The organism is Rhizobium freirei PRF 81, from assembly GCF_000359745.1.
In the GTDB taxonomy this organism is placed as follows: Bacteria; Pseudomonadota; Alphaproteobacteria; order Rhizobiales; family Rhizobiaceae; genus Rhizobium; species Rhizobium freirei.
This window is the reverse complement of record NZ_AQHN01000061.1, coordinates 226,262-283,276: the sequence shown is the minus strand read 5'-3', so window position 1 is coordinate 283,276 and position 57,015 is coordinate 226,262. Positions and strand designations below refer to the sequence as shown.

Annotated in this window: 53 protein-coding genes (2 of these 53 only partly in view); 32 read left to right on the top strand and 21 right to left on the bottom strand. The window is 60.0% G+C overall.

The window, feature by feature from the left end:
• Together tmk and RHSP_RS15970 are read left to right on the top strand one after the other, a co-directional pair.
• A protein-coding gene (tmk, locus tag RHSP_RS15975; RefSeq protein WP_004119008.1) for a dTMP kinase crosses the window boundary here: on the top strand, positions 1-266 show its 3' portion. It extends 418 nt beyond the left edge of the window; 266 of the gene's 684 nt are visible here — the last part of the coding sequence; its start codon lies off the left edge, out of view; the stop codon is at positions 264-266.
• Positions 263-1,294, top strand: coding sequence for a DNA polymerase III subunit delta' (locus RHSP_RS15970; RefSeq protein WP_004119003.1), 1,032 nt, complete (start codon positions 263-265; stop codon positions 1,292-1,294). The genes tmk and RHSP_RS15970 overlap by 4 nt, the downstream gene beginning before the upstream one ends.
• 53 nt (positions 1,295-1,347) lie before the next feature.
• Here the strand turns inward: RHSP_RS15970 and RHSP_RS15965 are convergent, their stop codons facing one another.
• Positions 1,348-2,148 carry a sulfite exporter TauE/SafE family protein gene (locus RHSP_RS15965; protein WP_004119001.1) on the bottom strand — a complete coding sequence of 267 codons (801 nt, stop codon included), beginning with the start codon at positions 2,146-2,148 and terminating at the stop codon, positions 1,348-1,350.
• A 249-nt stretch (positions 2,149-2,397) separates the two neighbouring features.
• On the opposite strand from RHSP_RS15965, the gene metG reads away from it, so the two are divergent.
• The 8 genes from metG to RHSP_RS15925 all read left to right on the top strand — a co-directional run bounded on the left by metG (position 2,398) and on the right by RHSP_RS15925 (position 10,665).
• Positions 2,398-3,951 (top strand): methionine--tRNA ligase, encoded by a 1,554-nt coding sequence (gene metG, locus RHSP_RS15960; RefSeq protein WP_037152318.1) that lies wholly within the window; start codon positions 2,398-2,400, stop codon positions 3,949-3,951.
• Positions 3,952-3,959: 8 nt separating this feature from the next.
• Positions 3,960-4,742, top strand: a complete 783-nt coding sequence (locus RHSP_RS15955; RefSeq protein ID WP_037152315.1) for a TatD family hydrolase — start codon at positions 3,960-3,962, stop codon at positions 4,740-4,742.
• A 4-nt stretch (positions 4,743-4,746) separates the two neighbouring features.
• Positions 4,747-5,574: an MBL fold metallo-hydrolase gene (locus RHSP_RS15950; protein ID WP_037152312.1), complete on the top strand. Its 828-nt coding sequence runs from the start codon at positions 4,747-4,749 to the stop codon at positions 5,572-5,574.
• Positions 5,571-6,062, top strand: coding sequence for a YbaK/EbsC family protein (locus RHSP_RS15945; RefSeq protein ID WP_004118995.1), 492 nt, complete (start codon positions 5,571-5,573; stop codon positions 6,060-6,062). Before RHSP_RS15950 ends, RHSP_RS15945 begins: the two co-directional genes overlap by 4 nt.
• A 63-nt stretch (positions 6,063-6,125) precedes the next feature.
• Positions 6,126-6,605, top strand: a complete 480-nt coding sequence (locus tag RHSP_RS15940) for an SRPBCC family protein (RefSeq protein ID WP_004118993.1) — start codon at positions 6,126-6,128, stop codon at positions 6,603-6,605.
• A gap of 159 nt (positions 6,606-6,764) precedes the next feature.
• Positions 6,765-8,138, top strand: coding sequence for an ISNCY family transposase (locus RHSP_RS15935; RefSeq protein WP_004126408.1), 1,374 nt, complete (start codon positions 6,765-6,767; stop codon positions 8,136-8,138).
• Positions 8,139-8,680: 542 nt separating this feature from the next.
• Positions 8,681-9,259, top strand: coding sequence for a TetR/AcrR family transcriptional regulator (locus RHSP_RS15930; protein WP_081615322.1), 579 nt, complete (start codon positions 8,681-8,683; stop codon positions 9,257-9,259).
• Positions 9,256-10,665, top strand: a complete 1,410-nt coding sequence (locus RHSP_RS15925) for a nitrilase-related carbon-nitrogen hydrolase (RefSeq protein WP_037152304.1) — start codon at positions 9,256-9,258, stop codon at positions 10,663-10,665. Before RHSP_RS15930 ends, RHSP_RS15925 begins: the two co-directional genes overlap by 4 nt.
• A gap of 176 nt (positions 10,666-10,841) precedes the next feature.
• On the opposite strand, the gene RHSP_RS15920 is transcribed toward RHSP_RS15925, so the two are convergent.
• Together RHSP_RS15920 and RHSP_RS15915 are read right to left on the bottom strand one after the other, a co-directional pair.
• The gene (locus tag RHSP_RS15920) at positions 10,842-11,696 is read right to left on the bottom strand and encodes a D-alanyl-D-alanine carboxypeptidase family protein (protein ID WP_037152301.1); all 855 of its coding nucleotides are present in this window, start codon (positions 11,694-11,696) and stop codon (positions 10,842-10,844) included.
• 191 nt (positions 11,697-11,887) lie between these two features.
• The gene (locus RHSP_RS15915) at positions 11,888-12,112 is read right to left on the bottom strand and encodes a DUF1127 domain-containing protein (protein ID WP_004118987.1); all 225 of its coding nucleotides are present in this window, start codon (positions 12,110-12,112) and stop codon (positions 11,888-11,890) included.
• Between the two features lie 105 nt (positions 12,113-12,217).
• Here RHSP_RS15915 and RHSP_RS15910 point away from each other — a divergent pair, with 105 nt between their 5' ends.
• A complete protein-coding gene (locus RHSP_RS15910) occupies positions 12,218-13,111 on the top strand; it encodes a LysR family transcriptional regulator (RefSeq protein ID WP_004118986.1) in 894 nt (297 codons plus the stop codon).
• 40 nt (positions 13,112-13,151) lie between these two features.
• Here RHSP_RS15910 and RHSP_RS15905 read toward each other — a convergent pair whose 3' ends face one another.
• The gene (locus RHSP_RS15905; protein ID WP_004118979.1) at positions 13,152-13,808 is read right to left on the bottom strand and encodes a dihydrofolate reductase family protein; all 657 of its coding nucleotides are present in this window, start codon (positions 13,806-13,808) and stop codon (positions 13,152-13,154) included.
• A 227-nt stretch (positions 13,809-14,035) separates the two neighbouring features.
• On the opposite strand from RHSP_RS15905, the gene RHSP_RS15900 reads away from it, so the two are divergent.
• The 6 genes from RHSP_RS15900 (at position 14,036) to RHSP_RS15875 (ending at position 20,929) form a co-directional block, all read left to right on the top strand.
• Entirely contained in the window at positions 14,036-15,925 is a 1,890-nt protein-coding gene (locus RHSP_RS15900; protein ID WP_004118977.1) for an ABC transporter ATP-binding protein, read from the top strand.
• 2 nt (positions 15,926-15,927) lie between these two features.
• Positions 15,928-17,829: an ABC transporter ATP-binding protein gene (locus RHSP_RS15895; protein ID WP_004118975.1), complete on the top strand. Its 1,902-nt coding sequence runs from the start codon at positions 15,928-15,930 to the stop codon at positions 17,827-17,829.
• Between the two features lie 35 nt (positions 17,830-17,864).
• The gene (locus RHSP_RS15890) at positions 17,865-18,455 is read left to right on the top strand and encodes an NADPH-dependent FMN reductase (RefSeq protein WP_004118973.1); all 591 of its coding nucleotides are present in this window, start codon (positions 17,865-17,867) and stop codon (positions 18,453-18,455) included.
• A gap of 205 nt (positions 18,456-18,660) precedes the next feature.
• Positions 18,661-19,167 (top strand): winged helix-turn-helix transcriptional regulator, encoded by a 507-nt coding sequence (locus tag RHSP_RS15885; RefSeq protein WP_037152294.1) that lies wholly within the window; start codon positions 18,661-18,663, stop codon positions 19,165-19,167.
• A 17-nt stretch (positions 19,168-19,184) separates the two neighbouring features.
• Positions 19,185-20,450 (top strand): beta-ketoacyl-ACP synthase II, encoded by a 1,266-nt coding sequence (fabF, locus tag RHSP_RS15880; RefSeq protein ID WP_004118969.1) that lies wholly within the window; start codon positions 19,185-19,187, stop codon positions 20,448-20,450.
• Between the two features lie 59 nt (positions 20,451-20,509).
• Entirely contained in the window at positions 20,510-20,929 is a 420-nt protein-coding gene (locus RHSP_RS15875) for a DUF4864 domain-containing protein (RefSeq protein WP_004118967.1), read from the top strand.
• Between the two features lie 68 nt (positions 20,930-20,997).
• Here the strand turns inward: RHSP_RS15875 and RHSP_RS15870 are convergent, their stop codons facing one another.
• From RHSP_RS15870 to coaD, 7 genes are all read right to left on the bottom strand, one after another.
• The gene (locus RHSP_RS15870) at positions 20,998-21,909 is read right to left on the bottom strand and encodes a cell wall hydrolase (RefSeq protein ID WP_037152290.1); all 912 of its coding nucleotides are present in this window, start codon (positions 21,907-21,909) and stop codon (positions 20,998-21,000) included.
• Between the two features lie 254 nt (positions 21,910-22,163).
• A complete protein-coding gene (locus RHSP_RS15865) occupies positions 22,164-22,589 on the bottom strand; it encodes a VOC family protein (protein WP_037152287.1) in 426 nt (141 codons plus the stop codon).
• A gap of 250 nt (positions 22,590-22,839) precedes the next feature.
• On the bottom strand, positions 22,840-23,970 hold the full coding sequence (gene tgt, locus RHSP_RS15860) for a tRNA guanosine(34) transglycosylase Tgt (RefSeq protein ID WP_004118959.1): 1,131 nt from the start codon (positions 23,968-23,970) through the stop codon (positions 22,840-22,842).
• 6 nt (positions 23,971-23,976) lie between these two features.
• Positions 23,977-25,062 carry a tRNA preQ1(34) S-adenosylmethionine ribosyltransferase-isomerase QueA gene (gene queA / locus RHSP_RS15855; RefSeq protein WP_004118956.1) on the bottom strand — a complete coding sequence of 362 codons (1,086 nt, stop codon included), beginning with the start codon at positions 25,060-25,062 and terminating at the stop codon, positions 23,977-23,979.
• 75 nt (positions 25,063-25,137) lie between these two features.
• Entirely contained in the window at positions 25,138-25,638 is a 501-nt protein-coding gene (locus RHSP_RS15850; protein ID WP_004118954.1) for a peptidylprolyl isomerase, read from the bottom strand.
• A gap of 78 nt (positions 25,639-25,716) precedes the next feature.
• Entirely contained in the window at positions 25,717-26,289 is a 573-nt protein-coding gene (locus RHSP_RS15845; protein WP_004118951.1) for a peptidylprolyl isomerase, read from the bottom strand.
• A gap of 29 nt (positions 26,290-26,318) precedes the next feature.
• The gene (coaD, locus tag RHSP_RS15840) at positions 26,319-26,831 is read right to left on the bottom strand and encodes a pantetheine-phosphate adenylyltransferase (RefSeq protein ID WP_004118947.1); all 513 of its coding nucleotides are present in this window, start codon (positions 26,829-26,831) and stop codon (positions 26,319-26,321) included.
• Between the two features lie 200 nt (positions 26,832-27,031).
• Between coaD and RHSP_RS15835 the strand changes: the two genes are divergently transcribed.
• The 4 genes from RHSP_RS15835 to RHSP_RS15830 all read left to right on the top strand — a co-directional run bounded on the left by RHSP_RS15835 (position 27,032) and on the right by RHSP_RS15830 (position 28,783).
• Positions 27,032-27,256: a hypothetical protein gene (locus RHSP_RS15835; protein ID WP_004118946.1), complete on the top strand. Its 225-nt coding sequence runs from the start codon at positions 27,032-27,034 to the stop codon at positions 27,254-27,256.
• A 91-nt stretch (positions 27,257-27,347) separates the two neighbouring features.
• Positions 27,348-27,506, top strand: coding sequence for a hypothetical protein (locus RHSP_RS35135; RefSeq protein ID WP_167332654.1), 159 nt, complete (start codon positions 27,348-27,350; stop codon positions 27,504-27,506).
• Positions 27,507-27,545: 39 nt separating this feature from the next.
• Positions 27,546-27,680, top strand: coding sequence for a hypothetical protein (locus tag RHSP_RS35845; protein ID WP_276307824.1), 135 nt, complete (start codon positions 27,546-27,548; stop codon positions 27,678-27,680).
• Positions 27,681-27,892: 212 nt separating this feature from the next.
• Positions 27,893-28,783, top strand: coding sequence for an NAD-dependent epimerase/dehydratase family protein (locus tag RHSP_RS15830; RefSeq protein WP_004118945.1), 891 nt, complete (start codon positions 27,893-27,895; stop codon positions 28,781-28,783).
• A gap of 165 nt (positions 28,784-28,948) precedes the next feature.
• Here RHSP_RS15830 and gyrA read toward each other — a convergent pair whose 3' ends face one another.
• Positions 28,949-31,735 carry a DNA gyrase subunit A gene (gene gyrA / locus RHSP_RS15825; protein WP_004118944.1) on the bottom strand — a complete coding sequence of 929 codons (2,787 nt, stop codon included), beginning with the start codon at positions 31,733-31,735 and terminating at the stop codon, positions 28,949-28,951.
• 225 nt (positions 31,736-31,960) lie between these two features.
• Between gyrA and RHSP_RS15820 the strand changes: the two genes are divergently transcribed.
• Positions 31,961-32,593, top strand: a complete 633-nt coding sequence (locus tag RHSP_RS15820; RefSeq protein WP_004118943.1) for a MarC family protein — start codon at positions 31,961-31,963, stop codon at positions 32,591-32,593.
• A 75-nt stretch (positions 32,594-32,668) separates the two neighbouring features.
• On the opposite strand, the gene RHSP_RS15815 is transcribed toward RHSP_RS15820, so the two are convergent.
• Complete coding sequence (locus RHSP_RS15815; protein ID WP_037152359.1) at positions 32,669-33,235, bottom strand: single-stranded DNA-binding protein; 567 nt, start codon at positions 33,233-33,235, stop codon at positions 32,669-32,671.
• 272 nt (positions 33,236-33,507) lie between these two features.
• Here RHSP_RS15815 and uvrA point away from each other — a divergent pair, with 272 nt between their 5' ends.
• Both uvrA and RHSP_RS15805 read left to right on the top strand, forming a co-directional pair.
• Positions 33,508-36,429, top strand: coding sequence for an excinuclease ABC subunit UvrA (gene uvrA, locus RHSP_RS15810; RefSeq protein WP_004118934.1), 2,922 nt, complete (start codon positions 33,508-33,510; stop codon positions 36,427-36,429).
• A gap of 33 nt (positions 36,430-36,462) precedes the next feature.
• Positions 36,463-37,269 (top strand): DUF72 domain-containing protein, encoded by an 807-nt coding sequence (locus RHSP_RS15805; protein ID WP_004118933.1) that lies wholly within the window; start codon positions 36,463-36,465, stop codon positions 37,267-37,269.
• Positions 37,270-37,272: 3 nt separating this feature from the next.
• Here the strand turns inward: RHSP_RS15805 and RHSP_RS15800 are convergent, their stop codons facing one another.
• Positions 37,273-38,748, bottom strand: a complete 1,476-nt coding sequence (locus RHSP_RS15800; RefSeq protein ID WP_004118930.1) for a bifunctional ADP-dependent NAD(P)H-hydrate dehydratase/NAD(P)H-hydrate epimerase — start codon at positions 38,746-38,748, stop codon at positions 37,273-37,275.
• A 348-nt stretch (positions 38,749-39,096) separates the two neighbouring features.
• On the opposite strand from RHSP_RS15800, the gene RHSP_RS15795 reads away from it, so the two are divergent.
• The 3 genes from RHSP_RS15795 to hspQ all read left to right on the top strand — a co-directional run bounded on the left by RHSP_RS15795 (position 39,097) and on the right by hspQ (position 41,449).
• A complete protein-coding gene (locus RHSP_RS15795) occupies positions 39,097-39,435 on the top strand; it encodes a P-II family nitrogen regulator (protein WP_003539626.1) in 339 nt (112 codons plus the stop codon).
• Positions 39,436-39,495: 60 nt separating this feature from the next.
• Positions 39,496-40,905, top strand: a complete 1,410-nt coding sequence (gene glnA / locus RHSP_RS15790) for a type I glutamate--ammonia ligase (RefSeq protein ID WP_004118927.1) — start codon at positions 39,496-39,498, stop codon at positions 40,903-40,905.
• A 214-nt stretch (positions 40,906-41,119) separates the two neighbouring features.
• Positions 41,120-41,449 carry a heat shock protein HspQ gene (hspQ, locus tag RHSP_RS15785; RefSeq protein WP_004118924.1) on the top strand — a complete coding sequence of 110 codons (330 nt, stop codon included), beginning with the start codon at positions 41,120-41,122 and terminating at the stop codon, positions 41,447-41,449.
• A 156-nt stretch (positions 41,450-41,605) separates the two neighbouring features.
• On the opposite strand, the gene RHSP_RS15780 is transcribed toward hspQ, so the two are convergent.
• Positions 41,606-42,268: an invasion associated locus B family protein gene (locus RHSP_RS15780; RefSeq protein WP_004118920.1), complete on the bottom strand. Its 663-nt coding sequence runs from the start codon at positions 42,266-42,268 to the stop codon at positions 41,606-41,608.
• Between the two features lie 264 nt (positions 42,269-42,532).
• On the opposite strand from RHSP_RS15780, the gene RHSP_RS15775 reads away from it, so the two are divergent.
• The 3 genes from RHSP_RS15775 (at position 42,533) to ubiA (ending at position 46,160) form a co-directional block, all read left to right on the top strand.
• Positions 42,533-44,341 (top strand): extracellular solute-binding protein, encoded by a 1,809-nt coding sequence (locus RHSP_RS15775; protein ID WP_004118919.1) that lies wholly within the window; start codon positions 42,533-42,535, stop codon positions 44,339-44,341.
• A gap of 91 nt (positions 44,342-44,432) precedes the next feature.
• The gene (locus tag RHSP_RS15770; protein WP_004118917.1) at positions 44,433-45,104 is read left to right on the top strand and encodes a DsbA family oxidoreductase; all 672 of its coding nucleotides are present in this window, start codon (positions 44,433-44,435) and stop codon (positions 45,102-45,104) included.
• Between the two features lie 141 nt (positions 45,105-45,245).
• Entirely contained in the window at positions 45,246-46,160 is a 915-nt protein-coding gene (gene ubiA, locus RHSP_RS15765; protein ID WP_037152282.1) for a 4-hydroxybenzoate octaprenyltransferase, read from the top strand.
• A gap of 76 nt (positions 46,161-46,236) precedes the next feature.
• On the opposite strand, the gene RHSP_RS15760 is transcribed toward ubiA, so the two are convergent.
• Entirely contained in the window at positions 46,237-46,830 is a 594-nt protein-coding gene (locus RHSP_RS15760) for a TetR/AcrR family transcriptional regulator (protein ID WP_086005363.1), read from the bottom strand.
• Between the two features lie 164 nt (positions 46,831-46,994).
• Here RHSP_RS15760 and RHSP_RS15755 point away from each other — a divergent pair, with 164 nt between their 5' ends.
• A complete protein-coding gene (locus tag RHSP_RS15755; protein WP_004118911.1) occupies positions 46,995-47,411 on the top strand; it encodes a RidA family protein in 417 nt (138 codons plus the stop codon).
• Positions 47,412-47,502: 91 nt separating this feature from the next.
• Here RHSP_RS15755 and mfd read toward each other — a convergent pair whose 3' ends face one another.
• Positions 47,503-51,003 carry a transcription-repair coupling factor gene (gene mfd / locus RHSP_RS15750; RefSeq protein WP_004118909.1) on the bottom strand — a complete coding sequence of 1,167 codons (3,501 nt, stop codon included), beginning with the start codon at positions 51,001-51,003 and terminating at the stop codon, positions 47,503-47,505.
• Entirely contained in the window at positions 51,000-51,314 is a 315-nt protein-coding gene (locus RHSP_RS15745; RefSeq protein WP_004118905.1) for a succinate dehydrogenase assembly factor 2, read from the bottom strand. The genes mfd and RHSP_RS15745 overlap by 4 nt, the downstream gene beginning before the upstream one ends.
• Before the next feature lie 173 nt (positions 51,315-51,487).
• Here RHSP_RS15745 and recG point away from each other — a divergent pair, with 173 nt between their 5' ends.
• Positions 51,488-53,593: an ATP-dependent DNA helicase RecG gene (gene recG, locus RHSP_RS15740; RefSeq protein WP_037152356.1), complete on the top strand. Its 2,106-nt coding sequence runs from the start codon at positions 51,488-51,490 to the stop codon at positions 53,591-53,593.
• Between the two features lie 42 nt (positions 53,594-53,635).
• Here recG and RHSP_RS15735 read toward each other — a convergent pair whose 3' ends face one another.
• The 3 genes from RHSP_RS15735 to glmS all read right to left on the bottom strand — a co-directional run.
• Positions 53,636-55,108: an esterase-like activity of phytase family protein gene (locus RHSP_RS15735; RefSeq protein ID WP_086005366.1), complete on the bottom strand. Its 1,473-nt coding sequence runs from the start codon at positions 55,106-55,108 to the stop codon at positions 53,636-53,638.
• Between the two features lie 359 nt (positions 55,109-55,467).
• The gene (locus RHSP_RS15730) at positions 55,468-56,169 is read right to left on the bottom strand and encodes a DUF502 domain-containing protein (RefSeq protein WP_004118897.1); all 702 of its coding nucleotides are present in this window, start codon (positions 56,167-56,169) and stop codon (positions 55,468-55,470) included.
• A 176-nt stretch (positions 56,170-56,345) separates the two neighbouring features.
• Positions 56,346-57,015 carry the final stretch of a glutamine--fructose-6-phosphate transaminase (isomerizing) gene (glmS, locus tag RHSP_RS15725; protein WP_004118894.1) on the bottom strand. The gene runs 1,157 nt beyond the window's last position, so only the last 670 of its 1,827 coding nucleotides appear in the window; the start codon falls outside the window, past its right edge — the gene reads right to left on this strand; the stop codon is at positions 56,346-56,348.

Sequence of the window (57,015 nt, the reverse complement as noted above, 5' to 3'; positions counted from 1 at the left end):
TTCCCGCCGAGATCGGGCTCGAACGGGCGCGCAAACGCGCAGCTGCGGTCGCTGCACCGGATCGCTTCGAAAAGGAAGAGCTGCAGACCCACGAGAAGCGCCGGGAGGCCTTTCTCGATATCGCGGCGCGCGAGCCGGAACGCTGCCATGTCATCGACGCGCAGCGTACGGAAGACAAGATCGCCGAGGAAATTGCTGTAATCGTCGACCAGCGGCTCGGGCCTTCAGCAAATATTGGTGCCGAGACACCGGAAGCGGCGCAATGAGCGAGGAACGGCCAGGCGTTCTCGACGGCGCAATTCCGCCGCAGGACAATCCCAAGCTCTTCGGCCATGAGGAGGCGGAAGCGTTCCTCGCCCAGTCCTATCGCTCGGGCAAAGGCCATCACGCCGTTCTGATCGAAGGACCGGAAGGGATCGGCAAGGCGACGCTCGCCTTTCGCTTCGCCAATCACGTTCTTTCGCACCCGGATCCATCGTCCGCGCCGGAGATCATGGCAGATCCCAACCCGGCTTCCGTCATCAGTCGGCAGATTTCCGGCGGGGCGTCCCACAATCTGCTGCATCTGTCCCGTCCCGTCGACGACAAGACCGGCAAGGTGAAGTCTGCGATTACCGTGGATGAGGTGCGACGTGCCGGAAAGTTCTTTTCGCAGACCTCGGGGACCGGCAACTGGCGCATCGTCATCATCGACCCAGCCGACGACCTCAACCGCAACGCCGCCAATGCCATCCTGAAAATCCTCGAGGAGCCGCCGAAGCGCGCGCTGTTCCTCGTCCTCTCGCATGCGCCGGGCCGGCTGTTGCCGACGATCCGTTCGCGTTGCCTGCCGTTGAAACTCGCGCCGCTGGGAGACACGGCCCTGCGTTCCGCTCTCGAAAATCTCGGCGTGCCGCCCGGGCAGGGGAGCGAATTGCTGGCAGCGGCCAAGGGCAGCGTCAGCGAGGCGCTCAAGCTCCTGAATTATGGCGGCTGCGAGATCATCGACGCCTATCGGCAGGTGCTTTCGGCCGACGGGCCGGCTGCCCGCAGGGCGATGCACCGCCTCGCCGACGCGCTTTCCGGCAAGGACAGCGACACGATCTTCGGCTTCTTCCTCTCGCATATCGGCGACGACATCACCGAGCGCGCGAGGGCGGCAGCATTGGACGGCTCCGTTACCGCAGCCGAACGACTGGCCCGTCTCCATTCTGAGACCACCGAGCGCATCAACATATCGCAGGCGTACAATCTCGATCGGAAGCAGACCCTCATCACCATTCTCGCCGAGCTCAAGCAACAGCTATCAGCATAGGTTGATGAGGCAGATCTGAGCAGCAGCCGCGACGCCCATTTCCTGCAGTGGCGTCAGGGAAGGATCAGCTTCCAGGCGACGATGGCGAGCGTAACGGCAAGGATGAGGCGCACGGACCGCTCATGCAAGCGCGGCGCCAGCAGGCTGCCTGCGACGATGCCGGGGATGGATCCGACCAGCAGAGCAAACAGCATCGACCAATTGATTTCGCCGATAAACCAATAACCCATGCCACCGATCAGGGTCAGCGGCACAGCATGGACGATGTCAGAGCCGACAATCTCGCGGACATCGGTTTGCGGATAGAGAACCAGCAGCACCGTGACGCCGAGCGCACCGGCTCCGACCGAGGTCATGGTCACGAGAGTGCCGAGCGCAAGACCAAGAACGATCGTCATCAGTGCAATGGTGCGCGGCGCCAGCGTCCCGCGCTCGCCTCGCCATTTCCGTATGGCTTCGAGGATCTGCCCGCGGAAGATCAGCATGAGCGCCGTCAGAAGCAGAAGACAGCCGAGGGAAAGGGTGATGGCATGAGCGACCGCAGGGCTTTCGCGATTGACGCCGGCCATGATCCAGAGCATGGCCAAAGCCGCCGGTACGCTGCCGGAAGCCAGCAGCCCGACGACCCTCCAATTGACGCGCCCGTGAATGCCGTGCACGGCCGTTCCAGCCGTCTTGGTGATCGCGGCATAAAGCAGGTCGGTGCCGACGGCGGTCGCGGGATGGACGCCGAACAGCAGCACCAGCAACGGCGTCATCAGCGACCCGCCGCCAACGCCGGTAATGCCGACCAGCATGCCGACAAAGAAGCCGGAAAAGGAATAAAGCGGCTGATAGGAACTGATCAAATTCAAGGCAGCGGCCTCTTGAAGCCGCCGGACAGGCTCAAAAAAAACTCTCTCAAATTCACGGCCATCCCTGTCCTGCACTCCGATCCTTCGAAGGGGTAAAGGTGAGGCGGGAGTGAGTCAAGCAACGCCCGCTTCCGGACATTGGAATGTTGCACCCGCGAAACTTGGTGTTTCGCTCCCGGCAAACATGCGCTAAAGCGAGCGGAGCACGCATGATAAAGACGCAACCGTAAAAACGGACCCTTGCCCGATATGACCGAAAAGACCCCATTCTACATCACCACCGCAATCGCCTATCCCAACGGCAAGCCACATATCGGCCACGCCTATGAGCTGATTGCCACCGATGCCATGGCGCGATTCCAGCGCCTGGATGGGCTCGACGTCTTCTTCCTTACGGGGACGGACGAACACGGTCAGAAGATGCAGCAGACGGCACGCGCCGAGGGCCTGGAACCGCAGCGGCTCGCCAATCGCAATTCCGACGAATTCCAGGCGATGGGCAAGCTGCTGAATTCGTCCAACGACGACTTCATCCGCACGACGCAGCCGCGTCACCATGAAACCTCGCAGAACATATGGAACCTGATGGCCGATGCCGGCGACATCTACAAGGATTCCTATGCCGGCTGGTATTCGGTGCGCGACGAAGCCTACTACCAGGAAAACGAAACCGAGCTGCGCGCCGATGGCGTGCGCTACGGACCGCAGGGCACGCCCGTCGAATGGGTGCAGGAGGAAAGCTATTTCTTCAAGCTTTCCGAATACCAGGACAAGCTGCTGAAGCATTATGAGGAAAATCCGGACTTCATCGGACCGGCTGAGCGCCGCAATGAAGTCATCTCCTTCGTCAAGTCGGGCTTGAAGGATCTTTCCGTCTCGCGCACTACGTTCGACTGGGGCATCAAGGTGCCGAACGACCCGGCTCATGTGATGTATGTCTGGGTCGACGCGCTGACGAACTATCTGACCGCAACGGGCTACCTCGAAGATCGGAACAATCCGAGAGCGAAATACTGGCCGGCCGACCTGCATATCATCGGCAAGGACATCATCCGCTTCCACGCCGTCTACTGGCCGGCCTTCCTGATGTCGGCGAAGCTGCCGCTGCCGAAGCGCGTCTATGCCCACGGCTTCCTGCTCAACAAGGGCGAGAAGATGTCGAAGTCGCTCGGCAACGTCGTCGATCCGGTCAACCTCGTGAACCATTTCGGCCTTGACCAGGTGCGCTATTTCTTCCTGCGCGAAGTCTCCTTCGGCCAGGACGGCAGCTATAGCGAAGAGGCGATCGGCACGCGCATCAACTCCGACCTTGCCAATGGCATCGGCAACCTCGCCAGCCGCTCGCTGTCGATGATCGTCAAGAATTGCGATGGCCAGATCCCCGAATGCGGTCAGCTGACCGACGAGGACAAGGCGCTTCTCGCGCAGGCAGATGGATTGCTCGCCTCGACGCGCGAAGACATGGGCAAGCAGCTCATCCATCGCGCCCTTGCCTCAATCATCGCAGTGGTCTCCGAGACCGACCGCTATTTCGCGAGCCAGGAGCCCTGGGCGCTGAAGAAGACCGATCCTGCCCGCATGGCGACCGTGCTCTACGTCACGGCGGATGTCGTGCGCCAGATCGGCATTCTGCTGCAGCCCTTCATGCCGGAATCCTCGGGCAAGCTGCTGGATCTCATCGCCATCCCGGCCGACAGGCGCGATTTCGCGGCGCTCGGTGAGGCGGGCCGCCTCATTGCCGGAACGCCGCTGGAAGCGCCGAAGCCGGTCTTCCCGCGCTATGTCGCACCGACTGCCGAATAAGGTTTTCCATGCTGATGGACACGCACTGCCATCTGGATTTTGCCGATTTCGAGGAGGAGCGCGACGCGATCGTCGCGCGCGCCCACGACGTCGGCGTCAAGCAGATGGTCACTATCTCGACCAAGGTCAGGAAGCTCGATGGATTGCTTGCGCTTACCGAGCGCTATCCGTCGGTTTTCTGCTCGGTCGGTACGCATCCGAACAGCGCCGATCAGGAGCTGGACATCCAGACCGAGGATCTCGTGCGGCTGGCAAATCAGCACGAGAAAATCGTCGCAATCGGCGAGGCGGGTCTCGATTACTTCTACGATACCGTCAATCCAGCGGACCAGAAGACAGGCTTCCTGCGCCATATTGCGGCCGCGCGCGAAACGCAGCTGCCGCTGGTCATCCATAGCCGCAGCGCCGACGAGGACATGGCCGCGATTCTGACCGAAGAAACAGGGAAGGGGGCTTTCCCCTTCATCCTCCATTGCTTCTCCGCCGGCCCTGCCCTTGCCCGCACAGGCGTGGAACTGGGCGGCTATATTTCCTTTTCCGGCATCCTGACCTTCCCGAAGTCGGAGGAACTGCGCGACATCGCCAAGACGATCCCGCATGATCGGCTGCTGGTCGAAACCGACGCGCCGTATCTGGCGCCGAAGCGCTGGCGCGGCAAACGCAACGAGCCATCCTACGTCGTCAATACCGCCGAAGTGCTGGCCGATACGATCGGCGTCAGCATGGGCGAGATCGCCGAAATCACTACGGCGAACGCCTTCCGCTGCTTCTCCAAGATGACAAAGGTCTGATGGCGTGACACATCGGCGGCGCTTCACCATACTGGGCTGTTCCTCGTCGCCGGGCGTGCCGCGCATCACAGGCGATTGGGGTGCCTGCGATCCCAGGAACGCCAAGAACCGCCGCACGCGCGCGGCCTTCCTCGTGGAGCAGATCGCGCCGGATGGCGGCATCACCACCGTCGTCATCGATACCGGCCCGGATTTTCGCGAACAGATGATCCATGCCGGCGTCAGCTCCATCGACGCGGTGCTTTATACCCACGCCCATGCCGACCATATTCACGGCATCGACGATCTGCGCGGCTATTTCCACATCTCGAATGAGCGCATCCCGATCTACGCCGATCCACCGACCATGGATCGCATCCGCGAGGGCTTCCGCTATTGCCTGGAAACGCCGCCCGGAAGCAGCTATCCACCGATCGTCCGGCCGGTGCTGATAGAAAGCATGGAAGAAAGCTTTACCATCGACGGGGCAGGCGGGCCGATCCGCTTCTGGCCGCACAAGCAGGTCCATGGCGACATCCACTCGCTCGGCTTCCGTATCGGCAAACTTGCTTATTGCAGCGATATCAGCGACTTCCCGCCGGAATCGATAGAAAGAGTTGAAAATCTCGACGTCCTGATCATCGACGCCCTGCAATATCGGCCGCATCCGAGCCACCTGTCGCTGGAGCAATCGCTCGGCTGGATCGAACGGCTGAAGCCGAAGCATGCCATATTGACCCACATGCATACGCCGCTCGATTATGAGACCGTGCTGGCGGAGACGCCCGACCATGTCGAGCCGGCTTACGATCAGATGCAGATCGAGCTCGACGTGGAGGATGACGATCTATGAGCGAAGACGGCCGGAAGCTTTCGAGCCTCGAACGCGTCGAACTTGCGGCGCGCAATCTGGGTCTCGACATCTCGATCAAGCGCATGGAGCAATCGACGCGAACGGCGGAAGAGGCGGCGAAAGCGGCAGGATGCGTCGTCGGACAGATCGTCAAATCGCTGGTCTTCGTCAATGCCGATACGTACCAACTAACGCTGCTTCTCGTCTCCGGCGCGCATAATGCCGATACGGGCTACATTGCGGTGACCTATGGAATTCGGCTGAAACGCGCCGATATCGACCGCGTACGCGACGAAACCGGCTTCGCGATCGGCGGCGTCGGCCCGATCGGCCATCTCGTCGAGCTGCCGGTCTTCATCGACGAACATCTTCTGGCTTACGATCAGGTCTGGTGTGCCGCCGGACGGCCGGACAGCATTTTCGTCTGCAATCCGACGCTGCTGGCGGAAAAGATCGGGGCAAAGGTAATCCGCATCAAGGCAAGCTGAAGGCCGCAACCAGCGCCGGCTGCGTCCTTCGGATTGTCCGGGGACAATGCAAAGGAGGATGCGATGAACAAGATTTCCGGCGCGAAGCGTACCGACACGGCGTCCAGAGTTATCCGCGCAAAGCCGCGAGCAATCTCTCAAGCATTTATCAATCCCGAGGCCTTGATCTCCTGGCTTCCACCCAAGGGCATGACGGGCCGCATCATAGCGTTTGAGCCGCGCCAAGGCGGCAGCTATCGACTTGCGCTGAGCTACAATGCGCTGGATCATTCGACGCCTGGAAAGTCGTCCGAGCATACCGATATCGTTTCCGGCCGGTTTCTCGAAATCGTTCCTGACGAACGTATCGTTCAGGCGGTGGATTTTGAATCCGACGATGCGGCATTTAGCGGGACGATGATCATGACCTGGTCCTTGGCCGAAGTATCAGCCGGCACAAACGTCACGATAATTTGCGAGAACGTTCCGTACGGGATCAGCGAGGAAGACCACGACGAGGGCTTGAAATCGACGTTGGAGAATCTCGCCAACTATCTGGAATGACATCGAAAATCCTCTGCCTAAGCGCAAAGCTGATATCGGTTTTAGTTCCATAATCTATCTTATCTGATAAATGGATGTAGCCGCAAAGTTGAAGTGTCCTGTTTTTGCAAAGTTGGAATGTCACTCTCCCCGGGTTTTTGATGACCTGGGAGATTGCGGATGGGACTGATTGCGATGAGCGAGCGCGATCTGCAGCGGATCGAGATTTTGTCGAAGGTGATCGCCGGCCGCATGACGCTGGTGTCGGCGGCGCATGTGCTTGATCTGAGCACGCGCCAGGTCCGTCGTCTTCTGGATCGGATCAGCACTGGCGGTGCGGCGTCGATCCGGCACAAGGCGATCGGCCGGCCGTCGAACAATCGGATTTGTGATGGCGTTCGCGATTACGCGGTGACGCTGGTTCGTGAGCGCTATGCGGATTTCGGGCCGACGCTGGCGGCCGAGAAGCTTGCCGAGCGCGATGGCTTGCGGGTGTCACGCGAGACGCTTCGAAGCTGGATGGTGGATGCCGGCCTCTGGCTGTCGCGCAAGCAGCGGCGGACGTTTCATCAACCGCGGCTGCGGCGCGAAGCCTATGGTGAGCTGGTGCAGATCGACGGCTCCGAGCACCGTTGGTTCGAGGACCGCGGACCGCCGTGTTCGCTGCTGGTGTTCGTCGACGATGCGACCGGCAAGCTGATGCAGTTGCGCTTTGTTCGTTCGGAAAGCGCCTTCACTTACTTCGAGGCGCTGGAGCTCTATCTGAAGCGGCACGGCGCACCGATCGCCTTTTATTCGGACAAGCACTCGGTGTTCCGGGTGGCGAAGAAGGATGCCAAGGGTGGCCAGGGCATGACGCAGTTCGGGCGGGCACTCTCGGAACTAAACATTGAGATTCTTTGTGCAAATTCGAGCCAGGCCAAGGGTCGGGTCGAGCGGATGAACCGGACGCTGCAGGACCGGCTGGTCAAGGAGCTCAGGCTTTCTGGCATCGACACCATGGAGGCTGGCAATGCGTTCTTGCCGGGCTTCATGGAGGACTACAATGCGCGATTTGCAATCGTCCCTGCCCGCCCGGACAACCTGCACCGGCCACTGAATCTGGCGCCGGATCGGTTGACGGAGATCCTGTGTAAGCGCGAGCAGCGTTATGTCGGATCGCAGCTGACGTTTTCGTTCGAGCGCCAGCGGATCATGCTGGAGGAGACCGAGGTGACGCGCGGTCTGGTGGGTCGCTATGTCGAGACCTATGCTTATGCGGACGGTCGGCTGGAGGTGCGTTGGCAGGGGTATTCCCTGCCCTACACCGTGTTCGACAAGGATCAGCGGGTGACGCATGCGGCGATCACCGAGAACAAGCGGTTGGGTGATGTTCTTGCCTATATCAAGGAGCGCCAGGAGCAGCAGGACAAGCCGAAGGTGAAGAGCAACAGCGACAAGAATGGCTACGTCAAACGTGCTCGTGGGCCAGGCCGGCGGAAGGACTTCATGAGTGATCAGGCGGTGATTGCGCGGCGGGAGAAAGCGCTGTCGCGGCGACAAGCTGCGGAGTGACATATCGATCGGATAGTCTCAAAGCTAAAGCCGAAGGGGCGTAATTATCACCCGCCCCGATCTGATCTTGCAACCGGATCAGCCGATCAGATCGTGGCTGGTCGTTGTGCCGCGTGGCGGCCAAGCGGACATTTCTACTTTGCCAGACAGAAGACATTCCAACTCCTCCGCCACAATGGATGTAGCGGGGGTACATTCTATTTCCAAGTGCGACATACCTCCTCGCTGCACTCGCATGATCATTGTTATGCGCACACACACAGCTTGCCGATGCGCGCCCTACTTTGCCAAAAGGATGAGATCGCGTTCAAATTCCGACAGCAACGGCAGCAAAGGCCGAGATGCACCGCCCCAACCCAGGCTCACTAAGCAAGGCCAAAAATTGGGGCATCTAAGTCCTTCTATCGACTTGAATCATGCTCTGCGGTGCACGGGCTTTTCGACTGAAATAATGCCGCCCGCGTTTGCCTCGTCCAAAACCCGCGTTCCGGTAGGACTTCAGCCCTGTGTACATTGCACACAAATACGTGTACAAAGCACACATGACTATGAACCGGATCTTTGCGGCAGCCAAAGCCGTGCTCGAACAAGACGGAATCTCAGGAGTCACCATCCGCAAAGTGGCGCAGAGCGCGCGGATGTCGACGATGGCGATGTACCGTCACTTCGCCGACAAGGACGCTCTGATGAACGCTCTGATGGAGGACGGACTTCTGGCCTGGGAGGATCGGGCGCGCGCCATCGGCACATCCAATCCGATGGAATGGCTAGAGGAGCTCGGCGAAGCTTACTTGGACTTCGCCATCACGGAGCCCCACCGGTTCGACGCGGCATTCTTCCTGCCCGCTCCCGAGGCGCGCCGTTTTCCAGACGATTTTGCAGCCGGCCGCTCGCCCGTGTTGGCCATGATCATGAAGCGCATCGAAGAGGCGCAGGCAGAGGGACGCATCGGAGACACGCCCGCGCTCGAAATCGCCCTGGCGCTGGCGGCGCTCGGTCAAGGCTTCGTCTCGATGCATCGCGCCAACCGCTTTTCGAGCGAGACACAGTTCAAGGCGCTCTACCGGACGGCCCTTCACCAATATCTCGCTTCATTCGAATCCGCTCGGAGAACAAGATGATCGCAATCCTGGTTGCGCTGTTGAGCGGCGCGATGTTCTACCTGTCACAGGGCCTCGACGACATATGGGTGCTGGCATGGTTCGCACCGGTGCCGCTTTTGTGGCTGGCTTACGGAAAGCAGCCGATGTGGCAGGTCATGGCGGCGAGCGGCGCCGCGATCCTGGCAAGCGGCGGCTATATTCTGCAACTGCCTTACGTGCCGCCGCTCTTCATCATCGGGCCTGTCTTGCTGCTTTACGTCGGCATGTTTTGCGCCGCCATCTGGTTCGCGCGCTTTGTACACCATAGGGCGCATCCCTTCGCCACACTCTTCGCGTTTCCAGCATTTTGGACGGCATGCGAATTCCTGAGCCAGCTTCCGTCGCCGAACGGCACCTACGGCTCGCTTGCCTACAGCACGATGTCGGCGCCCGTCCTGATTCAGAGCGCTTCGCTCCTCGGAATGTACGCCGTCACATTCCTCATTTGCCTCTTCGCCAACACCCTTGCCCTGGCACTGCGCGCCCAGCGGGAGGCCATCGCCGCCGTCGCCCTGGGCGTTGCGATCTGCGCTGCGAACTTGGCGTTCGGGCTCGCGCGTCTGGCCTACCCTCAGCCTTCCACCGTGCGGGTGGCAGGCATCGTCGATGAATCCATTGTAGCCGACGCCTGGCGCGCGCATGCGTTGCCGGACGCTCTTGCGGTGACGACAGCCTACGCAGGGGAAATCCGCGAGGCGGCTCGCCAGGGCGCCCGTTTCATCGTGACGTCGGAAGGCGGCATGGCGTCGATGCCTGAGGCGCAGTCGGCCATCATTGCGCCGCTTGCGTCCGCGTCCAGGGAAACCGGAGCGCGGATCATTGCCGGTTTCAATTCTGATCACCCGCCAGCCGATTTCGCGGTTGCACTCGACCCCACGGGAACGACGCAGCGCTATGACAAGCGGCATCCCGTGCCGGGGCTTGAAGAGCGCTACTCGCCCGGCCACACCTCCGGGTCCCTGGCCGACGGATTCGCGATGGAGATCTGCAAAGACATGGATTTCCCCAGCACCATTCGCTCCGATGCAGCGAACGGCGCCCGGCTGGCAGGCGTGCCGGCGGGCGACTTCGGCGTCGACGGCTGGCATCACGGGCGAATGGCCATCATGCGCGGCGTCGAAAACGGATTCGCCATGATTCGTCCCGCGCACCGTGGCCTGGTGATCGCCAGCGATGCGCAAGGCCGTGTCGTCGCCATGAAGAAGGATGCGCCGGCGGGCCTAACCATGGTGGTCACGGACCTTCCGCTCGGCCCCGGCCCGACGCTTTACACGCGGATCGGCAATCTCTTCGCGTGGCTGTGCGTCGCCTCAACACTTTCGATCGCCATTCTCTCGATGTTGAAACGTCGGCGCGCCGGCGCGACTGTCCCTGCACAGGCCTGATACCGCGTCGAACCTCGCTTCGATTTGCTGCCGTAGCTGGCGGCCTCTCCGGTCTTCTCCCGGGTTGAAAGGAGCTGGGGCATTGCGCCTGTGGCACCGCCCTCGCCCCGGTCGACAAGCTCACATCGTGAAACCCGACACTTGAAACAGACCTGGCGCCGCAGCGAGCGGAAGGATCAGTTCGCCGATGTTTGCTTAGGAGTGCCGGTGGATACCGTGGCTGTTTTCGCCGTCGGAGCCAGATACATATCCAGGAGGCTCGCCATCTTGTCGTCGCGAATCTGCGCAGTCTTTTCGCCCATGACAACGCCCACGACGCGTCGGCCGTTCTTCGAGGCCGATGTCACGAGATTGTAGCCGGAAGCATCGGTATAGCCGGTCTTGATGCCGTCGGCGCCGGCATAGCGATACATCAGATTATTGTGGCCGCGCAGTTTCATGCCGCGGAACTTCATGCCGCGCAGCGAGAAGAGTTTGAACTCCTCCGGGAAATCCCGCATCAGCGCAACGCCGAGCGTCGCCATGTCGTGAGCGGTCGTGACCTGCTCCGGATCCGGCAGGCCGGAGGGATTCTTGAAGACAGTCTTGCTCATGCCGAGCTGATGCGCCTTTGCGGTCATCATCTTGCCGAAGCTCTCCTCGGAGCCGCCAAGCTGCTCACTGATGGCAACCGCAGCATCATTGGCCGACAGGACGACGATACCTTCGACGGCTTCGCGCACCGTCACCTTGCGGCCGGCACCGATCGCGAATTTGAAGGGTTCCTTGCTCTCGGCATTCTCGGACATAGTCAGCTTCTGATCCCATTTCAGCCGCCCTTGGTGCAAGGCTTCGAAGGCGAGATAGAGCGTCATCATCTTGGTGAGCGATGCCGGGTAGTTCAGCTCGTCCTGGTTCGAGGCCCCAAGCACCTGGCCGCTATGCACATCCACCACATAACTCGCCTGCCCTGCTGATGCCGCCGAAGCGATGCCAAGAAACGATACGGCCGAGATAGCCGAGGCAAGGAGCAGAGATGTTGTCTTGAGCATGAATTTTCGTGGTCTCTTTGATTGAAATTCTGGAGGGAGCGGCCACCGAACGATGCGAAGCAGCAGCGGATTTTCGAGGGAGATGGATTAGTCATATCTATGGCGGAAAGAAGAACGATGCCATTAAAAATGAGGCAGGCTCGAAAGAACCCCCTGCTCTTTTGACAATGGCTCGCCAAGGCACCCGACAATCAGCTCCAGAACCACGATTTGCTGACTTCTGCGTCTGCTTCCCGGCGCGTCAGTCCAATATCCAGAAGCTGGTCGTCGGTCAGCTCATGCAGATCGCGCCGCGTATTCCGTTTTTCGAAATAAGACAAAAGGATCGCGGATGCGATCCGTAGAAATCTCGGTTCCTGCCTGCCGCTGCCGGCACCAGGCGCCGCCACCATCGATCTTTCCGTGTCAATTGCCATTTGCATACTCCTAAGTTCGCCACACCGAATGTGGCTCAAGGATGCGCTGGCGCTTACTGCGAAGGAAGCTTATGATCTTAATACGTTCTATAAGGAATTCTTCTGATGCTCAGTCTGGATCAGCTGGCCGCCTTCGTCAGCGTCGTCGACCTCGGCAGCTTTACCGCGGCGGCCGACAAGATCGGCCTGACGCAGCCAGCCGTCAGCCTGCAGGTGAAGCTTCTCGAGCAGCGGCTCGGCGTGCGGCTGATCGAGCGTGTGGGGCGGCGGGCGCAGCCGTCCCCCGCGGGGGTCGAGTTGCTCCCGCATGCGCGCCGGATACTCGATGACTGCGCGATGGCAAAAGAGGCGATGACGCCCTATCGCGAGGGATCGGCCGGACGCGTTCGGATCGGCACCGGCGGCACCGCATCGATCCATCTGCTGCCTCGAGCGATCGCTGCGGCAAAGAAACGGATGCCGGACCTCGAGATCATCGTGCGCATCGGAAATGCCGACGAAATACTGCGCGATATCGAGGCGAACAGGTTGGATCTGGCGGTGGTCACCCTGCCCGCCTCCGGCCGCTCGCTTGAAATCGAACCGTTCTATGACGACGAGATTCTTGCCGTGGCACCAAAGGGCAGCTCAATACCATCAGGCGGTCCGGACGCGGAGTTCATGAGAGACAAGACGCTTATGCTTTACGAAGGCGGCAATACGCGGCGCATGACCAATGAATGGTTCATCAATGCCGGGATCCGACCAGAGCCCTCCATGGAATTCGGCAGCGTCGAAGCCATCAAGGAACTCGTCGCTGCCGGCCTTGGCTGGTCGCTGTTGCCGGGCATGGCCTTGAAGAGCGGAAACCCGGATGATTTGGCGACATCGCCTATCCGGCCGCGGCTTGCGCGCCAGCTTGGCATCGTGCTGCGCCGCGACAAGCATCTGACGAAAGGGCTCCGCGAAGTCATAAAATGCCTTCGCGAATTCCGCGTCAACCGCGAGCACGAAGCCTAGTCGCGAGCGGAGACGCCTCTCCGATTTCTCCGCGTGACGGCTATTGCAGCCGCTTGCGCCGCTCGATCTCCTCGTCGGACGGGTCAGGCAAGGCGAAGGACCCCGTCTTGACCGCGCCGTCCGGCCGATAGGTCGCCATGATGACACCGGTTGGAGAGGTTTGAACGCGCAGGAGCTTCATCGCGACAGGCACAGTCCCATCGCCGAACAGCTTCTTGCCGGTGCCCAACACGAGCGGAAAGGTCAGCAGGTTGAATTCGTCGATCAGCCCGTTGCGAAGCAGGGTCTGGATAAGGTTGCTGCTGCCCTGGATGAGAAGATCCGGCCCCTCACCCGCCTTCAGCTCCTTGATCGCGGCAACGACATCGCTGCCGAGCGAACGGCTGTTGTTCCAATCGAACTTGCGGTCTCCGCGCGTAGCAACGTACTTGGTGATGCTGTTGAACAGCTTGGCTATCGGATCGTCGTCACCGGCATAGGGCCAATGCGCGGCGAATATATCGTAAGTCTTCCGTCCCAGCAGCAGGTCGAACGGCTTTTCGAAGATCTCGAAGAGCGCTTTGCCCGTCGCGTCATCAAAATAGTGGAATGTCCACCCGCCATGCTCGAAACCGCCTGTCGGATCCTCCTGCGGACCGCCCGGCGCCTGCATGACGCCGTCGAGGCTGATGAATGTGGCTGCTATGACCTTGCGCATGATGTCCTCCTTGTTTTCGTTGGTGCCCGAAGGACGTCGAGCCGCTTTCGATGCCGACATTTCCTCGATAATTTTTCGAACACGCAATCTAACATTCGCGTGGCACTTGTGACCGATTGACCCTTGAACGTCGCCATGGAATCGGCAAAATTCATAGTATCAATACTTCTCCTGAGATACGAACCCGACACCGGGCCCGCCTCGTTTGAAATTACCTGGATAAGAGCGTGAGCAGCGATTCATCAAGAAGCGCGGCGAAGTCTTTGGCTTCGCGCGCGCATGTCAATGCGGCCGGCTGGGGACAAGGTCTCTCGACGATCGTACGGATCACCCATATGACGCTGCGCCATCCCTGGCAGACCAGCTTCGCAATTGGGGCAACTTTCGTAGCTGCAACGTTGCAGTTGATGATCCCGCGCCTGCTTGGGCGGGCGGTAGACCAGACGCAGACGGCGGTCGCCGGCGGCGCGGCGGGCCAGATCGCCGAGCGCGCTTTGTTGACGACGGCCCTGCTGCTGCTTGTCATCAGCATCCTGCGCGGCCTGTTCACGATGGTGCAGAACTACTATAGCGAGTCCGTCGGCCATCACATGGGCTACGAGCTCAGGCTCGCCTGCTACGAGAAGATCCAGCAGCTCTCCTTCAGCTTCCACGACAAGGTGCATTCCGGCGATCTCATCACCGTCGGCCTCCTCGATCTGGAAGGCGTGCGCATGTATTTCTCCACCGCGCTGGTGCGCATGTTGCTTCTGACCATGCTGATCGGCGTCGGCGCCTATATGCTGCTGTCGACGGATGTGGTGCTCGGCCTGCTCGCCCTGAGCTTCGTGCCCTTCGTGGCATGGCGGTCTTCGGTGACACAGCTGCGGCTTCGGGCAACCTGGCTCGACCTGCAGGAGCGCCTTTCGGTGCTGACGCGCGTGATGGAGGAAAATCTCGGCGGCATTCGCGTCGTCCGGGCCTTTGCTGCGCAGGCGCATGAGATCATGAAATTCGATCGCGCCTCGCAGAATGCGCTCTCGCTCGCTCATCGGCGCGTCGGTATCCGCGTTATCAATACCAGTGCCATGAATCTTTCCTTCTTCATCGCCATGGGTCTCGTGCTCTGGATAGGTGGGCTAAAAGTGATCGCGGGTGAGATCAGCGTCGGCACCCTCGCCTCCTTCCTGACTTTCATGACGATCCTGCAAATGCCGGTGCGTCAGCTCGGTCTGATGGTCAATGCTTTCGCGCGTGCCTCGACCTGCGGCTCGCGGCTGTTCGCGCTGCTCGATCTCGATATCCCGATCAAGGATGCACCCGACGCCAAGCCGCTTGTCGTGACCGAAGGCACGCTGCGCTTCGAGAATGTCGATTTCAGCTATCCAGGCCCGGAAAAGCGTCCGGTGCTGACCAATATCTCTTTTGAGGCAAGACGCGGCGAAACGATCGGCATCGTCGGGCCGCCCGGCAGCGGCAAATCCACCATCGCCCATCTCATCCCGCGCTTCTATGAGGCCACGGCCGGGCGTATCACCATCGACGGCCAGGATATCCGCAAGGCGACGCTGAAATCCCTGCGACAGAACGTTGCCGTCGTGCAGCAGGACTCCTTCCTGTTCACGACGAGCATCGAAAACAACATCGCCTATGGCGACCCCTGGGCGAAAGAAATCCGCATCGAACGCGCCGCCGAGTCGGCGCAGCTGCACAACTACATTCTCGGTCTGCCGGCCGGCTATACTACCGTCGTCGGCGAGCGCGGGGTGTCGCTCTCCGGCGGCCAGCGCCAGCGCCTGACGATTGCGCGGACGCTGATGCTGAAGCCGGCCGTCATGGTGTTCGACGATTCCACCGCCGCCATCGACGCAGCGACCGAGCAGCGCATCCGCAGCGCCATGAAGCGCTTTGCCCGCGACCGGGTGACGCTCGTCGTTGCGCACAGGCTGAGCTCGCTGATGCATGCTGACCAGATCCTGTTCATCGAGGATGGCGAGATCGTCGAGCGTGGAACCCATGAGCAGCTTTTGGCCGCTGGAGGGCGGTACAAGGCGCTTTACGATCTGCAGGTTCGCCCGGAGGACGATGTCGCCAAGACATCCGGCGGTGCGCTCGAAAGAGCGAAAAGGGAGGTCTGACGATGTCGGAAATTACGGAAACCGAGCGCAACGATGTGCGCGAGGACGGGCGTCGTCCTCCCCGCGCCGTGGTCGGCTCGCATCGCGTCGAGGAGGAAATCTTCGGCAAGGTCTTCGACAGCAAAATCATTGGCCGCATCTGGGCCTTCGTCAGCCCCTATCGCCGCCAGGTCTATATTTCCGTGGTCGCCGTGCTGCTGTTCACGGCGTCGCAGATCGTCATACCGCTCGTCATTCGCCACGCGATCGACAATGCCATGGCGCCTGGCGCCATCGATTATTCGGCACTCTGGGTTTCGTTGGCGATCTTCGCTGCGGCGATCCTCGTCAACTACGGCGCGAGCTACGTGCAGGAGACCTATGTCGGCCAGGTCGCAGAAGAGGTTCTCTTCGACATAAGGCGGGCGATGTTCGCACATCTGCAGCGCGTCTCGCTCTCCTTCATGGACAAGACCGAGGTCGGGCGGTTGATGTCGCGCCTGCAGGGTGACGTCAACTCCATGCAGGAATTCCTTGAAACCTCTGTGCTTTCCGTCGGCGACATCGCCCTGCTCTTCGGCATCGTGGTCGTCATGCTGTCGCTCGATTTCCGGCTCGGCCTGCTGACGCTTTCAGTCATGCCGATCCTCTTCATCGTCCGGCTGTTCTGGCTGCCGAAGGCACGCGTCGCTTTCATGAACGCGCATGAGACCAATTCCGTCACCAATGGTGCGCTGGCCGAAGCGATCCATGGCGTGCGCGCCGTGCAGGGCATGCATCGGCAGGACGTCAATTTCGCTCTTTTCGATGACAAGGCGCATGCCAATCTGCAATCGCATCTGACCGCGGCGCGCTATGCTCAGATCATGGTGCCGATCGTCGATACCCTGACAGGCATGGCAATGGCGATCGTCATCATCGTCGGCGGCTCGATGGTTCTGAACCATAAGCTCGATGTCGGCATCATGGTCGCCTTCCTGTTCTATATTCAGCGCTTCTTCGATCCGATCCGCTCTTTGACCATGCAATATTCGGTCATGCAGCGCGCCATGGCTTCCGGCCAGCGTTTGACGGAGGTGCTCGACGTTCCGATCGACATCAAGGATGCGCCCGACGCCAAGGAGCTTTCGCGCGATATGGATGGCTCCGTCGAGTTCCGCGATGTCGTCTTCGGCTACAATCCCAAGCATCCGGTGCTGAAGAATGTCAGCTTCAAGGTCAATCCGGGAGAAACCGTGGCGTTGATCGGCCCGACAGGTTCAGGCAAATCCAGTTCCATGGCGCTCATTCATCGCTTCTACGATGTGCAGCAGGGGCAGGTGCTGGTCGGTGGTCATGACGTGCGGTCCCTCACCCAGGATTCTCTTGGCCGGCAGATCGCCATGGTGCTGCAGGAGCCCTTCCTGTTCACCGGCTCGGTGCTGGAAAATATTCGCTACAACAAGGAAGAGGCAACGCGCGAGGAGGTCATCGAGGCGGCCAAAGCGGTCGGTGCGCATGAGTTCGTCATGAAGCTTCCCGATGGCTACGACACCGTTCTCGGCGAGCGCGGCGGCGGCCTTTCGCTCGGCCAGCGCCAGCTTGTGAGCTTCGCGCGCGCGCTCGTCGCGGATGCCAAGATCCTCGTGCTCGATGAAGCGACGGCGAATATCGACAGCTATACCGAGATGCTGATCCAGAAAGCGCTGGTAAAGCTGCTGGAGGGACGCACGGGCCTTGTCATCGCCCACCGTCTGGCCACCATCCGCGAAGCCGATCGCATCATCGTGCTGCAGAACGGCCAGCTGCTTGAAAGCGGCAACCACAATCAGCTCATGGCGAATGGCAAACTCTATTCGAAGCTCTATAATCTCAATTACGCGTCGTTCGACGATATTCCGGAGGAGGAGGTCTCCGCTTCGGTGCCGGCGGGGTCGCAGACCTAGAGCATGTCGCGCGAACTATGAGGACTTAATCAACAATGGCCGACAGTATTCTGGTTCTCTACGGTTCCTACCGGTCGGATCGTGTTGGCATCCGTCTCGCGAATTTTATCGTAACCGGCCTGCGTCAGCGCGGAAACGATGCGGAGCTAGTCGATGCGAAGGCAGTCGGCCTGCCGATGCTCGACCGAATGTACAAGGAATACCCCAAAGGCTCTGCGCCCCCGATGATGGAGAGACTTGCCGGGAAAATTCGATCTGCCGATGCCTTCGTTTTCGTTACAGGCGAATATAATTGGGGCGTGCAACCTGGCCTGAAGAACCTGACCGATCATTACCTCGAGGAGTGGTTTTGGCGTCCGGCAGCAATTGCCAGTTACTCCGGCGGCCGCCTTTCCGGCGCGCACGCGGCGGTCGCCTGGCATGGCGCCCTTTCCGAGATGGGGATGGTCGTCATCTCAAGCACGCTTGCCGTCGCCAATATATCGGCCGCATTGGACATTGACAGCAAACCAATCGGGAGCGGAGGCGATGCGCTTGCGCGAGCTTTTCCCCGTTTTGCTGACGATCTCGCCTGGTGGACCGAGGCAGCAAAACAGCAACGCGCCCGTAGGGCACCGCCGTACTGAGAATCCGCAGCCTGTGTGCAAGCATTCGCGGGGCATCTCGTTTTCCTCGCTGAAGCTTCGCAGCAGTGGTGCCTCTTCGAATTTATTCCCAGTCTCTCAAGAGGCGACCGAATCTCGGCCGGCAGATCGGGCATTTGCCTCATATAAACACAGCTTCCATATAGTAACTTGCATCATGATAGTTACTCATGCTATCTGCGTCGCCATGCAAAGAACCAGCTTCAGTTCCTTCAAATGCCCCGCCGCCCGAGCGCTCGAAAGCGTCGGCGACTGGTGGAGCATTCTGATCCTGCGCGATGCGCTTCAGGGGTTGAGCCGGTTCGATGAATTCCAGAAAAGCCTCGGCGTCGCGCCGAACATCCTGACGCGGCGGCTCAAGCACTTGACCGATGAAGGCCTGTTCGAACGGCGGCTCTATAACGAGCGGCCGCCGCGTTACGAATATGTGCTGACCGAAAAGGGCCGCGATTTCTTCCCCGTCCTGATGGCGCTGTTCACCTGGGGTAACAGACATCTGCCGCCCGAAGAGATCGCCGTGCGGCTCGCCGACGCCAATACCGGCGAAGACCGCCACCCGCTTCTCATCGACCGAGTCACCGGCCGTGCCTTTCGGCCCGAGGACACGATCCTCGTGCCGGGGCCTGCGGCCGACGATGCCGTTCATGAGCGCATCGACCAGATGAAAGCATGGTTTCTGGGCTTCGACGCCTGACCGAATAGGAGCAAAATATGGATCGTATCGTCGTCACCGGCATGGGACTGGTTTCGCCCTTGGGCGTGGGTGTCAACGCAAGCTGGAAACGGCTCATCGAGGGGCGCTCCGGCCTCAGGCTTCTACCGGAGGAGATGGTGGGCGATCTCGCCGCCAAGGTCGGCGGCGTTGTCCCCGATATCACCGAGGATGCCGAGGTCGGCTTCGATGTCGACCGCTACGTGCCGGTCAAAGACCAGAAAAAGATGGATCGCTTCATCCTCTTCGCTATGGCGGCTGCCGAGGAAGCGATCCTCCAGGCTGGCTGGCAGCCGACTGATGTTGGCGAACTGGAGCGAACCGCAACGGTGATCGCGTCGGGTGTCGGCGGCTTTCCGGCCATCGCCGATGCGGTGCGCACGGCTGAAACGCGTGGCGTCAGGCGATTGTCGCCCTTTACCGTTCCCTCCTTCCTCGTCAATCTCGCTGCCGGGCAGGTCAGCATCCGCTACGGATACAAAGGACCACTCGGTGCGCCGGTCACAGCCTGTGCTGCCAGTGTTCAGGCAATCGGCGATGCAGCACGGCTAATCCGGTCGGGCGAAGCCGATGTTGCCATCTGCGGCGGCGCGGAAGCGTGCATCGACAAAGTGAGCCTCGGAGGCTTTGCCGCCGCGCGAGCGCTGTCCACCGGCTTCAGCAATCGGCCGGAGGAAGCTTCCCGTCCGTTCGACAGCGCGCGCGACGGCTTTGTCATGGGCGAAGGCGCCGGCATGCTCGTCATCGAGACGCTGGAACACGCACTGGCGCGCGGCGCCACGCCGCTTGCCGAACTTGTGGGCTATGGCACGGCCGCCGATGCTTACCACATGACCGCTGGCCCGGAAGATGGCGATGGTGCGCGGCGCTCGATGCTGTCGGCCCTTTCTCAAGCAAGAATATCCCCCGCCGAGGTCAAGCATCTGAATGCGCATGCCACCTCGACACCGGTCGGAGACCGCGGGGAGATGGAGGCGATCAAGACCGTCTTTGGCCGTAATGGGGCGATCGCGGTCAGCGGCACGAAGGCGGCAACCGGCCACCTTCTCGGTGCGGCTGGCGGCATGGAAGCGATCTTCACCATCATGGCGCTGCGCGACCAGCTTGTCCCGCCAACGCGCAATTTGCAGGACCCGGATGCAGCGGCCGAAGGTATCGATATTGTCGGCGCAGCCGCGCGACCGATGGCGATGGATTATGCGATCTCCAACGGCTTCGGTTTCGGCGGCGTCAACGCCAGCGCCTTGTTCCGCCGCTGGCAGTAACCGCTATCTCAAAGACGGGAAGCGCGCTATTCTGACCTCCTGTCAGATGGAGATCGCCCATGCGTGCATTTCCCGTCGCCGCTTTGCTCTGCTTTGTCTTCGCCTCAATGGCCCGAGCCGAAGATCCCGTGCAGACGGCTCAAGCTCTGATCCAGGCGCAGATTGGCGCTTTCCTGCATAATGACGCGGCGGCGGCCTATTCCTTCGCCGCCCCCGGCATCAAGGCGCTATTCCCGGACAAGGACAGCTTCTTTGCGATGGTGAAGAAAACCTACCAGCCGGTCTATCATCCCGGCAATTACGCTTTCGGCAAGAGCCGCGCGATCGACAATGGCGCGGTCGTCTATCAGGAACTGATGATTACGGGCACAGACGGGAAAGATTGGACAGCGATCTACCAGATAACCCGTCAACCGGATGGCAGCTATAAGATCAATGGCGTCCAAATTCTTCGCAATACGACGAGCGAAGGGATCTAGGCATCTATCAAATGATGGAAGCAGCGCGTCCGTCGCTGAGGACGATACGCGCTTGCTCGTTGGCCACGTCAGCCGCGAATTCTAGGCGACGTCGTCGAAAAATTGGTGCCCTGGAATTCGGGGCGCGGCTGCGGAACGACGACTGTTGAGGCCGGCATCGGTGCTGGTGTTACAGCCGCTGCCGGGGCAACGAAGGCATTCGCATCCATGATCGGACCTGAAATCGACATCGAGTTCGGAGCCGGTGTCGGGATAGGAACCGCTGACGGAATTGCCACCGGCGCCGCCGATATGCTGACCGTCGGGTCCGAAACCGGCGTAAATGCCGCTACGGTCTGGACCTGCTGCTGCACTGGCTGGGTATCCGGCAAAACGAACGGAGACTGCGAGCCACCCTGGTTCGACACGTAGTTCATCGCCACTTCGTAGGAAGGCAGCGGAGCCGGCGTCTGCAATTCGCCGTCGCGGCCGCGCTTCTCGTAAAAGGCATTTCCACCCGCGATCGCAACATAATGCATGTTATCGTAGGGGAAGCGCAGACCCTGGGTGTGGAAGAACATTGCTTCCTTCACCTGCGGATGCCGCGCGCCACGCAGAAGTGCGGACGCGGCCGCATCGAGATCCTGCTTTGCCTGATCCTTGACCTCTCTGGTCATCACGCCGGGCGCGAACTGTTTTTCCTGAGAGACGACGCCACAGATCGTCGGGGGATAGGCCCCGGACGTCAACCTGTTCATCACAACCGTTCCGACAGCCATGTACCCGCCTGGGTCCGAGCGCAGCGATTCAAAATACATCGCGCGTTCGAGGCAGTCCTTGTCCTTCGCGGTATAATTATACGTCACCTTCGCGCCACGAATGGCCTTCGTAGTATTGCGAGGGGTGGGTGTTGTCTTCTGGGTCGTCGTGCAGCTCGTAGCCGCCAAACCGACAACCAGTAGCCCCGAAAGACATGCCCCGAATTTGCGTTGCGCCCTCAACGGCAAGTGCCTCCTATTTACGGTAGTACAGCCCTTATCGATTAAGAGAATGCGTTTTAGCCGGATTTTTTTCAAATTCCAAGCGGTCACGCAATCAAATCTGCCAATGACTTTTTTCAAAGGCGGACGGACCGTTTATGCCGATTCGCTATTTTTCCCAATGCTTCATTGTCACAAAGCTCATTTCGAGACATGCCTGAAGCCGGACCTTGCCTGGGGAGCAAGCCTGCTCCAAGCAGCTCGAGCAATCTCCGTTAAGAATAGCAATCAATCGATAATAAAAGATTTACCACATATGAAAGCTCCATACGCCAACCTACCTCGACGAGGATTCGCCCCGGCGCGAAGCAATAGAAAGACCAACCGCCCCGTATCGCAGCCGGCGGCTTCGGAATATCGCAGCCTGCCGATTTTACGCGTTCGAACAGAATATCGACCGCTTCCCGAGACGGCTGCATGAAACCGATATGATAGGTGTTGCGGCCGATCGACACGCTATCGGCGCCGCCAAATTTCTCGACTGCTCGACTGATGACCAGTTCAAGCCCGGCATCGTCGCGCAGAATGGCCATGCCGTTTGTGCCGTGCGTCTTGACTTCGGTCAGGCCGAAAACCGAAACAAAAAAATCCCGTGTCGCAGCGACATCGGGAACGTGAAGATCCAGGTGATTCAATCGCATCACGGCTCCAAGAGGTTTCCCCGCGGAAGCGTGACGGTCAAAAGGCCAACGCCAACGCGGGGCACTCGGCCACAATAGCCAAGTTCCGCGTCGCGGGCTCTCACGCCTGTGGCGAGGAGCAGAGCTTCCTGATGGAAGGGGTCGGGCCTACCGAGACCGACCCTGCCTTTTTCGACGAAATTCGATTAGCGCGAAATCTTGATGAGAGCAAGACTGTCACTACCACTCCCATCCGGGCTGTTGAGTGAGATCAAACCGGCTCGAGATCGCCCCTCGCCCAGTTCTCCTGCGTCTCGGCCATGAAATCGGCAAAACGGCCTTCGGCGATCGCCTGGCGAATACCCTGCATCAGTTCCTGGTAATAGGCGAGATTGTGCCAGGAAAGCAGCATGCCGCCGAGCGCTTCGTTCGCACGGACGAGGTGATGCAGATAGGCACGCGAATAGTCCCGCGAAGCCGGGCAGCTCGATTGCTCGTCCAGTGGCCGCATGTCTTCAGCGTGGCGGGCATTGCGGATATTCACCTTGCCGCGGCGGGTAAAGGCCAGTCCGTGACGGCCCGAGCGGGTCGGCATCACGCAGTCGAACATATCGATGCCGCGGGCGACGGATTTCAGGATGTCATCCGGAGTGCCGACGCCCATGAGGTAGCGCGGCTTCTCCCTCGGCAGTTCAGGCAAGGTGATCTCGAGCATGCGCAGCATGACTTCCTGCGGCTCGCCGACGGCAAGGCCGCCGACCGCATAGCCCTTCAAGTCCATGCTGCTTAGCGCCTGCGCCGAACGAACGCGAAGCTCCGGAACATCGCCGCCCTGTACGATGCCGAACATCGCCTTGCCGGGCTGATTGCCGAAAGCCACCTTGCAGCGCTCCGCCCAGCGCAGCGACATTTCCATGGCGCGCTCGATGTCCTTCGGCGTCGCCGGCAGGGCAACGCACTCGTCGAGCTGCATTTGAATATCCGAATCGAGCAACCCCTGAATCTCGATCGATCGTTCGGGCGACATGTGATGCAGGCTGCCATCGACATGCGATTTGAAGGTGACGCCCTGCTCATCCAGCTTGCGCAGACCGGACAGCGACATCACCTGAAAACCGCCGGAATCGGTGAGGATCGGATGCGGCCAGCGGATCAGCTGGTGCAGGCCGCCCAAGCGGGCGACACGCTCGGCGGTCGGGCGCAGCATCAGATGATAGGTATTGCCGAGGATGATATCTGCACCCGTCTCGCGAACCTGGTCGAGATACATGGCCTTGACGGTGCCGACCGTGCCCACAGGCATGAATGCCGGCGTGCGGATCGTCCCGCGCGGCATTGAGACTTCGCCGAGGCGCGCGCCGCCATCGGTCTTCTTCAACTGAAACTGGAAGCTCTCGCTCATTTCGTCCTAGTCTTTCCGGTAGAGCAGGCTGCCATCGCCATAGGAATAAAAGCGATAGCCCGTCTCGATAGCATGGGTATAGGCCGCGCGCATCGTGTCGAGGCCGGCAAAGGCCGATACGAGCATGAACAGGGTCGAACGCGGCAGGTGGAAATTGGTCATCAGCATGTCGACGGCTTTGAAGCGGTAGCCGGGGGTGATGAAAATGCCCGTGGCACCCTGCCAAGGCTTGATGGTGCCATCTTCGGCAGAGGCACTTTCGATCAATCTGAGCGACGTGGTGCCGACGCAGACGATGCGCCCGCCCCTCGCCTTGACGGCATTCAGCTTTGCGGCGGTGGCGGCATCGACATAGCCGATCTCGAAATGCATCTTGTGATCGTCGGTATCGTCGGCCTTGACCGGCAGGAAGGTGCCGGCGCCGACATGCAGCGTCACGAAATGCCGCTCGATACCCAAGGCATCGAGCGCGGCAAAGAGCGACGGCGTGAAATGCAGGCCGGCGGTGGGGGCTGCGACAGCGCCCTCTTCACGCGCATAGATCGTCTGGTAATCGGCGCGGTCGCGCTCGTCCTCCGGACGCTTGGCCGCGATATAGGGCGGCAGCGGGATATGACCGACGGCAGCAATCGCTTCATCGAGAGCAGGACCCGAAAGATCGAACCGCAGGGTGATCTCGCCGCCCTCGCCCTTCTCCTCGACCGTAGCGTCGAGCGTGCCGAGCGCACAGACATTCTCTCCATGGCCGAACTGGATGCGGTCGCCGATCTTGATGCGCTTGCCAGGCTTGGCAAAGGCCTTCCAGCGGTCAGGTGCGGCGCGCATGTGCAAGGTCGCCGAGACCTGCTGGCCAGGAGCACCCTCGCGATGACGAATGCCTTCAAGTTGCGCCGGTATCACCTTGGTATCGTTGAAAACCATGGCGTCGCCGGGACGCAGGAAAGACGTCAAATCGCGCACCTGATGGTCGCTTAGCGTGTTTGCGCCGCTGTTCGGATCGACGACGAGCAGGCGCGCGCTATCGCGCGGCTCGGCGGGCCTGAGCGCGATACGCTCATCCGGCAAATCGAAATCGAAAAGGTCAACACGCATTCAACTCATCCAGGCAAAGCGAAACCCGCCCCTCACGCCCGAGGCGCAAGAGGCGGGTTTCAGGAATAATCACGATCAGACGTCGGCGGCAACCCGCGCGGATACGATCGAATCCGGATCCTTCACCGGCTCGCCGCGCTTGATCTTGTCGACATTGTCCATACCGCTGATCACCTGGCCCCAAACGGAGTACTGCTTATTCAGCCAAGGTGCGTCGGCAAAGCAGATGAAGAACTGCGAGTTTGCCGAGTTCGGGTTCTGCGAACGCGCCATCGAGCAGGTGCCGCGAATGTGCGAGGTCGCGGAGAATTCAGCCTTCAGGTCCGGCTTGGACGAGCCGCCCATGCCGGCGCGAGCGGTGTTGCCGCCGACCTTGCCGTGTTCGACGTCGCCGGTCTGAGCCATGAAGCCATCGATGACGCGATGGAACACGACATTGTCATAGGCCTTTTCGCGTGCCAGTTCCTTGATGCGGGCGACGTGCTCGGGAGCGACCTGCGGCAGAAGCTGAATGACAACCTGGCCCTTGGTGGTTTCCAGGATGAGGGTGTTTTCTGGATCCTTGATCTCAGCCATGTTCGTTTCCTCTTCTCTCTTCTTGATTGCGCGTGACCCCGAACGCCGCGTGGCATTTTTGGGATCATGCCCGTGAAATTACTTCTTGGTGACAGTGACCTTGATCATCTTGTCCGGGTTGCTCACTTCGCCGTTCTGGCCCTCGCCGCGCTTGATCTTGTCGACGAGTTCCATGCCGGAGACGACCTTGCCGACGACCGTATACTGGCCGTTCAGGAAATCGCCATTGGCAAACATGATAAAGAATTGCGAGTTGGCGGAATTCGGATCCTGGGCACGCGCCATGCCGACAGTGCCGCGCGTGAAGGGTGTCTTTGAGAATTCGGCCGGAAGGTTCGGCAAATCGGAACCGCCGGTGCCGGCCTTGCCCGCATTATAACCCTTCGTCGTATTGCCGTACTGGACATCGCCGGTCTGGGCCATAAAGCCATCGATAACGCGGTGGAATACGACGTTATCATACGCCCCCTTCTTGGCCAGCGCCTCGATCTGCGCGACATGCTTCGGAGCGACTTCCGGCATCAACTGAATGACGACCGGGCCGTCCTTGAGCTGGATCGTCAGAAGATCAGCCGCCGCAGCCGAGATTGCGCTACCTGCGAAGGCGGCAAGGCTCAAGGCGCCTGCCAATGCGATATGAAAGAGTTTCATGGGTGCTCCGTTCGGAAATGGATTTCGGCTCAGCTTTTGGTGCTGGTCGCATCTTTGAGTTTGGCGGTCAGGGCTTCCAGAACCGCCGACGGCACGAAGGCGCTGACGTCACCGCCCATGGATGCGATCTGCCGCACCAATGTGGCGGTTATGGGCCGCGAAGCCGTGCCGGCCGGCAGAAACAGCGTCTGGATATCGGGCGCCATCTGCCGGTTCATGCCAGCCATCTGCATCTCGTAGTCGAGATCGGTGCCATCGCGCAGGCCGCGCACCAGCAAGGTGGCACCATGGGCGCGGGCGGCGTCGACGACCAGATTTTCGAAGGCGACGACGGAAATGTCGCCCGCCTTATGAGGCAAGGCGTCCGTAAGCGATCTGCGGATCAGTTCCGCTCTCTCTTCGAAAGTGAAAAGCGGCTTCTTGCCGGGATGAACGCCGATCGCGACGATGACTCTGGAGGCAACATTCAGCGCCTGCACGAGGACATCCAGATGTCCGTTGGTCATCGGATCGAAGGATCCGGGATAAAAGGCTGTCGTCATACCGGGCCGGCTCGTTGTTTCGACGCCTTTTGTCATGGATGCGGCAACATCGCAAGTCATTTGCAACCGGCGGACTGCCTCTGAACCCTAGATGAATGCGGCGTTCAAGCCCGTTTCAGATCGACGATGCTTTACTGACACCAACATCAGGACGGGCCGCTTCTACGGCTTGCCGACCTCGGCTTTGGGAATGTCACGCCATGTTGGTCTTCATTATCGCAGTCGCTATCATCTGTTCATTTTTCGTCGAATACCTCGTTCACCTTTTCTCCGAAAAATATGAGATCGAATGGGCCGCTTCACCGGAAACCGCAGAAAACATGGATTCTGCCCAAGAAATCGTCATTGCCATGCGCAAAACGCATCGCGAATCTGAACGCCAGATGAACAAGGCATTCAAAGTCGCTTCAGGCATGCATTGCTAGATACCTCTCAACATCGGCGGAACCATTTGCAAACCGCTGCGTTTAAACTTCGAAACTCAGACTGCACATTGCGGCAAGAAGGAAGATGAGTATGTCCCACAAGATCACCCTTATTAACGCTGTTTGGATGACCATGATTACGGGAATGCTCGCGGCCACCATTGCGCTTTACGATCAAAAGCCCGACCAGTCGAAGATCTATGGTCCCTTTGCTTCGGCTCGTAACTTCGTAACCGTAAGCCAATACTAAGGGATCTGAACGCTAGTCCCACCAAAGGAGGGAGCGATCATGTTCACGATTTTGACGATGCTTACACTGTTCATCAGCATCATGTTTGTCGTCTCCGTTGCATCCACTATTTCGGCGCTCCACCGCGAGAGCGAAGAGAGCAAGAGGCTGCATAAGCGTCACAAGACGCTCTGATCTCCTTATATCGATTAGGTCTCCCAAGCGCTTGACCGAACAAAAACCGGATGTCTCCAGCGTCCGGTTTTTTCATACCGGCGATCGCGGCCGTCGCTCCTCAGCGCCCTTGGACATATTTGCATTGCCGCAACCGCCTGATTTTGTGACATAAAGCGCGGCGGTCGTTTCAATCGCGCGGCAGCAATGTCATGTTTCGCTGAGGAGGTGGCATGCGTATCGTTCTTACGGGCAGTTCGGGACGGCTTGGGCGCGCCATCTTCCACGCCCTGGCGGCGAGCAACACGGTTCTGGGGATCGATCGCTCGCCATTTTCGACCACGCATCTTGTCGGCGACTTTACCGATATTGTCATTTTGCGCGAAGCTCTGGCGGGCGCCGATGCGATCATCCATTGCGCGGCGCTGCACGCACCTCATGTCGGCGCGCTCTCCGACGATGAATTTCGTCGCGTCAATGTCGAAGGGACACGGCTTTTGGCGGAAGCCGCATTGGCTGCCGGTATCAAGCGGTTCGTGTTCACCAGCACCACGGCGCTCTATGGCCATGCCGTGGTTCCGGGCGAGTGTTCATGGATCGATGAACAGACGGTGCCGCAGCCCAGGAGCATCTATCATCGCACGAAGCTCGAGGCGGAGCGGATCCTGCAAGCTATGGCATGTTCGGATTTGGAGGTGCGCGTCTTGCGCATGGCTCGCAGCTTCCCTGAACCGGCCAATGTGATGGCTGCCTATCGCCTGCACCGCGGAGTCGACATCCGCGACGTCGCCGATGCCCATGCCGCGGCTCTGACGAATAGCGGCGATCAGTTTCAACGGCACATTATCTCAGCCACCACGCCCTTTAGACCGGAGGACTGCGCATCCCTCGCAAGCGATGCGGCTTCCGTCATCAGATTGCGCGCTCCGGCGCTTGGCCTGGAATTCGACCGCCGCAAATGGCCGCTGCCGCAAAAGATCGATCGCATCTACGCCTCGACGTCGGCGGACCGCGCTCTCGGTTGGCGCTCTCGTTTCGGCTATGAGGAGGTATTGGCGCAATTGGACCGAGAAAGCCTCGAAGTATTGCCAGCCTTTTCCGCCGACAAAAGGCGACCCGAATAAGGAGCACCAGACACTTTTGAAATTTCAGGCGCCGGATATCCGGCGCCGGTCCAAAAAAATCGCCTAAGACTGCTTTTCACCGCAGGCTTAGGCGATTGTAACGACCTTATTCTCTCGTCAGGACGAATAGATTATCCGCCATTTCGTCATCCGACGCTGCGATCCCTATTCCTCGCTTGCGCCCTCGACGTCACCGCCGGCTTCACCGTTGACCGTTTCATCGTCGGTGGCCGCATCGTCTTCGCCCTCCGGCTCGCTGATGCGCTCGACGGATACGACCTTCTCATCCTTGGCGGTCGAGAAGATGGTGACGCCCTTGGTCGCACGGCTGGCAATGCGGATGCCGCCCACGGGCACGCGGATCAACTGGCCGCCGTCGGAGACGAGCATGATCTGATCGCCGTCTTCGACGGGGAAGGCGGCGACGAGTTCGCCGATCTCGCCCGTCTTCGATGTATCGGTGGCGCGGATACCCTTGCCGCCGCGACCGGAGATGCGGAAGTCGTAGGAGGACGAGCGCTTGCCGAAGCCCTTTTCCGAAACCGTCAGAACGAATTGCTCCAGCGCTTTCAGCTCTTCGTAGCGCTCATCGTTCAGCTGTCCCTCTTCGGTGACTTCTTCGCCGACCAGCGCGATTTCCTCGTCCTCGCCCGTTGCAGAGCGACGCTCACTGACGGAGCGCTTGAGATAGGCCGCGCGCTCCCAAGGTTCTGCATCCACATGGCGAACGATCGTCATCGAGATAATGCGGTCGCCGGCTGCCAGGTTGATGCCGCGAACGCCGATCGAATTGCGGCCGGCAAAGACACGCACGTCCGAAACAGAGAAGCGGATGCACTGGCCAAGCGCCGTGGTCATCAGCACGTCGTCTTGCTCGGTGCAGGTCTCGACGGAAAGGATTTCGTCGCCCTCTTCCTCGAGCTTCATGGCGATCTTGCCGTTGCGGTTCACCTGCACGAAATCCGACAGCTTGTTGCGGCGCACAGTGCCGCGTGTCGTCGTGAACATCACGTCGAGATTATCCCAGCTGTCCTCATCCTCTGGCAACGGCATGATCGTGGTGATGCGTTCGCCGGGCTCCAGCGGCAGCATGTTGATCAATGCCTTGCCGCGCGAGGTCGGGGTGCCGATCGGCAGGCGCCAGACCTTCTCCTTGTAGACGATACCATGCGACGAAAAGAACAGGACCGGCGTATGTGTGTTGAGAACAAATAGCCGAGTAACAAAATCCTCGTCACGGGTCGTCATGCCCGAGCGACCCTTGCCGCCGCGGCGCTGCGCACGATAGGTCGTCAGCGGCACGCGCTTGATGTAGCCAAGGTGCGAAACGGTGACGACCATGTCTTCGCGAGCGATCAGGTCCTCGTCGTCCATTTCGAGGCCGCCATCGACGATCTCGGTGCGGCGCGGCGTTCCGAACTCGTCGCGAACGGCGGAAAGCTCTTCTTTTACAATCGCTTGAATACGAGCGCGCGAGGAAAGGATATCAAGGTAATCCTTGATCTCTACGCCGATCTGATTGAGTTCCTCATCGATTTCATCGCGACCGAGCGCAGTCAGGCGGGCCAGACGCAGTTCGAGGATGGCGCGTGCCTGCTCTTCCGAGAGGTTATAGGTGCCGTCGTCATTGATGCGGTGACGCGGGTCATCAATTAGCCGGATAAGCGATTCGACGTCCGCGGCATTCCAGCGGCGCGTCATCAGCTCTTCGCGGGCCGATTGCGGATCCGGCGCCTGACGAATAACGCGGATGACTTCGTCGATATTGGCGACAGCGATCGCCAGACCGACCAAGACGTGGGCGCGATCACGCGCCTTGCGCAGCAGATATTTGGTGCGGCGGCTGATGACTTCCTCGCGGAAGGCAACGAATGCGCGCAGCATATCCATCAGGTTCATCTGCTCGGGCTTGCCGCCGTTCAGCGCCACCATGTTGCAGCCGAAGGAGGTCTGCAGCGGCGTGTAGCGATAAAGCTGGTTCAGAATGACGTCGGCATTGGCATCGCGCTTCAGCTCGACGACGACGCGATAGCCCTGACGGTCGGATTCGTCACGCAGGTCCGAGATGCCCTCGATTCGCTTTTCGCGCACGAGTTCGGCCATTTTCTCGATCATCGACGCCTTGTTCACCTGATAGGGAATCTCGGTGATGATGATCTGCTCGCGATCGCCACGCATCGGCTCGATCGTCGCAACGCCACGCATGACGACAGAGCCGCGGCCCGTCTCATAGGCGGAACGGATACCGGCACGGCCGAGGATCTTCGCGCCGGTCGGAAAATCCGGACCGGGGATGATCTGCATCATCTCAGGCAGTTCGATCGCCGGATTATCGATCAGCGCGATACAGCCGTCGACCACTTCGGACAGATTGTGCGGCGGGATATTCGTCGCCATGCCGACGGCGATGCCGCCGGAGCCATTGACGAGCAGATTGGGGAAGCGGGCCGGCAGAACCTTCGGCTCTTCGGCGGTCGCGTCGTAGTTTTCCTGAAAATCGACGGTTTCCTTGTCGATGTCCTCGAGCAGCTCGTGAGCGACCTTCGTCAGGCGCGATTCCGTATAACGCATCGCCGCCGGCGGGTCGCCGTCGATCGAGCCGAAATTGCCCTGCCCGTCAACGAGCGGCACACGCATCGACCAGTTCTGCGCCATGCGGACCAAGGCATCGTAGATCGAAGCGTCGCCGTGGGGGTGGTATTTACCCATGACGTCGGCGACGGGGCGAGCTGACTTCACATATTTGCGGTTCCAGTGATAGCCGCTTTCATGGGCGGCATAGAGGATGCGCCGATGAACTGGCTTGAGACCATCGCGGACATCGGGAAGCGCGCGGCTGACGATCACGCTCATGGCGTAATCGAGATACGACCGCTGCATTTCCTCCATGATGGAAATCGGCTCGATGCCTGGCGGGAGCTTCCCGCCGCCGGGTGGTGTTTGCTCAGTCAAAACAGATCACGATCTCTTTTAGAATCACTGCGAAATTTATAGCCGAAAGGCCCAGCGAGCGCCAATTTGGGCCGACGTTTGTGAACAGGCTTTTGCCTCTTTAAGCCATGAAATCGAACATTTCCGTGGCGCAACCCGCCTATAGCGATGCAATACGCTTTGCGAAAGCACATTCCTCGCATAACAATGGCTGACAACAACGACAGAACAGTCTCCGGGGAACATATGGCAAGTGCGGATACGCTGATCAATGCCTTCACGACTCTGCTTGTCACAGTCGATCCGCCGGGGCTAGCGCCGCTGTTCATCGGCCTTACGGCGGGCATGAATCGTTCCGAGCGCAAGCAGGTTGCCCTGCGCGGCTCGGTGATCGCCTTCTTCATTCTGGCAGCCTTTGCCCTCTTCGGCGCGAGCGTCCTCGGCATCCTCGGCATCTCCATCGGTGCCTTCCGCATCGCCGGCGGTCTGCTGCTTTTCTGGATCGCTTTCGAGATGGTGTTCGAGCGACGGCAGGATCGGAAGGAAAAGACGACCGAGGTGGCGATCACCCAGGATCATATCCGCAATATCGCGGTCTTTCCGCTCGCCCTGCCCCTGATTGCCGGCCCTGGCGCCATCTCGGCAACGATCCTGCTGGCAGGTTCGCTGCAGACCACGCTCGACCGGGCGCAACTGATCGGCGTCATCGCCGCCAATCTCTGTCTCGTCTTCGCTGCCCTTGCCATTTCCGACAGGCTCGACCGCATGCTCGGCGCCACGGGCCGCGCCATCCTGACCCGCCTGCTAGGCGTTATCCTCGCCGCGCTTGCCGCGCAGTTCGTCGTGGACGGTGCAAGGGCGGCGCTGACTCTTCCCTGAAAACTGGCCTCGTCACGCAAAAAGCCCGCCGATAAGGCGGGCTTCGAGAAAATCCTTCGTCTCGTGCCACAAGGCTCAGAACGGGATATCGTCGTCCAGATCGCGCGAGAAATTGCCGCCGCCGCCTGCCGGGCTGCCACCGCCGCGGTTACCGCCTCCGCTCCGCGAAGAGCCCTGCGAAGACGGCTGACCGTAATCGTCGCCACCATAATCGCCGCCGTAGCCGCCACCAAAATCACCGCCACCGCGACCGCCGCGACTGCCGCCTTCAATCGAACCGCCGCCTTCGCCGCGACCATCGAGCATTGTCAGGGTCGAATTGAAGCCCTGAAGCACGACTTCAGTCGAATAACGATCCTGACCGTTCTGGTCCTGCCATTTGCGGGTCTGCAGTGCGCCTTCGATATAGACCTTGGCGCCTTTCTTCAAATATTGCTCGGCGACCTTGCAGAGGCCTTCATTGAAGATGACGACGCGATGCCATTCCGTCTTTTCCTTGCGCTCGCCGGAATTGCGGTCGCGCCAGGTTTCGGAGGTGGCGACGTTGAGATTGGCGATCGGGCGGCCGTCCTGTGTGCGGCGGATTTCCGGATCCGCCCCGAGATTTCCAACCAGAATTACCTTGTTCACACTACCGGCCATGATACCACCCTGCTTGCCGCCCATCGACGGCTTTGAAATTCAATAGGGACAGCTTAACCCATAGCGGCTGTCCGACGCTATTTATGCGGTCTTTCCAGTTTCGTTCATCCACAAAGAAATCGTCGCGATAATTTTGTTCTTTATTTGTTCTAATTTATCCTTATGATCATGTCAACGGAATCGAAAAGCCGGTTCCAACTCTTCATTTCAGCCTCGACTCGCGGGCTGACATCACTAAATAAAGGCAGACTCCAAGGGACCTGCATACGACGATGAGCGAACTGAAGACTATTTCCATACGTGGTGCGCGCGAGCACAATCTCAAGGGCATCGATCTTGACCTGCCGCGCAACAAGCTGATTGTCATGACCGGGCTTTCGGGCTCCGGCAAGTCGTCGCTCGCCTTCGACACCATCTATGCCGAGGGACAGCGCCGCTATGTCGAAAGCCTTTCGGCCTATGCGCGCCAGTTTCTAGAGATGATGCAGAAGCCGGATGTCGACCAGATCGACGGCCTGTCGCCCGCCATTTCGATCGAGCAGAAGACGACATCGCGCAATCCGCGCTCGACGGTCGGCACAGTCACCGAAATCTATGACTATATGCGCCTGCTGTTTGCCCGCGTCGGCGTCCCCTATTCGCCGGTTACCGGCCTGCCGATCGAGAGCCAGACGGTCAGCCAGATGGTCGATCGCGTCCTCGCTTACGAGGAAGGCACGAGGCTTTATATTCTGGCGCCGCTCGTGCGCGGGCGTAAGGGCGAATACAAGAAGGAACTGGCCGAGCTCATGAAAAAGGGCTTCCAGCGCGTCAAGGTCGACGGGCAGTTCTATGAAATCGCCGATGTGCCGGCGCTGGACAAAAAATACAAGCACGACATCGATGTCGTCGTCGACCGCATCGTCGTCCGGCCGGATATGGCCGCCCGCCTGGCCGACAGCTTCGAAACGTCGCTGCGGCTCGCCGATGGCCTTGCCGTTGCGGAATTCGCCGACAAGCCACTGCCGCCCGAAGAAACCGCCGCCGGCGGCTCGGCCAACAAGTCGCTGAACGAGACGCATGAGCGCGTCTTGTTCTCGGAGAAATTCGCCTGCCCGGTTTCCGGCTTCACCATTCCGGAAATCGAGCCGCGCCTGTTCTCGTTCAACAACCCCTTCGGCGCCTGCCCTTCCTGCGATGGCCTCGGCTCGCAGCAGAAGATTGATCGGGATCTGATCGTGCCGGAACCGGAGCGCACCTTGCGCGACGGCGCAATCGCGCCCTGGGCCAAATCCAGCTCGCCCTATTACAACCAGACGCTGGAAGCCCTCGGCAAGCATTACGGCTTCAAGCTCGGCAGCCGCTGGAATGAGCTGTCGGAAAAGGCTCAGGACGTCATTCTGAACGGCACGGAAGACAAGATCGAGTTTCACTATGCCGATGGTGCGCGCTCCTACACGACGCACAAGAATTTCGAAGGCATCGTGCCGAATCTTGAGCGCCGCTGGAAGGAAACGGATTCCGCCTGGGCGCGCGAGGAGATCGAGCGCTTCATGTCGGCAGCTCCGTGCCCGGCCTGTAACGGCTATCGCCTGAAGCCCGAAGCTTTGGCGGTCAAGATCGACAAGCTGCACATCAGCCAGGTGGCAGAAATGTCCATCCGCATCGCCCGCGACTGGTTCGATGCGTTGCCGGGGACTTTCACCGACAAGCAGAACGAAATCGCGGTGCGCATTCTCAAGGAAATCCGCGATCGCCTGCGCTTCCTCAACGATGTCGGTCTCGAATATCTGAGCCTGTCGCGCAATTCCGGCACGCTTTCGGGCGGTGAGAGCCAGCGTATCCGGCTGGCGTCGCAGATCGGCTCGGGCCTGACGGGCGTGCTTTACGTGCTCGACGAGCCGTCGATCGGCCTGCATCAGCGCGACAATGCCCGTCTTCTGGAGACGCTGAAGCATCTGCGTGATATCGGCAACACGGTCATCGTCGTCGAGCACGACGAGGATGCGATCCTGACGGCCGACGACGTCGTCGACATCGGTCCCGCGGCCGGCGTGCATGGCGGCCAGGTGGTGGCACACGGCACACCGCATGACATCATGGCCAACCCGAAGTCGCTGACCGGCAAATATCTTTCCGGCGAGCTCGGCGTGCCGGTTCCAGATGAGCGCCGCAAGCCGAAGAAGGGCAAGGAAATCAAGGTTGTCGGCGCACGAGGCAACAACCTGAAGAACGTCACGGCCTCCATTCCGCTTGGCGTCTTCACGGCCGTCACCGGCGTGTCCGGCGGCGGCAAGTCGACGTTCCTGATCGAAACGCTGTACAAGTCGGCTGCGCGCCGTGTCATGGGCGCCCGCGAAATCCCTGCCGATCACGACCGCATCGACGGCTTCGAGCATATCGACAAGGTGATCGATATCGACCAGTCGCCGATCGGCCGCACGCCGCGCTCGAACCCGGCGACCTATACAGGCGCCTTTACGCCGATCCGCGACTGGTTTGCCGGACTGCCGGAAGCCAAAGCACGCGGCTATCAGCCGGGCCGCTTCTCGTTCAACGTCAAGGGCGGCCGCTGCGAAGCCTGCCAGGGTGATGGCGTCATCAAGATCGAGATGCACTTTCTGCCCGACGTCTACGTCACCTGCGACGTCTGCCACGGCAAGCGCTACAATCGCGAAACGCTCGACGTTACCTTCAAGACCAAGTCGATCGCCGATGTGCTCGACATGACGGTCGAGGAAGGCGTCGATTTCTTTGCAGCCGTCCCCGCCGTGCGCGACAAGCTGCAGAGCCTGAAAGATGTCGGCCTCGGTTATATCAAGGTGGGACAGCAGGCCAATACGCTTTCGGGTGGCGAGGCGCAGCGCGTCAAGCTAGCCAAGGAACTGTCGAAGCGATCGACGGGCCGCACGCTCTACATTCTCGACGAACCCACAACCGGTCTGCATTTCCATGACGTCGCCAAGCTTCTGGAAATGCTGCACGAACTGGTCAATCAGGGCAATTCCGTCGTGGTCATCGAGCACAATCTCGAAGTCATCAAGACAGCCGACTGGATCCTCGATTTCGGTCCAGAGGGTGGCGATGGCGGCGGCGAGATCGTGGCGGTGGGCACGCCAGAGACCATCGTCAAGGAGAAGCGCTCCTATACAGGCCAGTTCCTTAGAGAATTGCTGGAGCGGCGGCCGATGAAGAAAGTTGCAGCGGCGGAGTGAAGCTTCGCCCGAGAAACGTCCTTGGAGGAAAGAATGACCAAAGCGGGCGAAATCCGCACAGGCATCGGCGGCTGGACTTTTGAGCCTTGGCGCGGGACCTTCTATCCCGACACGCTAAAGCAGAAGGACGAACTCAATTACGCCAGCCGTCAGCTGAAGGTGATCGAGGTCAACGGCACCTATTACAGCACGCAGAAGCCCGAAGTCTTCGCCAAATGGGCTGCCGACGTGCCTGACGGGTTTATCTTCTCCCTGAAGGCAACCCGCTTCGTCACCAATCGCCGCGTCCTCTCCGAGGCCGGTGAATCGATGCAGAAGTTTCTGGAGTCCGGCATCAGCGAATTGGGCGATCACCTTGGCCCGCTGCTTTGGCAGTTTGCCCCGACGAAGAAATTCGACCCGGATGATTTCGAAGCGTTTCTGAAACTGCTGCCGGCCAAACAGGACGGCCTCGCACTTAAGCATGTCGTCGAAGTCCGGCACGATTCCTTCAAGGTGCCAGAATTCGTCGCGCTGCTTGAGAAATATAATGTCGCGCCGGTTTGCGCCGAGCATTTCGAATATCCGATGATCGCGGATGTCACCGCCGATTTCGTCTATGCCCGCCTTCAGAAAGGCTCGGACGACATCAAGACCTGCTATCCGGAGAAAGATCTGAAGGCCTGGGCCGATCGCCTGAAGACATGGGCGAGTGGCAAAGTGCCGGACGATCTGCCGCTGATCGATGCCGGCCGCAAGGTCAAGGTCGAACCTCGCGATGTCTTTGCCTTCATGATCCACGAAGGCAAGGTAAACGCCCCTCCGGGCGCGATTGCATTGCAGCAAGAGGTTGCGAAATAGGGATTAGAGCGGCTTGACGCTGGCGACGAGATCTTCGGCCGTCAGCCCCTTGCCGGCATGCTGGCCCGCCAGCCCATGCAGCCAGACTCCGGCGGCGGCAGCCTCAAAAGCCGGCGCCCCTTGCGCCATAAGTCCGCCGACGATGCCGGCCAGCACATCGCCGGACCCGGCGGTGGCAAGCCACGGCGGCGCATTGGCATTGATCAGCGCTCGTCCGTCCGGCGCGGCAATGACGCTATCGGCACCCTTGTAGATGATGGCGGCATGAGCTCTGGCAGCCGCCGCTCTTGCTTTGCCGACTTTACTCAAGGCCGTATCTGCGGCGATATCGGGGAAGAGCCGTGCGAACTCGCCTTCATGCGGCGTCAGCACCAATCGTGTCGGTCCCGCGGCAAAGGCGTCGAAAAGCTGCTGCGGGTCGTCGCGAAACGAGGTGATGCCATCGGCATCCAGCACCAGATGGCGGTCGGCAAGCGCGAGGCAGAATTGTCGCGCTTTTTCGCCGGCGCCAAAACCAGGTCCGAGAATGAAGGTCGAAAGGCGTTGATCGGTAAGCCATACCCGCAACGACGCTTCATCCTCGACGGCATGCAGCATGATTGCCGTGAGCAGGCCCGCATTGACGCTCATTGCCTCCAGCGGTGAGGCGATGGTGACGAGCCCTGCCCCGGCCTTCAGCCCGGCCATGGCGGACATGCGCGCAGCACCTGTCGCATTCGGCCCACCGGAAAAGACGACCAGATGACCACGCTTGTATTTGTGCGTATCGGCGCCCGCCGACGGTATCCTTGTCTGCCACTGCGCCGGCGTGTTTTCACCGATCAAGCCATCGGCGTGGGCGCGGACGATGCGGGCAGGAATGCCGATGTCGAAGACTTCCAGCTCGCCACAGAGGTCACGGCCGGGCAGCAGGAGGTGGCCCGGCTTGCGCGTCATGAAGGTCACGGTGCGCGTCGCGCGAAAGGCAGCGCCAAGGATCTGGCCGCTCGCCCCGTCAAGACCGGAAGGTAAATCGACGGCGATGACAGGAATATCCGCCTCATCTATGCGCGCAATAACGGCTACGACCTCGTCCGGAACCCGACGAGACAAGCCTGCGCCAAAGATGGCGTCGACGACGACATCGCCACGGCGCGGCGCGTAGCTTGCGATCGCCTCTCCTTCAATCGGACGGTCGGCAAAGGCGCGTGCAGCGTCGCCTTTCAACCGTTGCGGATCCCCGAGATGAAAAAGCAGCACCATGGCTCCGGCCAGCCTCAGAGCACGCGCCGCGACATAGCCGTCGCCACCATTATTGCCCGGGCCGCAAAGAACGACAAAACGCAACGCCCCAGGAAAGTAGCGAAGCGCGCTTGCGGCGACCGCCTGCCCGGCTTTTTCCATAAGCCCGTAGGAATCGATGGAAGAAGCAGCCGCTTCCTTATCGACTGCGGCCATGTCATCTGGAGAGAGGAGCAGATCGGCGAGCGGTAACATCATAGGGCAGCATTATAGATGCGAAATCTGCCTGAAAAACAACCGCAATTCCGGCGTCTATTTTGATCAAAAAATATGCATCTGCATACCGATTAAACAAATTCATTCAAGGTCTTGCGAGAGCACGAATACGACGTGCAAGGCACTTTTTTGCGAAATTTTGCTTATCCAGTCCATTTTGGTGCGAAATCGCTTCCATTTTTCTGAAAAATCCTCATCAATTCATCGTCTCGGCGCGAATTCGCCGGGATTTTTTACGGAGGTCGTTTCCCAATTGGCACGATACGTGCATACGTTGGTCGAGCGGGGAGTAGTCCTGCTGTAACAGGAGAAGCGGAGAGACATTTTCTCATGAAAAAGATCGAAGCGATCATCAAGCCCTTTAAGCTCGACGAAGTGAAGGAAGCCCTTCAGGAAGTCGGCCTCCAGGGTATCACCGTCACGGAAGCGAAGGGCTTCGGTCGTCAAAAGGGCCACACGGAGCTTTACCGTGGCGCCGAATACGTCGTCGACTTCCTGCCGAAGGTGAAGGTCGAAGTCGTACTGGCAGACGAAAATGCGGAGGCGGTGATCGACGCCATCCGCAAGGCCGCCCAAACCGGCCGTATCGGCGACGGAAAGATCTTCGTCTCCAATGTGGAGGAAGTCATCCGAATCCGCACCGGTGAAACGGGCATCGACGCCATCTAACCCGCCCGGCCCGAGCGGCCGAGGCTCGTAATCGTCATCTAAGTCAAGGGAAGCAGTTTAATGACGACCGCAAGCGAAATTCTGAAACAAATCAAGGACAATGACGTCAAGTTCGTTGACTTGCGTTTCACCGACCCCAAGGGCAAGCTTCAGCACGTCACCATGGACGTGATCTGCGTCGATGAAGACATGTTCGCCGACGGCGTCATGTTCGATGGCTCCTCGATTGGCGGCTGGAAGGCCATCAACGAGTCCGACATGGTGCTGATGCCCGATCCGGACACGGTCCACATGGATCCGTTCTTCGCACAGTCCACCATGGTCATTCTCTGCGATATTCTCGATCCGGTCTCCGGCGAAGCCTATAACCGCGATCCGCGCGGCACCGCCAAGAAGGCCGAAGCCTACCTCAAGGCCTCCGGCATCGGCGACACCGCCTTCTTCGGCCCGGAAGCCGAATTCTTCGTCTTCGATGACGTCAAGTACAAGGCCGACCCGTACAATACCGGCTTCAAGCTCGATTCCAGCGAACTGCCTTCCAACGACGATACGGATTATGAGACCGGCAACCTCGGTCACCGTCCGCGCGTCAAGGGTGGCTACTTCCCGGTTCCGCCGATCGACAGCTGCCAGGACATGCGTTCGGAGATGCTGACGGTTCTCACCGAAATGGGCGTCGTCGTCGAAAAGCATCACCACGAAGTCGCCGCCGCCCAGCACGAACTCGGTATCAAGTTCGACACGCTGGTTCGCAGCGCCGACGGCATGCAGATCTACAAATACGTCGTGCATCAGGTCGCCAACGCCTACGGCAAGACGGCAACCTTCATGCCGAAGCCGATCTTCGGCGACAACGGCTCGGGCATGCACGTCCATCAGTCGATCTGGAAGGGCGGCAAGCCGACCTTCGCCGGCGACGAATATGCGGGCCTTTCCGAAAGCTGCCTCTACTACATCGGCGGCATCATCAAGCATGCCAAGGCAATCAACGCCTTCACCAACCCGTCGACGAACTCCTACAAGCGTCTCGTCCCTGGTTACGAAGCGCCGGTTCTGCTCGCCTATTCGGCTCGCAACCGCTCCGCTTCCTGCCGCATTCCGTTCGGCTCGAACCCGAAGGCAAAGCGCGTCGAAGTCCGCTTCCCTGACCCGACCGCCAACCCCTATCTGGGCTTCGCCGCCATGCTGATGGCCGGCCTCGACGGCATCAAGAACAAGATCCATCCCGGCAAGGCCATGGACAAGGATCTCTACGACCTGCCGCCGAAGGAACTGAAGAAGATCCCGACGGTCTGCGGCTCGCTGCGCGAAGCTTTGGAAAGCCTCGACAAGGACCGTAAGTTCCTGACCGCCGGCGGCGTCTTCGACGACGACCAGATCGATTCCTTCATCGAACTGAAGATGCAGGAAGTCATGCGCTTCGAAATGACCCCGCATCCGGTCGAATACGACATGTACTATTCGGTCTGATAGAAGACATGAAAGCCCCGGCTCGCCGGGGCTTTCTCCATGATGGGCAGCGGGTGGCAGGCCTGCCATTGCATGGAGTTTTCACAATCAGCCCTTTGCTCGGCGTTCGAAGTAGAACCGAGCCGAATGTGACAGTTCGATAACAGAATGGGGGCAAAATCCTTGATATCAGTGGTAAAAGTCACCACATGATGTGTTGAAAGGAAGTCGTGCCATGAAACAACGAAACGCAAAATTCAATATTGGCGACGTGGTTCGACACCGGATGTTCCCCTTCCGCGGTGTCATCTTCGATGTCGATCCGGAATTTGCAAATACCGAGGAATGGTGGAATTCCATCCCGGCCGAAGTGCGGCCCACCAAGGACCAGCCCTTCTACCACCTTCTCGCCGAAAACGACGAGACGGAGTATGTCGCATACGTATCCGAACAGAATCTGATCAGCGACGAGAGCGGCGTTCCGCTGCGTAATCCGCAGGTCGCCCAGATTTTTGACCAGGCGCCCACAGGTCAGCTCAAACCCAAGATGAGCCTCGCCCACTAAACGTCTCCAAACCCAAGCATTTCGAAGGGAAGGTGCCCCGACGCCTTCCCTTTTCATTTGTACACCGCAGGACGACAGGATTGACGACGCGCAAAGAAAAAGCCCGGATCGCTCCGGGCTTTTTCTTTCGTAAGATGAATGAAGCTCTCGGCCAGCTTACTGCTGCTTGGCGGCCTTCTGGGCGTCTTCCAGCTTCTTGCGTGCTTCCTCGGCCTTCTTCTGCATGCTGTCCTGCAGGCTCTTCTGGCTTTCGGCAAGCTTGCTGTCGGAGATTGCAGGGCCGTCAAAGGCAGCGCCAAAGCCGGACAGCGAGATCTTGATCGGGTTCGGGGCGCGGCGGAAGTTGATCGAGGTGAAGGTGACGTCGGTGCCCTTCTTCAGCGAAGCGATCATAGCGTCGGTGACGGGAACTTCCGCGGTGCACTTGTCCGGAAGGCAGACTGCATAGTCGAGCTTCTGGCCCTTGCCGCCATCAACCTGCATGGTGATGCCGGGCGGGATCAGACGAGCCGTCGGAACCGAAATCTGCAGGATCTTGCGGTTGACCTTGCCGTCGACGGAGATGAGGCCGACCGCGGTCACCAGCTGGCCGTTATTGGCCATGATCAGGTTCTGCACGATGCAGATATCGGCATCGTCCTGCTTGGCGCAGGTCTTGTACCAGCCGAGACGCGGCTGGTTGGGATCGGCACCACCACCATCGGCGGGAGCGGCATTGGACGCATCCTGAGCGAAGGCAGCAGCCGGGAGCGCCGCACCGATCATGAGAGCCAGAGCAGAGAGACCTGCCCGCATTTTGTTGTCAGTCTTGAACATCATAGCGAAACCGCCTCCTGAAATCCGCTTCGGGGCAACGGCGTGCCGCCCCATGCAATTCGGGTCAAACCGTCGTCCACCTGTCGAATGAATAAGGCAAATGCATGACCCGGGAAACCCGGCACCCCTGTTACATCGCACCGGCGCGGATATCCAGCATTTCTTTGGCCTTTTCTGTTGAGACCCAAGAATTCCATAGTCGCGTGTTGAATTCGGCACGCTCATGATAAGGTTCGGCCGAATCGTACCCTTACCGGAAAGGATGCCATGCAAGCGCTCCGGATCGCTGTTTTCCTGTTCTTCGCAACCTTGTGCAATGCCGTAGCGGCGCAACCGCTTTATGGTATCGCCATGCACGGAGATCCGGCGCTGCCGGCGGACTTCAAGCATTTCCCCTACGTCAATCCGGATGTCAAAAAAGGCGGCCGCATCAGCTATGGCGTCGTCGGCACCTTCGACAATCTCAATCCCTTTATTCTGAAGAGCATGCGCACAACCGCGCGCGGCATGTGGGATCCTGAGTACGGCAATCTCGTCTACGAGTCGCTGATGCAGCGCTCAAGCGACGAGCCCTTCACACTCTACGGACTGCTGGCCCAGACGGTAGAATGGGACGACAATCGCAGCTTCATCCAGTTCAACCTCAATCCAAAGGCTAGATGGTCGGACGGCCAGCCGGTGACGCCGGAAGATGTGATGTTCACCTTCCAGCTCCTGCGTGACAAGGGTCGCCCCAACTTTTCGTCTCCGCTGAAAGGAGTCGGCGAGATGGAGAAGGTCGGCGAGCATAGCGTGCTGATCCATTTCAACGAGGCGGCGAATCGCGAAACGCCGCTGATCATCGCCATGCTGCCGATCTTGCCGAAACACATCATCGATGTGGATAGTTTCGAGCGAACCACGCTCGCCTTTCCCATCGGCTCCGGACCATACAAGATCAAGAGCATCGATCCAGGCCAGCGCATCATTTACCAGCGCGATCCCGGCTATTGGGGCAAGGACATTCCCACGAAAGTCGGCATCGACAATTACGACGAGATATCCGTCACGTATTTCCTGCAGGAAACCACGTTGTTCGAATCGTTCAAGAAGGGCGATATCGACGTCTATCCCGACGGCAGCCCCGGTCACTGGCAGCAGGCGTATAGTTTCCCGGCCGTAAGTTCCGGCGCCGTCGTCAAGGAGACGTTCAGGCCGAAAACGCCGAGCGGCATGCTGGGCTTCGTCTTCAACACACGCCGGCCGATCTTTGCCGATAGGAATGTGCGCAAGGGTCTGACGCTCGTCTTCGATTTCGAATGGTTCAACCGCAGCCTTGCCTCCAGCGCCTATACGCGCACCGAAAGCTATTGGCAGAATTCCGACCTTTCCTCTTTCGGCGTGCCTGCCGATGCCAAGGAGCTCGCGATGCTCGGACCAATCAAGGACCGTATCGACCCCGACGTGCTTGACGGAACCTACAAGCTCCCGGTGAGCGATGGTTCCGGCCGCGACCGCAAGATCCTGCGCAAGGCCGTCAACTTCCTGAAGCAGGGCGGCTACACGATCAAGGGCGAACGCATGGTCGACAGCGCCGGTCGGCAGCTCAGCTTCGAGATCATGACGCAGAATGCGGATCAGGAGCGCATCGCCATTGCCTATCGCCGCTCGCTGGCGCTGCTCGGCATCGCTGTCACCATCCGTACCGTCGACGATTCGCAATATCAGTTGCGGACGGGAAGCTACGACTACGACATGATCCTGAAAGCCTATCCATCCTCGCTATCTCCCGGCACGGAACAGCTGGGACGATGGGGGTCGGCCGCCGCCAAGGCGGCGGGAAGCTTCAATTACGCCGGTGTCGCCGATCCCGATGTTGACGCGCTGATGGGACATTTCCTGACGGCGCATTCGTCCGAGGATTTCCGCGACGCGGTGCGCTCCTTCGACCGCATACTGATCTCCGGCTATTACATGGTACCGCTCTATCATATCGGCCAGCAGTGGATTGCGCGGCGCAGCCATATCGCCCGTTCGGACGTATTGCCGCTCTATGGCTACTACCTGCCGGCTTGGTGGGACGCCTCGGCTCAATGATGTCAACCGGTTCCCTTTCGGTAACCGGTTGAAGCCATCGCCACAAAGGCCTAGATGGAGGGGAATTGCCTGAAACCGAAAGGACGGAACCATGGAACGCATCACGATCGATATTGTCTCGGACGTCGTCTGCCCATGGTGCTATCTCGGCAAGGCCCGGCTGGAGCTGGCGATTGCCGAGGTGCAGGATGAAGTGGGCGTCGACCTCAACTGGCGCCCCTACCGCCTGAACCCCGACTATCCGCCCGAAGGCGTCGACCAGAAGAAGGCGCTCGAGCAGAAACTCGGCGGCGCGGAGCGTGTCGCGCAAGGGCACAAGATGCTGAGCGATCTCGGCCGGGAAGTGGGAATCAAGTTCGATTTCGACGCCATCAAGATCGGCCCCAACACGCTCGACGCACACCGCCTCATCCATTGGGCCGTGACCGAGAGCCGCGAGAAGCAGGACAAGGTCGTCAACGCGCTGTTCAAGGCCAATTTCGAAGAGGGCCGCAATGTCGGCGATCACGCGGTTCTGCTCGATATCGCCGAAAGGGCCGGCCTCGACCGCTCCGTCATCGCAACGCTGCTTGCCTCCGATGCCGACCGCGACCTGATCATCGGCGAGATCGAAGCTGCCCAGAAGATCGGCGTCACCGGCGTCCCCTTCTTCATCTTCGATCAGCAATATGCGGTCAGCGGCGCGCAGACGCCGGATGTACTTGCCGGGGCGCTGAGAGACATCGCCAAGATGAAGGCCGAGGCTCGGGCCGGGATGAATTGACCAGCGGTCGGTGATAGCTTGATTGCACAAGGGAGACCGCCGACGTTACCTGCCGAATAAGTGGCGTCGCCGCTTGCGGTCGTTGCGGCATAGACAAAAATCTCGATTTTGCGTCGTCGACTCAGCCACTGGATTTCGACGATGCATACTTCCAGCCGCCCGGACCTAAGTGACATAAAACTCGGAGACTGGGTGGATCGTCATTTGCCATCGGCATGGCGACCCTATGCCCGGCTCGCACGTCTGGATCGGCCCGTGGGCACGTGGCTTACGCTTTTTCCCTGCTGGGCAGCGCTTATCCAGGCGTCCCATGGTTTTCCAGACTTCCGGCATCTGTTGATCTTCTCTCTCGGCGCCTTGCTGATGAGAAGCGCGGGTTCGACCGTCAATGATATCGCCGATCGGAAATTCGACGGCCACGTCGAACGCACCCGCTTTCGGCCCTTGGCGAGCCGCCAGATCGGCTTGCCACAGGCCATATCGTTTCTGGGGACGGAACTCGTCCTCGCCGCTTTGCTTCTTTTCTTCCTGACGCCCTTCACGCGCCTTGTCGCCATCTGCGTACTGCCACTCGTCTTCATCTATCCTCTTTGCAAACGCTTCACGCATTGGCCTCAGGCAGTGCTTGGCGCAGCGTTCAATTGGGGGATGCTGATGGCCTGGTCGGAAGTTACCGGCGAAGTGCCAACTGGTGCGATTCTGATGTGGATTGGCGCAATTGCCTGGCAGATCGGCTACGACACCGTTTATGCCTATGTCGATGTTAGAGATGATACGCGTCTCGGCCTGAAGTCGACGGCAATCCTGTTCGGTAAGCGCGGCAAGACATATATTGCTCTGTTCTACGCTGTTGCGATTGTAGCATGGTCGGCTGGCGGGTGGTTGGTCGGCATGTCTCCAGCCTACGACATCGGAATGCTGGTCATCGCCGCGCATCTTGGCTGGCAGATCTGGCGTCTCGATATCGCTCGTCCCGAAGTCAACTACCGGCTATTCCTAGCAAATATCCTGACGGGCGTCTTGCTGGCAGCATCGGCTTTCCTCGGCACTTTCTAGGTAGGCAGCCACGAAAGCAATTGTGCGCTTGCAACTCCCCATCGTCGCTCTGCAGCTTTGCGGGGCGAATAATACGTCAGCTTTGATCCACGGCCAGCAATCCCGACGCTATCGCCCGGAACGCCTCTATCGCCTTGGGAAGCACTTCCTTGGGGCTGTCGCTGGCAGCAACCCAGAGGGCGGCATTCAATGCTGCGCCGGAGAGGAGCCGGGCGGCGGCTTCCTCATCGAGCGGCTTGATGACCTTTCGCTCCAGAAGTGTTGAAACCGTCTGCCGGGTCGCCGCGAGACAGCTGTTCTGACTGGGCCATTTCGATGGATCACCCAACACCGCCGGGCCGTCGAGCAAAACAATGCGTTGAACCTCCGGATCGAGAGCCATTTCGATATAGGCTTCGCCTTCCGCCAACAGTCTTTGCCAATCACCATCCGCCAGTCTGGCGATCTCCTTAGCCCGCAAGGCCATTTCGCTGTCGATCTGATGGACGACAGCGGCAAACAGCCCCCTCTTGTCACCGAAATTGTGATAAAGTGCGCCCCTTGTCAGTCCGACATCCGCCGTCAACTCGTCCATCGACGCGGCTGCAAATCCCCTATCGGCGAAAGCTTTTCGCGCGGCGGCAACGAGCTTGTTGCGGTTCTCTTCCATCGTTTCCAGGCGTTTGGCCATTTTACCCTCAAATTTCACATACGCTTCGTATTTGAATTGACACGCAGCGCACGCGACACTATTTCACATACGGACCGTATATCAAATGAAGCGGTGCTTTTAAATGCCGCGCAAGATTGCGGCCCTTTAATTTCTTCTATCAACACAAGCGAAAGCAGGCTGTAATGACGAAGCGCAATGCGATCTTTCCCGCGGACAGACATGCTCTCTACGAAGAACATGGCTATTCCGCCGCAATCCGTTCCGGTGATCTTCTATTCGTTTCGGGTCAAGTCGGCAGCCGCGCAGATGGGAGCCCGGAGCCGGATTTCGAGCGTCAGGTCCAGCTCGCCTTCGACAATCTGCGAGCAACCTTGGAGGCGGGCGGCTGCACTTTTGACGATATTGTTGACGTCACCACGTTCCACACCGACCCGGAAAACCAGTTCGGAATGATCATGGCTGTCAAGAACAGGATCTTCAATGAAGCGCCCTACCCGAACTGGACGGCGATCGGCGTTAACTGGCTGGCGGGTTTCGATTTTGAAATCAAAGTTATAGCGCGTATTCCGGATGCAGCTAGTCACTCACAGGCGGCGTGAAGCCCATGACAGATTTCGGCCCCGCGCAGCAGATAGCTCGCCGGGGCCGAAAATGCTGTTCGGAAAAGGCCGCAAAGCGAAGCTGCGTCTCCTATTTTGCCAATTCCGCCAACTGAGTCATAACAACTGCCGCGCCCTGCAGCCGCTTTTCCGGCGTCGGCAGGTCACGGGTCAGGAAGACGCTCTGGTCGGGGCGGATCTTCGCCATCGTGCCCTGCTTCGCGATATAGCCGACGAGGTTGGCCGGGTTGGGGAATTCCTTGTTGCGGAACTGCACGACGACGCCCTTCGGGCCGGCGTCCAGCTTCTCGACATTGGCGATGCGGCAGAGCGACTTGATGTAGACGATCTTCAGCAGGTGCTGGACCTCGATCGGCATCGGCCCGAAACGGTCGATCATTTCGGCACCGAAACCGTCGATCTCCTTGATTTCGGTGATCTCGCCGAGGCGGCGATAGAGCGCCATGCGCAGATGCAGATCCGGCACGTAATCGTCTGGGATCATAACCGGCGTGCCGACGGAGATCTGCGGCGACCAGCCGGTATCCTGGATCTCGTCGACGCCCTTGACCTCGGCGACAGCCTCCTCGAGCATCTGCTGGTAAAGCTCGAAGCCGACTTCCTTGATATGACCGGACTGTTCTTCGCCGAGCAGATTGCCGGCGCCGCGGATGTCTAGATCGTGGCTGGCGAGCTGGAAGCCGGCGCCGAGCGTGTCGAGCGACTGCAGCACCTTCAACCGACGCTCGGCCGTCGTGGTCAGCACCTTGTTGACCGGCAGGGTGAAGAGCGCGAAGGCGCGCACCTTGGAGCGACCGACACGGCCGCGAAGCTGATAGAGCTGGGCAAGGCCGAACATATCGGCGCGATGGACGATCAGCGTGTTGGCTGTCGGCACGTCGAGACCGGATTCGACGATGGTGGTCGATAGCAGCACGTCATAACGACCTTCGTAGAAGGCATTCATGATGTCTTCCAGCTCGCCGGCCGGCATCTGGCCGTGGGCGACCGCCACCTTCAGCTCCGGCACATCCGACTGCAGGAAGGCGTGGATATCGGCGAGATCGGCAAGCCGCGGGCAGACATAGAAGCTCTGGCCGCCGCGATAATGCTCGCGCATCAGCGTTTCACGGATCACGAGGGAATCGAAGGGCGAAATGAAGGTGCGCACCGCCATGCGGTCGACCGGCGGCGTGGTGATGAGCGACAGTTCGCGCACACCCGTCATCGCAAGCTGCAGTGTGCGCGGGATCGGCGTCGCCGACAGCGTCAGCACATGCACGTCGCTCTTCAGTTCCTTCAGGCGCTCCTTGTGCTTGACGCCGAAATGCTGCTCCTCGTCGATGACGAGCAGGCCAAGATTGGCGAAGCTGATGCCGGAGCCAAGCAGCGCATGCGTGCCGACGACGATATCGGTCTTGCCTTCCGCCACTTCCTTCTTGGTAAGCGCCAGATCCTTGGCGCCGACCAGGCGTGACGCCTGCTGTATCCGGATCGGCAGGCCGCGGAAGCGCTCCGAGAAGGTCTTGAAGTGCTGGCGGGCAAGCAAGGTCGTCGGCACGACGACGGCGACCTGTGCGCCGTTCATTGCCGCGACGAAGGCGGCGCGCAATGCTACTTCCGTCTTGCCGAAGCCGACGTCGCCGCAGACGAGGCGGTCCATCGGCCGGCCGGCACCGAGATCCTCGCGCACCGCCTCGATGGCGTTCATCTGATCGTCGGTCTCGTCATAGGGGAAGCGCGCGGCAAACTCGTCATAGAGGCCGTCCGGCGTCGCCAATACAGGCGCGTGGCGCGTCAGGCGTTCGGCCGCAACGCGGATCAAGGCGCCCGCCATATCGAGCAGGCGTTTCTTGAGCTTGGCTTTGCGCATCTGCCAGGCGCCGCCGCCGAGCTTGTCGAGCTGCGCCTCTGTACCTTCGCCGCCATAGCGTGACAGAAGATCGATGTTTTCGACCGGCAGGAACAACTTGGCATCGTCGGCATAGAGCAATTCAAGGCAGGCATGCGGCGCGCCGGCTGCCTCGATGGTCTTGAGGCCGACGAAACGGCCGATACCATGCTCGGCGTGAACGACGATCGAGCCCTCGTCCAGGCCTGCCACTTCCGAGATGAAATCGGCCGCGCGCTTGCGGCGCTTGGAGCGGCGCACCATGCGGTCGCCAAGAATGTCCTGCTCGCCGATGATGACGAGATCGCCGGCCTCGAAACCGGCTTCCAGGCTGAGCACGGCGGCGGCCGCCTCGCCTTTGGCCAAACCACCAAGATCCTTGAAAGCCTCGATTGTCTTGACGCGTGCCAGCCCATGCTCTGATAGCACCTGCAGCAGGCGGTCGAGCGAGCCTTCGGTCCAGGCTGTGATCAGCACTTTGCTGCCAGTGGCACGCTTGTCTGCAATATGCTTGACGACAGCGTCGAAGACGTTGACCCGCTCGCTGTCGGCGCTATCGGTGGCGGAGCGTGCCCAGCGGGGCCCCTGGCGGGCGTCTAGGCTCACAACGCGGCGTGCCTCACCCTCATGCTCGTTGAACGGCGATATGCGGATGGCGCCGAAGGCATCGAGCGCATTACCGAAGGCTTTGCCATCGAGATAGAGCTGGCCCGGGGTAACGGGCTTGTATGGCGTGCCCTGCGCCATCTGGCCCTTGCCCTGCTGACCGGAGTTCAGGCGAGCATCGTAATAGTCGAAGACGAGCTTGGAGCGCTCCTCAGCGGCCTCGCGTACCGTGTGGTCGCTCACCAGCCGGAAGCCCTTGAGATAGTCGAATACCGTCTCCAGCTTCTCGTAGAACAGTGGCAGCCAGTGTTCCATGCCGGCGTAACGACGACCTTCGGAAACGGCGACATAGAGCGCATCGTCGCGCGTGGCGGCGCCGAAGGCCGAGAGGTAATTCTTGCGGAAGCGGCTGATCGTATCCGGCGTCAGCGTCACTTCGCTCATCGGATTGAGATCGAGCGAGCGCACCTGCCCCGTCGTGCGCTGGCTGGCGGGATCGAAGCTGCGGATGCTTTCCAGCGTATCCCCGAAGAAATCGAGGCGCACCGGCTCTTCCGTGCCAGGAACGAAGACGTCGAGAATGCCGCCGCGCACGGCGAATTCACCGACCTCGCGCACGGTCGCGACACGGTCGAAACCATTGCGCTCCAGGCGGCTGGCAATATCATCCATCCGCACCTGATTGCCGGGCCGGGCGGAAAACGCCAGGCTCTCGATCACCTCCTGCGGCGCCACCTTCTGCAGCATGGCATTGACCGTGACAAGCACGATTGCCGCATGCGGCTTGCGATGATGCGCGATCAGGCCGGAGAGCGCAGCCAGGCGGCGGGCCGAGGTATCGGAACTCGGCGAGACGCGGTCGTAGGGAAGGCAATCCCAGGCTGGCAGAGTGAGAACCGGTATTTCGGGCGCGATGAAGCCGAGTATCTGTTCGACATCGGCCATGTGCTGACCGTCTGACATGACATAGGCGACCGGCTGGCCGGCTCGTGCCAGATCAGCAAGCAGGAATGGCTCCATACCGGCCGGCACATGGCCGACCGTCAGCGGCTCGCTTGCGGCGAGCACCTTTTTCGCGTCGAAACCGGGGATCATTTCGTCAATCCAAACCTTTCGGCGATCTCTTCGAAATCTGGCTTGTAGGATGTCAAGCGCTCAAACATCGGCGTCTGCATATGCTGCGGCGTCGGCTCGCTGCCGAGAATCCACTTGAGGAGATCATTGTCCTCCTCGGCCATGATACGCTCGAGTTCATCGAGATCGGCCTCGGGGAGGTTTGGCAACTCGTTATCGGCAAACTGGCCGAAGACCAGATCCATCTCGCGGATGCCGCGATGCCAACAGCGGAAAAGGATGCGCCGGCGGCGAGGATCGAGATCGGCACTGCTGAGGGTCAGCCCAGTCATCAAAAACACCTTTATGTTGATGCGTCTCTATAAAACCAGCGTCGTAAGGTGGGAACCGGTTTTTCAGAAAAAAGCGCCTGCGATGCAATTTTCCGGGGAGTGTTGGGCTCGATGGAGCCGAGTTCTCCGCCGCCCCTTGCCAAATGTGCCCTGCCCGTCGCATTTTGCCGGCCATGCGTCCCGCCATCCTCGATCCGTTGTTTGCCTCAATCTCTTCGCTGCCCGGCGTCGGGCCGAAGGTATCCGAGCTGCTGGCGAAGCTGCTCGACCGCGAAACGATCGACGACTGCCGCGTCGTCGACCTCATTTTCCACGCGCCGCATTCGATCATCGACCGGCGCGAACAGCCGGGTATCGCCCGAGCGCCGCAAGGAGCCATCGTCACCATTACCGGCCGTGTCGACCGGCATCAGCCGCCGCCCAATGCACGCAGCAATGTGCCCTACCGCGTCTATCTGCATGACGAAACCGGCGAGCTTGCGCTGGTCTTCTTCCGCGGCAAGGCGCAATGGCTGGAAAAGCAGCTGCCGATCGACGAGACCGTCACGGTCAGCGGCAAGGTCGACTGGTTCAATGGCCGGCCGTCGATGGTGCATCCCGACTATATCATGCGCGAGAGCGAGGCGGAAAACCTGCCGCTGGTCGAACCGGTCTACCCGCTGACCGCGGGCCTGACACCGAAGTTCCTGCGCAAGACCATCGAGGGGGCACTCCCACGCATTCCGCAACTACCCGAATGGGATGACATCGCCCTTGCCCAGAAGCAGGGCTTTCCCTCGATCTCCGACAGTTTCCATATGCTGCATACGCCACGGGACGCCGCCGATATCGACCCGCAGGCGCCGGCACGCCGCCGGCTTGCTTATGATGAATTCCTCGCGGGGCAATTGTCGCTCTCTCTCGTGCGTCAAAGGCTGCGCAAGGTTGCCGGCCAACCCGTGCGCGCCACTGGAGAAATCAGCAACAAGATATTGGAATCCCTGCCCTTCTTCATGACGAATAGTCAGCGCGACGCGGTCGCGGATATTCTCAAGGATATGGCCGGCACAGAGCGCATGCTCCGGCTGCTGCAAGGCGACGTCGGCGCGGGAAAGACGCTGGTTGCCTTGATGGCGATTGCCGCCGTGATCGAAAGCGGCGGCCAGGCCGTGTTGATGGCGCCGACCGAAATCTTGGCACGCCAACACTACGCGACGATCTCGAAATTCGCTGCGAGTGCAAACCTTTCCGTCGAAGTTCTTACAGGTCGCACGAAGGGGCGTGAGCGGGATGTGATCCTGGAACGCATCGCCTCCGGCGAGGCGCAGATCGTCATCGGCACGCATGCCTTGTTCCAGGACAGCGTCGCCTATGCCAATCTCATGCTGGCTGTCGTCGACGAGCAGCATCGCTTCGGCGTCCATCAGCGCCTGCGCCTGACCGCGAAGGGCATCTCGCCGCATATGCTCGTCATGACCGCAACGCCGATACCGCGGACGCTGGTGCTGGCCGCCTTTGGCGATATGGACGTTTCCAAACTTACCGAGAAGCCGGCAGGCCGCAAGCCGATCCAGACGATCACTATCCCGAACGAGAGAACAGGCGACATCGTCGCCCGTCTGAAAAGTGCGCTGTCAGAAGGCAAAAAAGCCTATTGGATATGCCCACTTGTGGAGGAATCCGAAGAATCCGATTTAATGTCCGTCGAAGAGCGTCATGAGACGCTGACCAAGGCACTCGGGCCGGGCATTGGCCTCATCCATGGCCGGATGAGTGGCCCGGAAAAAGATGCCGTCATGATGGCCTTCAAGAATGGCGAAATCCGCCTGCTGGTCGCCACGACGGTGGTGGAAGTCGGTGTCGATGTGCCGGATGCGACGATCATGGTGATCGAGCATGCCGAGCGTTTCGGCCTTGCACAGCTGCATCAGCTGCGCGGGCGTGTCGGCCGTGGCGACGAAGCCTCCACCTGCATCCTGCTCTACAAGGGGCCACTTGGCGAGACCGGCCATGCGCGACTGTCGATCATGCGCGACACAGAGGACGGCTTCCGCATTGCTGAGGAGGACTTGAAGCTGCGCGGCGAAGGCGAGCTTCTCGGCACGCGTCAGTCCGGCACGCCCGGCTTCCGCATTGCCAGTCTTGAGGCGCATGCCGATCTTCTGGAAATCGCCCGCAAGGATGCCGCCTATCTGATCGAACGCGATCCGGAGCTGACGAGCGAGCGCGGTGTGGCGGTGCGCACCCTGCTCTATCTCTTCCGCCGCGACGAAGCGATCCGCTTCCTGCGGGCGGGATGAGCGGATGGACGCATTTGCTGCGTCCATCCCTGTTTCACGACGTCACTTGGTAGCAAGGCCCGGGATGGTGACCTGGAACACCTGGAACATGGTGTCGACGTCGGCGCCGCTGTCATCCTTGTAGGCGGCTCCGACCTGGAAGCCGTCCTGGGTGATAAAGTCGTTATCGTTGGCGACGAACAGGAAGTAATCATTCGGCAGCTTCGGGTCCTGGACGCTGGCAAGCGACATGGCTTCCCACTTTTCCGAGAGATTGTTGCGATCGTTCGGAGCGCCGTTGTGGAGGCCGAAGCGGGCGAGATCGGCGGTATCGTTGATGTCGATGAACTGGCTGAGGACAGCCGGCTTGACGGAGGGATCGAGAACGCCCTTCGGAGCGACGGCCGTGTCGCCATCGAACTTGCCGCCGGCAATGTCGGTGGCAGCGGACACGTCGACAGCGACGATGCTGCGATAGATCGACTTGTCACCCTTCTGGCCGTAGCCATTGTTGCTGTCGCGAGCGAGCATCAGGAAACTTGTCGGCGAAAGCGCCACGAGTTCGCTCTGGGCGGCGACGGCTGTCTTGCCCTTGTCATTGGTGAAGACGGGCAAAGGGACGACATATTCGTGTACCAGTTTCAGATGGTCGAGATCAGAGGCATCGTAGACCAGAGCGCGCGTGTTCTGCCGCGTCGAGCTGGAATCGCCGCCATCCTGGCGGGTCGCGGACTGGAGCACGGCGATCAGGAACTTGCCATCCGGGGTCAAAGACATGCCCTCCAAGCCCTGGTTGTTCTGGCGGCCGCTGGTCGGATCCTTCGGATCGGGCGCGGTTTCGCCAGGCCCCGGATTGTTCGAGGAGAAGTTTACTGCGCCATGGCGCATCGGCAGAAACGCCGCCGGCGGTGCCGTAGCCGAAATCATCCGCCCATCCGCCGAGAAGCGGTAGATATTGGGGCCGTATTCATCGCTGATGAACATCGAGCCATCGGGCAGCCGGGCAATGGCTTCATTGTCGAGCGAGATCTTGCCGTTCGGTGCTTGCGGCAGAAGCGGCATGGCGCCTTCCGCCTGCCGGACGCCATTCGCCGGATCGAGGCCGGTGGTGTCGTTGCCCTTGTTGTCTTTCAACAGCAGCGTATCGGCGAGCTTGGCTTCGACACCGAACTGCTCCTTGCCGGCTGGCGGCGTCTCGCCGGGAGCAACTGGCGTCAGCTTGATATCGATGGTGTTGAGACGCGCGCGGTAGTCGGTGGTGCCGGCGACATTGTAGCCGCGATCCGGCAGCAGCCAGAGAGAGCCCTTGTAGGTGCCGTCGGCGTTGCGGGTCCAGCTCTTGGTGTCGATCGACATGCCCGAGCCTGAACCGAAGGTCTCGCCGAACTTGTCACGCTGATTGGCTGGAATGCGGCCGACGGCGACGCGCCCCTTGTTGACGAGCGTCATGCCCTGAACGGTCACGGATGTATCGGCAAACGCCACGACCGGAGCGGTAAAAACGAATGTAGCGAGGGTAGCCGACAGCAACGACAGGCTCTTCGAACGCTTATATTTCAAGACAGTATCCTCCTGATGAAAACCCTTGTGGAGACAACGGCATCCATCTCCGGCCTGGTCGAAAGCCCCGTGTCAAAGAACAACTGCCCGACGCCGAAGCTCCGCGCATTCGATGATGAAATGCAACTAACTGCCTGTCCCCAAGGATGGTCTAAGGCGTCAACATGATAGACACATGACAGTTCGCGCCTCGCGCGAAGGCATCCAGCCAGCTATAGGAATGGGAGCATTCCTAGAGCATTTCCAGGAAAAGTGCGCAGCGGTTTTCCGTCCGAAATGCGTCAGAAAACAAGAAGATAGAGCGTTTCCGCGATTCAAAGAAAAGCGGAAGCGCTCTAGGTCAGTGAATCCATCGGAATGGGCTTGGGCAGGCCCTTCGCCGCGATAAGCTCCTGCCTGTATTCCGGCGAAACCAGGCCGCCGGAAATCAGAAGCTTGGCGCCATCCTCGGGGCTCATATCGAGAATGGTGATCTTCTCGCGCGGCACGAAAACCAGAAAACCCGCAGTGGGCACCGGTGTCGGCGGCAGGAAAACCGCGACCATGTCCTGCCCCATGGCATTGAATTTGGAGGCAATTTCGCCCTTGGCATCGGTCGAGATGAACACCATGGACCACAGGCCGGGGCTCGGATATTCGATAAGCCCGACCTTCTTGAACGACGTGCCCTGCTCCTTCAGCACCGTTTCGAAGATCTGCTTGACGCTCTTGTAGATCGTCCGCACGAGAGGTACCCGATTGACGAGCGACTCGCCCAACCGGACGATGCTCTGGCCGATCAGGTTTTTGGCCAGGAAGCCGATAAGCGTGATGAAGATCATCGCGATGACCAGCCCGGTGCCCGGAACGGCGAAATTCAGATAATTCTCGGGATCGTAACGCGCCGGAATATAGGGGCGGACCCAGCTGTCTGCCCAATGAACAATAGACCAGGTCAACCAGAGCGTAATGGCGATCGGAGCGCAAATAATCAGACCAGCCAGGAAGTTGTTTCTAATCCGTGTCGGCACGGATACTTTGATGAGCTTTTCAGTCATTTGCCGTTCGAAAACTCCGTTCCGTCGCCTACCGCTAATCGGCAAATCCTCCCCACCTCTCCTTTAAGGAAGGTGCCAGAAATCCGCGTGGCACACAACCCGGCAGTCACGCTGCCGGGCCTGACAGAGACTCTACTCACGACGACGTGATGTCAGGTGAGAATAGGAGAAGAATCCTACTCCACAGTCACGGATTTGGCGAGGTTTCGCGGCTGATCGACGTCGGTGCCCATAAAGACAGCGGTGTGGTAGGCAAGCAGCTGGATCGGCAGCGAGAAGATGATCGGGGCGATGATCTCGTCCACAACAGGCAGAATGATGGTCGCCATCGTCGGCAGCGTCGATGCGGCGGCACCTGCTGCGTCGGTGATGAAGATGATCCGGCCGCCGCGTGCCGCCACTTCCTGCATGTTGGAAACCGTCTTGTCGAAGAAGCGGTCGTGGGGAGCGATGACGATAACCGGCATGTTCTCGTCGATCAGCGCAATCGGACCGTGCTTCAGCTCGCCGGCCGCATAGCCTTCGGCATGAATATACGAGATTTCCTTGAGTTTGAGCGCGCCTTCCATGGCAAGCGGGAAGCTGGTGCCTCGGCCGAGATAGAGCACGTCCTTGTATTTCGAGATCTCGCGGGAGAGGCTTTCCATCTGCGGCTGGATGATGTTCAGCACCTGCGCCATGATGCGCGGCATCTCGACGAGGTGATGCACCAGTTCCTTCTCATCCTTGGCGCTGATCGTACCGCGGGCAACGCCGGCGCCGATCGCCAGCGATGCCAGAACGGCCAGCTGACAGGTGAAGGCCTTGGTCGAGGCAACGCCGATCTCAGGACCGGCCATGATCGGA

Coding starts and splice junctions, on each gene's coding strand:
- RHSP_RS15760 (WP_086005363.1), bottom strand. CDS start 46,830: ATGGCCAAACGCCTGGAAACGATGGAAGAGAACCGCAACAAGCTCGTT.
- RHSP_RS15845 (WP_004118951.1), bottom strand. CDS start 26,289: ATGAAACTCTTTCATATCGCATTGGCAGGCGCCTTGAGCCTTGCCGCC.
- metG (WP_037152318.1), top strand. CDS start 2,398: ATGACCGAAAAGACCCCATTCTACATCACCACCGCAATCGCCTATCCC.
- RHSP_RS15970 (WP_004119003.1), top strand. CDS start 263: ATGAGCGAGGAACGGCCAGGCGTTCTCGACGGCGCAATTCCGCCGCAG.
- RHSP_RS15835 (WP_004118946.1), top strand. CDS start 27,032: ATGTTGGTCTTCATTATCGCAGTCGCTATCATCTGTTCATTTTTCGTC.
- RHSP_RS15775 (WP_004118919.1), top strand. CDS start 42,533: ATGCAAGCGCTCCGGATCGCTGTTTTCCTGTTCTTCGCAACCTTGTGC.
- RHSP_RS15945 (WP_004118995.1), top strand. CDS start 5,571: ATGAGCGAAGACGGCCGGAAGCTTTCGAGCCTCGAACGCGTCGAACTT.
- RHSP_RS15925 (WP_037152304.1), top strand. CDS start 9,256: ATGATCGCAATCCTGGTTGCGCTGTTGAGCGGCGCGATGTTCTACCTG.
- RHSP_RS15815 (WP_037152359.1), bottom strand. CDS start 33,235: ATGGCCGGTAGTGTGAACAAGGTAATTCTGGTTGGAAATCTCGGGGCG.
- glnA (WP_004118927.1), top strand. CDS start 39,496: ATGACGACCGCAAGCGAAATTCTGAAACAAATCAAGGACAATGACGTC.
- RHSP_RS15955 (WP_037152315.1), top strand. CDS start 3,960: ATGCTGATGGACACGCACTGCCATCTGGATTTTGCCGATTTCGAGGAG.
- RHSP_RS15935 (WP_004126408.1), top strand. CDS start 6,765: ATGGGACTGATTGCGATGAGCGAGCGCGATCTGCAGCGGATCGAGATT.
- RHSP_RS15890 (WP_004118973.1), top strand. CDS start 17,865: ATGGCCGACAGTATTCTGGTTCTCTACGGTTCCTACCGGTCGGATCGT.
- ubiA (WP_037152282.1), top strand. CDS start 45,246: ATGCATACTTCCAGCCGCCCGGACCTAAGTGACATAAAACTCGGAGAC.
- RHSP_RS15730 (WP_004118897.1), bottom strand. CDS start 56,169: ATGACTGAAAAGCTCATCAAAGTATCCGTGCCGACACGGATTAGAAAC.
- RHSP_RS15770 (WP_004118917.1), top strand. CDS start 44,433: ATGGAACGCATCACGATCGATATTGTCTCGGACGTCGTCTGCCCATGG.
- fabF (WP_004118969.1), top strand. CDS start 19,185: ATGGATCGTATCGTCGTCACCGGCATGGGACTGGTTTCGCCCTTGGGC.
- RHSP_RS15940 (WP_004118993.1), top strand. CDS start 6,126: ATGAACAAGATTTCCGGCGCGAAGCGTACCGACACGGCGTCCAGAGTT.
- RHSP_RS15930 (WP_081615322.1), top strand. CDS start 8,681: ATGACTATGAACCGGATCTTTGCGGCAGCCAAAGCCGTGCTCGAACAA.
- RHSP_RS15820 (WP_004118943.1), top strand. CDS start 31,961: ATGGCAAGTGCGGATACGCTGATCAATGCCTTCACGACTCTGCTTGTC.
- queA (WP_004118956.1), bottom strand. CDS start 25,062: ATGCGTGTTGACCTTTTCGATTTCGATTTGCCGGATGAGCGTATCGCG.
- hspQ (WP_004118924.1), top strand. CDS start 41,120: ATGAAACAACGAAACGCAAAATTCAATATTGGCGACGTGGTTCGACAC.
- uvrA (WP_004118934.1), top strand. CDS start 33,508: ATGAGCGAACTGAAGACTATTTCCATACGTGGTGCGCGCGAGCACAAT.
- RHSP_RS15905 (WP_004118979.1), bottom strand. CDS start 13,808: ATGCGCAAGGTCATAGCAGCCACATTCATCAGCCTCGACGGCGTCATG.
- RHSP_RS15895 (WP_004118975.1), top strand. CDS start 15,928: ATGTCGGAAATTACGGAAACCGAGCGCAACGATGTGCGCGAGGACGGG.
- RHSP_RS15755 (WP_004118911.1), top strand. CDS start 46,995: ATGACGAAGCGCAATGCGATCTTTCCCGCGGACAGACATGCTCTCTAC.
- RHSP_RS15850 (WP_004118954.1), bottom strand. CDS start 25,638: ATGGCTGAGATCAAGGATCCAGAAAACACCCTCATCCTGGAAACCACC.
- tgt (WP_004118959.1), bottom strand. CDS start 23,970: ATGAGCGAGAGCTTCCAGTTTCAGTTGAAGAAGACCGATGGCGGCGCG.
- RHSP_RS15795 (WP_003539626.1), top strand. CDS start 39,097: ATGAAAAAGATCGAAGCGATCATCAAGCCCTTTAAGCTCGACGAAGTG.
- coaD (WP_004118947.1), bottom strand. CDS start 26,831: ATGACGACAGCCTTTTATCCCGGATCCTTCGATCCGATGACCAACGGA.
- RHSP_RS15910 (WP_004118986.1), top strand. CDS start 12,218: ATGCTCAGTCTGGATCAGCTGGCCGCCTTCGTCAGCGTCGTCGACCTC.
- RHSP_RS15915 (WP_004118987.1), bottom strand. CDS start 12,112: ATGGCAATTGACACGGAAAGATCGATGGTGGCGGCGCCTGGTGCCGGC.
- RHSP_RS35135 (WP_167332654.1), top strand. CDS start 27,348: ATGTCCCACAAGATCACCCTTATTAACGCTGTTTGGATGACCATGATT.
- mfd (WP_004118909.1), bottom strand. CDS start 51,003: ATGATCCCCGGTTTCGACGCGAAAAAGGTGCTCGCCGCAAGCGAGCCG.
- RHSP_RS15745 (WP_004118905.1), bottom strand. CDS start 51,314: ATGACTGGGCTGACCCTCAGCAGTGCCGATCTCGATCCTCGCCGCCGG.
- RHSP_RS35845 (WP_276307824.1), top strand. CDS start 27,546: ATGTTCACGATTTTGACGATGCTTACACTGTTCATCAGCATCATGTTT.
- recG (WP_037152356.1), top strand. CDS start 51,488: ATGCGTCCCGCCATCCTCGATCCGTTGTTTGCCTCAATCTCTTCGCTG.
- RHSP_RS15830 (WP_004118945.1), top strand. CDS start 27,893: ATGCGTATCGTTCTTACGGGCAGTTCGGGACGGCTTGGGCGCGCCATC.
- RHSP_RS15800 (WP_004118930.1), bottom strand. CDS start 38,748: ATGATGTTACCGCTCGCCGATCTGCTCCTCTCTCCAGATGACATGGCC.
- RHSP_RS15875 (WP_004118967.1), top strand. CDS start 20,510: ATGCGTGCATTTCCCGTCGCCGCTTTGCTCTGCTTTGTCTTCGCCTCA.
- RHSP_RS15920 (WP_037152301.1), bottom strand. CDS start 11,696: ATGCTCAAGACAACATCTCTGCTCCTTGCCTCGGCTATCTCGGCCGTA.
- RHSP_RS15865 (WP_037152287.1), bottom strand. CDS start 22,589: ATGCGATTGAATCACCTGGATCTTCACGTTCCCGATGTCGCTGCGACA.
- RHSP_RS15885 (WP_037152294.1), top strand. CDS start 18,661: ATGCAAAGAACCAGCTTCAGTTCCTTCAAATGCCCCGCCGCCCGAGCG.
- RHSP_RS15805 (WP_004118933.1), top strand. CDS start 36,463: ATGACCAAAGCGGGCGAAATCCGCACAGGCATCGGCGGCTGGACTTTT.
- RHSP_RS15780 (WP_004118920.1), bottom strand. CDS start 42,268: ATGATGTTCAAGACTGACAACAAAATGCGGGCAGGTCTCTCTGCTCTG.